The organism is Dehalococcoidia bacterium (assembly GCA_021295915.1).
Taxonomy (GTDB): domain Bacteria; phylum Chloroflexota; class Dehalococcoidia; order Lucifugimonadales; family UBA1123; genus VXRN01.
The window spans coordinates 1-43,774 of the sequence record JAGWBK010000016.1 but is presented as its reverse complement, the minus strand read 5'-3'; the positions used below and the strand labels follow the sequence as shown (position 1 = coordinate 43,774).

The window sequence follows — 43,774 nt, the reverse complement described above, 5'->3', positions numbered from 1 at the left end:
GTGTATGCTGCCATGGTCAGGCTGATGCTACGCCGACTGGCTGTCCCTACCTGAAATGACTTCTCAGACACCCTCTTACAGGCGCGCTCGACCGACTTGATGTAGATCCGTTGCCCCACCAGATTGATCTGGTTCACCGGATAATGAATTCAGATCACTCAAACTGGCTTATCGCTGACGATGTGGGGTTAGGGAAAACGATTGAAATCGGTCTCTTGCTCGCGGCAAAGAAACGCCGTCGTCAAGCGAGGCGAGTACTGGTAGTTTGCCCGGCGGGCGTAGTACGTCAGTGGCAAGATGAGATGCGGTACAAGTTCAACGAAGACTTCCGCATATACGGGCTGGACTTCAACATCAATCAGCCTTCGCACTGGGCGACGTACGACAAGGTCATTGTATCTATAGATAGAGCAAAGTCCGACAGCCACAGCCCGATTTTCGGCGATTCTGGCGAATGGGATGTGATCGTTTTCGACGAGGCCCATCACCTGAGCAGAATCGAAGGGCAAGCAGTAACACAGCGGTACCAGTTGGCCGAAAGGCTTAAGGACATGACGGACTCCTTCTTGTTCCTGACCGGTACCCCTCACCAGGGGAGAACGCACCAGTTCGTCAATTTGCTACTACTCCTTCGCCCAGATTTGGTTGAGCGGTTTAGGCGGATTTCCAGCGACCCAGCAGTTGTCGCTGAATTGGTACTGCGCAATCGTAAGAGTCTTGTCACCGACGTTAGCGGCAATTTCATCTTTCGTGGGCAAACGACGAACAGAGTAGATGTCCCACTCTCTGAATCTGCGAGAGTGTTTGATGCGCAGTTGCAGTCGTACTTACGCTACGGCTATGCGGCATCTGAGGCGGGTGGTACAACAGGACGCGCCATTGGATTTGTGATGACCACGTATCGCAAGCTTGCGTCATCAAGCATCGCAGCGATAGAGAGGGCGCTGGAGCGCCGTGCCTCACGGCTGCGAGGCGAAAACGAGAGCCGCTTAGTTGATGGCCTAGTTCCTACCCTAGAAGAGATGGAGGAAGCGTTCGAAGAAGGCTTGGATAACGCGGACGATCTCGGAGAGGTGTCTGACACCATTGTCGTTTCCAACATTGGTGCCAACCCTTTCTTTGAAGATGAGCAGAGGCAGATCGCCCAGTTACTTACCACAGCAAAACAAGTAAAGCGGGACGATCTTAAACTCAGAAGATTTCTTTCTGAGATTGTCGATCCAATTTACAGAGCAAACGAACGACTTCTAGTCTTCACTGAATATCGAGCCAATCAGGATTATCTCGTTACAGCGTTGAGAGAGCGCCATCCTGATGGTGGTGTCGCCCAGATCAACGGATCTATGTCTCTGTCCGAAAAGCGGACCAACATTGATACTTTCAACGATACGGCCCAGTTCATGGTCTCAACTGAAGCTGGAGGCGAAGGTATCAACCTGCACGATCGATGTCACATCTTGGTCAACTATGACCTGCCTTGGAATCCTAGCCGACTCGTGCAGCGTGCCGGTAGACTTTATCGTTACGGACAGCAGAAGCGAGTCATTGTCTTTAACCTCACGGCTGAAGATGGATTTGACAACAAGACGCTTAGCATGATGCTAGATAGGGTGGAGAGCATCGCTCAAGATATGGCCGAGGTTGACGACGACTATAGAGATGGACTCGAAACTGAAATCATAGGTGACCTCCTTGAGCGCCTGGATATCGCATCCATCCTGAGTGCAAACCGGTCGATGGACGTCTCTCGCACCGACGCTGAAATTGATGCGGCAATTGAACGCGCGCGGGAAGCGAAACGGCAGCAAGAAAACCTATTCGCACATGTGGAGGGCTATAACCCCCAGGGCAGTTGGACTGGTGAGTGCATTGTATCTCGCCAACCCAAAGAACGAGGCTTCAGCAAGCCTTTTTCAGCAGCCTGTTAGTGGGCGAACCTTGGAAATTCAGCTGCCAGAGGAATTGCGGGGCCGATACTCAGAGTTTCCTCCTCGTGCGACAGTCGTGCGCGTGACAGTGGATCGCCGGATCGCGACACGCAGGCAGAATGTAGTCCCTATGGACTTCGCGAGTCCGTTCTTTAGAGATTTGGTCGATTTCGCCAAGTCGCCCGAATTCAAAGGTGAATATACCAGAATCTTGGGCCCTGAATCGGGTACGCTAACACTTTACAAGATCCGTTGGCAGAATGATCAAGGTGTCCCTCGATGGGAGACTCTTATTCCTGTTTTCCTAAGTGACAGCGCGAAGGGAGCGATTTCTAACCCGGGCTTCTTCGGTAACTTGCTTCGATCTCAGGCCATTGAAAGTGATCTTCCCATTTCAGACAACTTGGACATCAGGCGGAAGAAACTGAAACTGACAGAAGTTCAGGCGAATAGTGAGTTGTCAGATCGTTGCTCGACACTAAGGCATCCAAACGATGTCGTACTGATCGCAGGAGCCGACATTATTGCTGCTGAGTGCCCCCCAGCACTAAGCTACGCTATTGCACCGTGTTGTAGATTCCGGATGTGCAGTAGTATCTTAGTTACATAAGTATCGATTCTTCATTGTCCGTGCGATAGCCATTGGCTATAATGTGCGGCGATCCAACTACTCAGGGAGTATATTCAGATGCCTAAATCGCTTGCCTTCTTCCGTGGACAGATAGTCCCAATCGAAGACGCTCAGGTAAGCGTTATGACTCACGCCCTCCACTACGGCACCGCCGTATTCGAGGGTGTACGCGGCAACTGGAACGAAGAGCAGGGTAAGCTCTACGTATTCCGAATGGCAGAGCACTACGATCGGCTGCTTCAGGGCTGCCGCATGATGCTCATGGACATTCCGTACACAACAGAAGACCTGTGCAACATAACCATAGAGCTGCTGCAGAGCTGCGGGTACAAGCAAGACCTCTACATCAGGCCGCTCGCCTACAAGAGCCAGGAGCTGGTCGCCAACCTCAAGCTCCAGGAACTGGAGAGCGACTTCACCCTGATCGCCGTTCCGTTCGGCAGTTACATCGAGGCCGAGGGCGCGATCCACTGCACGACCTCGTCCTGGAGGCGCATCGACGACACGATCATTCCTCCCAGGGTGAAGATCAGCGGCCACTACGTCAACTCCATCCTCGCCAAGACCGAGGCCACACTGGCCGGGTTCGACGAGGCGATCATGCTGACGACCGGCGGCGATGTGTCCGAAGGATCGGGTGAGAACCTCTTCCTGGTCAACAACGGCCAGATCTTCACTCCGCCTGTCTCCGACAACAACCTCACTGGAATCACGCGAGACTCTGCCATGACCCTCGCCCGCGAGGAGCTCGGCATAGAGGTAGTCGAGCGCAACATACGTCGGAGCGAGTTGTATCTCGCCGACGAGGTGTTCCTGACCGGCACTGCGGCACACGTCACGCCGGTTGGCTCGCTGGACAGGAGGCCTATAGGGGATGGCGGCGTCGGGCCCATCACACAGAAGATCAGCGACACCTACGTCGACCTGATCAGGGGCGGCAACCCCAAGTACCAGGACTGGTGTACTGAGATTCCGCTGGAGTAGGCTCCAGCGCCATCGACGTGTAGCGGCCGGCCTCATCCACCTCTACCGACTATGTTCACCTTTGCGACCGACTACTGTCTTGGCGTATTTGTCTCGACACTGGGCATCCTGCAGCTTGCCTTCTCAGTAGGTGACGTCAGGGGACTGCTGCTATTCAAGTCGCGGCTAATAGCAAGAACTCTGGCGCTGGCGCTAACAGTCTGCGGGTTCGTGCTTTTCTTCTCGACCGGCACGCGCAACATCAACGATTACGAGGGCGGCCTCGATGCCCCGACTCAGGCGCTCTTCTTCTTTTTCGGAGCCTCCGCTGCGGTCGTAGCGACGCTTGTGGTCACGTCTATCGTCAACCACCGGATGCGAGGTCCAGAAGCTGACCCCGAAGCCGGCCTCGACAGCCTGAGAGACACCAACTACGCCCTCTCGCTCGCTCACAGCCTCAGGTACTGGTGGAATTTTTGCCTGAGGCGCTGAACGCTGTGGACACGGACCTGTTCATGCTGATGAATGGCTTCGTCGGAACGGCGCCGTTCATCGACAGAGTCGCCCAGTGGGTTGTCAGCGACTACCTGATGCCAATCGCGCTTGCGCTTATGCTCATCTTCATGTGGTTCATAGATCCGGACCGTGAGCTCAGAGTGCAGCGGCAGCTTGGCGTATTCGTGGCCCTCGCGTCGATGGCGTTGTCCAACTCCGTCGTATTCATCCTCAACCTCTTCTACTTCAGACCAAGGCCATTCGTGGACAACGATGTCTCGCTGCTGTTCTACGAGCCGACGGACTCCTCGTTTCCCTCGAACGCCGTCGCAGCGGTATTCGGACTGGCCTTTGGCATATGGGGAGTCAACCGCAGGCTCGGCTACTTCGCCCTTGCGGCGGCGATACTATATGGCCTGGCGCGAGTGTATGCGGGCGTACACTACCCGCTGGACATTTTCGCTGGGGCTGCTATCGCGGCTCCGGTCACGTACCTCGTCTTCAGGTTGCGCGACCTGCTGATGCCGATCCTGATGATGGCGATCAGGCTAGCTCGGATTTTCAGACTGGCGTAGGTAGTGGAGAGCCTTTGGCGGGAGCGTCCCATTCACGTAGAGGCCGAGCGGTTCGCCGCCGATCAAGTGGACATGGCCGTGAATTTGAGACTGTTGGCCATCGTCACCGAAGTTGGAGACGGTCCTGTAGCCGTTTGGGCAGGACTCGCTCCCGAGTTCGACCGCAATCTGCCCCATGCGAGCCAGCATCTCCCCGCTTACCCATAGCTCCTCCTGGGTCGTAGCTGAACGTCGTACCAGTTCAAGCGGTTCTTGAACACCAGGATGTCAGCCTCTTCGTGGACTACCCTGGAGGGCAGTCGACCCGCGACTATCTCACAGAAGGTGCAGTACTCGGACATCTACCGGCGGTTGCCCCGTCGCGGACGGTGTTCAGGAGTGCCCTGCCTGTTTCCTCCGCGTCGCTTGACGCGGTAGTCCGGCGCGTCCACCCGGATGAGCATCCCGCTCAACTCGTCCCGAATGCGTGAGACGATCGGCCCAGTCGTGTCCAACACGTTAAGGCTGGTGGTGATTACCGTTGGCATACGTTGGTTATGTCGATGCACGACGATCTGGTAGAGCTTTTCGTATGCCCAGTCGCTGCGATATTCAACGCCGAGATCGTCGAGAATCAGCATAGGCGCATTTCTGACCTCGTCGAAGACGCGGTCGTAAGCGACACGGCTGTTGGGGTCGAATGTAAACCTCAGATAGTCCATCAACTCAGGAACAAACGCGAAGAAGACGGGTAATCCTCGTGACAGACGACTTTCCGCGATCGCAACCGACAGGTGGGTCTTGCCCGCGCCAGTCTCGCCGAACAGGGAGAGCCAGCCGTCCGGTGTCTCAGCCCATGCCCTCGCGCTCTCGAACGCATACGTGAGGCTGCGTTGCTGCTCAGCCGAGGCCGAATTGCCGCGGGTGTCGAAGGTATCGAAAGTCATGCGCCCGACCATCTCGGATGGTACGCGTCCCAGGCTGCGGGTTGGTGCAGGACTGTCGCCCCGAATTTCAACCACTCGGCTGAGCGTCGGGCGTGACATTCGACTGGCAATGTAAGGGTCGACGTCGCTCATCTGGGCGGCTGTGGTGACGATTGTCGGAAGCTCCGAGTTAGCACGCCGGTTGAATATCTGCTGCAGCTTCTCCTGCGCCCAGGGTGTGGGACTCTGTGTCCCAAGCCCGTCCAGCACCAGCAGTGGGGCCTCATTGACCTGCTCGAACAGCTCTGAGTATGAGAGTTCGCTCGTTGGCGAATATGTGGACCGCAGGTCGTCGAGCAGGTCGGGTACGTGGACGAAGAAGACGGGACGTCCCTGTTCGATGCAGTGATTGGAGATTGCCGCGGCGAGATGCGTCTTGCCTGAGCCGTGTGGGCCTGTCAGTACCAGCCAGCCCAGTGGCTGTTCAGCGTAGGCGAGTGCAGCCTCGTAGGCAATCCTGTACAGGCGCTTGCTCTCCGGATCGCTGGCGATGCCTTCAGGGTCCGCAGAGCCGAAAGTCAGCCTGGAGAGCGACCCAAGGTTTGAGTAGCGGCGCAGCCTGGTTGACCGCTCGCTGAGGTCGATATCTGCCTGGCACTGACAGGGCTCTACCTTCCCGAAGTCCGCGTGTCCGACCGGAGCTTCGACCGCAAGCCACAGCCTTCCGTCGCAGACCGGACAGACGTCTTCGGCAGGCTCATCAGGCGGGAGACTTCCGGTGCTGTCGCCGTTGACAGAACGGTTCTCCCGCATTCTCTTTAGGATGTCCCCGAGGTTCTCCATAGCCTCAACCTTAGTGACTCGACGTAGCTGGCGTCGAGCGACAGAAACGGTCTGTCTAGTATCTCCCCGCCATTCGTGGAGTTCCGCCAACGTCCCTTGGCCCTCTGCCCTCCAGCTCCCAGCGTTCGAGAATCCGCGAGATGTAACGCCAGCTTCGCTTGTTCTGCACAACGGCCTCTTCGATGGCGTCCTCGATCCACTCTTCGGGATACATCTCCTCGGCTTCGAGCAGCGCGTCCGCAATCATGGGACTCATCATACCGATGTTCTGCTCGTACATCTCGAAGACATTCGGACGCTCAACGGACGGATCCGGCGGCTCCTGGTGCGTCTCAGACCAGGGTGGAGGCTGCGAGGCGGCCTTCTCCAGCGCCGTTCTGTCAAACTCGGAGTTCAGCCCGAATATGGGCTGGCGCCTGCCGTCAGCGTTGACGATTGCGAAGGCGAGAGTTCCTCTTCGCACCGCGTTTCCCAGCGCCTTCTCGATCAGCTCAGCAGGTTGTGTTTCACCCTCCACCGGAATCGCTCGCAGGAGACTCTCATCGGCCTGAAGTTCCTGGAGGGTGACGAACCTCGGATAACCCCTCTTCTGGCTGAGCAGTGCGACTGCCCTCAGCGTGCACTTGAGCTCCGCCATGTCGTCTATCTGGGCGAGCAGCGACCCGAGCAGCGGCGCGGGCACCGGTACTCTGTGTACCCTCCGTGGAAAGCCTGGGTAGGGCTCCGTCTGCTTCTGCTTTGGCGTCAGTGGAGAATCCTCACGTCCCCACGTACTCCATGGCACGCGCTGGGCTTGTTTCCGCAAGCGGCTCGAATCGCACCCGGTCGTTGCGGAAGTATAGCGGCACTGTCCCGACCGGTCCGTTCCGGTGCTTGGATACGATGATCTCCGCGATATTTTCGGGGTACGGGTCCGTGGGGGACTTACGCTCCCAGTCCTCTCGCGAGGTGTACTGGTCCTCACGATGAATGAATGCCACCACGTCGGCGTCCTGCTCGATCGAGCCGGATTCTCGAAGGTCGGACAGCAGCGGCCTGTGGTTCGGCCTCTGCTCGATTGCCCTGCTCAACTGGGAACAGGCCATTACCGGGATGTCCAACTCGCGGGCAAGCGCCTTCAGTGAGCGCGATACCTCGCCCAGTGCGACCGCGCGATTGTCGTTTCTGCCGACGTCCACAAGCTGCAGGTAGTCGATGATCAGCAGGTCGAGTCCGCTCTCCTGCTGAAGCCGGCGAGCCTTGCTTCGCAGCTCCATGGCCGACTGGAACGGAGTCTCGTCCACGTAGATCTGCAGGTCGGACAGCAGCCCGACGGCATCGAGAACTCGCACCTCCTCGTCCTCGCGGATCAGGTTCATGCGCAGCCTGTGGCTGTCGATGTCGGCCTCGGACGCCAGGAGCCTCGCCGCGATCTGTTCGCCGCTCATCTCCAGGCTGAACAGCGCGGCCGAGTAGCCCTGGTCCGCCGCGTTGCGTGCCATGTTGAGCGCGAGCGTGCTCTTTCCAAGGCTGGGTCTTGCCGCGAGGATGATCAAGTCAGAGCGCTGTAGCCCGCCGCCGAGAAGCTCGTCGAGGCTGGGGAACCCTGTCACTACCGGAGCAAGCGAGACTCTGGAGGGGTCGTGCAGCGCACCTGTCTCCTCCATGTAGTTGTCGAGGTACTGGCGGATGTGGGTGAAGCCCTTGTCGTTCCGCCCGCTGCGGATGCCGAAGACCACCTCTTCGGCCCTGTCGAGCACAGGTTCGACCTCGGGTCCGCCATCGTAACCAAGCTCGGCAATCTCTCCGCCGGCGCGGATGACGTGCCTGAGAATCGACGCCTCACGCACGATGTTGGCGTAGTGCTCGATGTGGAACGACGTGGGTACGGTCGACACGAGCCGGGCTAGGTACTCGGCCCCGCCAACCTGCTCAAGCGCACCCTCCTCGGTGGAGGAGATCTCGTGCGCTACGGAGATCTGGTCGATCGCGCCGTTTCTCTCGTACAGCGCGATGCACGCCTCAAAGCACTTGCGGTTGCGCTGGCTGTAGAAGTCGGTCGGTCTGAGAATACTGGTGACGCGCGCAATCGACTCGCCGTCGATCAGTATGGAGCCGATTACCGACTCCTCGGCGCCAATATCATGGGGTTGAAGACGGTCGCTAACCACGGCTGCCTCCGCACGGTGGATCGATACTCTACCCGGCGGGGCTGGTGACCTCGCGAATCGGGGTCAGGCTTGTCAGCCCTCCTCCTCTTCGTCGTCCGGGTATTCTTCCTCTTCGTAGTCTTCGTCTTCTTCGAGTGCCTCGGCTTCCGCCGCTGCGGCTGCTGCAGCCTCTTCGGCGGCCCTTAGCGACTCCACGTAGGCCTCCGGCGTCGTGCCGGTCGGGTAGACCAGCACTGAGACTCCCGCCTGCACATCGGGGTGGAGGTCCAGGGAGAGGTCGAATTCGCCAAGGTCTCTAATCGGCTCGCTCAGGGTAACCGTGCGGCGGTCGATCTCCTTCTCGGTCAACTCGGCCAGTCTCGCCGCAATGATCGCAGCAGTGACCGACCCGTACAGCCGACCCGTGCTCCCTGCACGCATCTCGACGTTGATCTGGCTTCCGTCCAGCTCAGCCGCCAGCTCCTTCATATCCTCGAGCTGTCTGACCCGGGTGACCTGGGCCTGTCGCTGCAGCTTCGCGATGCGCTGAAGCGCATTGTGCGTGGCCGGAGTCGCCAGGCTCTTCGGTATCAGGTAGTTGCGGGCAAAGCCGTTTTTAACCTCTTTTACATCGCCGCCCTGGGCTACGCCGGGCACATCTTCCAAGAATACGACTCGCATGGCAAGGTTACCTCAGGAAACTATTCGGGGATTTCGCCGGATGGCCAACTGTACTATTGTGCCACAGAGTCGTACCAGTTGAGTATAAGAACATTTGTCCCGAATGGTATCACAGCTTTGCGGGAAGGGCAAAGTGGGTCTGGGGCAGAGTTTGAGCAGAAACCAGCGTACCGGGACAAATCCTAGTATCATGGGCAGACAGAAACGCCTGAGAGTGAATCCACGGAGACAGCGGACATTTGACTGACGAGTACGAGCTAGTAGCCGACGAGCCCGGATTTAGTCATGCCATTTCGAAGATTTCCAAGGCTCGGAGAATAGGCTTGGACCTCGAGTCCAATGGCTTTTTCAGATATCCCGAGCAGGTCTGCCTCGTCCAGATCTCCACACCGCGTGATGTGTTCGTGATCGATCCGCTCGCGCTCGAAGACATGAAGCCACTGGGCAGCGTACTGGCGACGAGGAAGGTCGAGACGGTCCTGCACGCTGGCAGCCACGATGTGCTCAGCCTGGACCGCGACTGGGGCATGCACATCGAGAATATGTTCGACACGAACATCGCGGCGGCTTTCGTTGGGATGTCTCGCCTCGGACTGGCCAACGTGCTCGAAGAAGAGCTTGGCGTCGACATCCCCAAGGAGAAGCGCATTCAGAGGTCTGACTGGAGCAACCGTCCGCTCAGTCAGAAGGCCCTCGACTACGCTGCCAACGATGTTCGCTACCTGCACGAACTCAGGGAAGCTCTGGGGAAGCGACTGCGGAAGCTCGGTCGTGAGGACTGGGTGAAAGAGGAGTGCCAGCGACTCTCCGCGACCCGCTACGATCCTCCTGACCCGGATATGGCCGTGTTCAACGTCAAGGGCTGGCGCAGCCTCGACGATCAGGGTCTTGCGATACTCCAGTCGCTCGTGGACTTCCGTGAGGACCACGCAGTCAGGATGGGGAGGCCGCACTTCAGGGTGATACCTGATATGGCTCTGATCACGCTGGCTGACAAGCCCAACTCCGATCTGAGCCGGGTGCGCGGACTTGGCAACTTCTCTCGCGGGAGCATGGCAAGAGGAATCCGTAAGGCAATCGCTGAAGGGCAGTCGTCCAAGCCGCCCAAACGCCCCGCTCAGCCGCGACAGCCGCGGATACCAAGAGGCCAGCGCGAGGCATTCAGCAGTCGTCTCGCCAAGCTAAAGCAATGGCGCATCGCTCGGGGTAAGGACCTGTCGCTCGATCCGGCGCTGATTTGGCCGATGAGGAGCCTACAGCGTATCGCGCGCGCCCCCGACAAGTTGGAGTCGGAGATGCAAGACCCTGACGTCCGTCGCTGGCAGCGAAAGGAGTTCGGAAAGTCGCTGCGCCGCGCGCTCGCGTAACTGGCCTGAAGCAAAAGAGATCATCATGAGGCCGACGCCCGTTTAGGACGTCGGCCTCGTACTTTAGTTTACTCTTCCAGTGCGGCGACCACCGACTGCGGGTTCATCGGCAGGTTGTTCAGCCTGACTCCTGTCGCGTCGTGGATCGCGTTGGCCAGCGCCGCCAGCGGTGGAGCGATGTTCGCCTCGCCGACGCCCCTGACACCGAACGGGTGGCCGGGGTTGCCGACCTCGACGATCAACGTGTCGATCATTGGCAGGTCGAGGCTCGTAGGCATCCGGTAGTCGAGAAGGCTGGTGTTCATCATGGAGCCATCGTCGCCCATGTAGTACTCCTCGTTGAGGGCCCAGCCGATGCCCTGTACGGCACCGCCCTGGATCTGCCCTTCCACGTAGGAGGGGTGTATGGCGAATCCGGCGTCCTGGATCGCGGTGTACCGGAGGATCTCCACCTTGCCGGTACCGGGATCGACCTCCACGTCGACGATGTTCGCGGCGTAGGAGCCGCCAGAGCCGCCAGGGTTCATGTTTGCGCGTCCAACCACGGGTCCGCCGGTCTCTGGAAGCCTGCTGGTTATATCCTTGAACGACATTCGCAGCTCGGAGTCCGACTTGTGCTGGAGCATACCGTCGACGTACTCGACGTTATCAGGGTCGGTGTCCCACAGTAGCGAGGCGCGGACGATTAGCTGCTGGCGTACATCCATGGCAGCCTCGTGCGCGGCCCATCCCGACTTGAATGCGACTCCGCTGCCGCCGGTAACCGATGTGTAGCCGATGGTGTCGGTGTCGCCTATGGACGGGTTGACGTCTTCGACCGGGACACCGAGAACCTCGGCGAACTGCTGCGCGATTGCCGTGCGGGAGCCGCCAATGTCCACGGAGCCTTCAATCAGGCTGACCGTGCCATCCTGTAGCACGTTCGCGACCACGCACGCCATGCCGGTGTTGTTGCGGCAGAAGCCCATGCTCCAGCCACGACCTCGCATCTTGCCCTCGACCTGCTCAAGAGGCGCAGCCATGTGGGAATGTTCCCTGACGGCCTGCATGACCTCTTCGGCCCCGATGAGGCCGTTCATCACGCCGTCAGCGCGCCGGTCGCCCTGTCGAGCGACGTTGAGAAGGCGAAGCTCCACGGAGTCTATGTTGAGAGCGTTTGCGATCTCATCCAGTATCGACTCGGTGCAGTACATCACGATCGGGGCGCCGGGAGCGCGGTAGGCTTGCGTGCGCGGCTTGTTGGAGACGACGTCGAAGCCGTCGATGCGCACGTTATCGATTGCGTAAGGGGAGAAGACGGCTGAGGCAGCGCCCGAAAGAGGCGCGCCGGGGAAGGCCCCGGCCTCCAGGGCAACCCAGCAGTAAGCTGCGGTGATCTTGCCCTCGTTCGTGACACCCATCTTCAGCCGCACCAGCGCGCCAGAAGTCGGGCCGGTCGCGAGTAGGACTTCAGTGCGGTCCATGACCATCTTCACCGGATGCCCGCTCAGCTTGGACAGCATCGCTGCGACCGGCTCCAGGTATGGGGGAATCTTTCCACCGAAGCCGCCGCCGATCTCCAGAGGCACTACCTTGACCTGCGACACCGGCTTACCGAGAATGCGGGCGATGTTGTCCCTGACACCGAAGTGGCCCTGGCTTGAGCACCACACGGTCAGGCGGCCGTCCGGCGCCCACCACGCGGTCGCGTTCTGAGGCTCGATGTATCCTTGGTGGACTGTCTTCGTGGTGTACTCACGCTCGAAGATGTGGTCTGCTTCCTCGAAGCCTGCCTCGAGGTCACCAAAGTCGTACACCTCCTGCGAGGCGACGTTCACGCCTCCGGGAAGGTCAGGGTTGTTCGACCAGGTGTCGTGAAGGGCTACGGCATCCTCGGCCATTGCCTCCTGAACGTCTCTGTACGCCGGAAGAGGCTCATACTCGACCTCGATCAGGGCGAGTATCTCCTCTGCGGCGTGCGGGCTGGATGCTGCCACGGCTGCGATTGCATGGCCTTTGTACAACGCCTTGTCCCTCGCCAGGATGTTGTCCTGGGGCATCTGTCCCAGGACAGCCGCCGGGCCCACAGGGTCTGACGGTGGGAAGATCGACGCTGTCACGACAGCCTTCGCCTCTGGATGGGCCTCAGCCTTCGAGGTGTCGATGCTCTTGATCCTCGCGTGGGCGTGTGGTGAGCGCAGCACTTTGCCGTAGAGCATTCCGGGCAGGTTCATGTCCGCGCCATAGACGGCGCGTCCAGTCACCTTGTCCACTCCGTCATGCCTGATTGGTCTTGTGCCGACTACCTTGTACTCGCGCGTTGCCGTTGTCATGTGTCGTACCTCTTAGGAAGTGTTTAAGAGTGTTTTTAGCACCGCTGGTATCCTACCATACAGCGCAGCGACACATGATATGGGGGCATTCGAGGGCCGACTTCAGCCCTGGTTCTCCTCGAAATCCAGCACGTAGCCAGCCTCGTGACGGGTTCCTGCTGTTACCGGCGACACGACAATCACGATCTCGCCGCCGTCGCCCGGGGTTGTCAGACTCATCCAGCCGGAGTTGCTGGCGTCCAGAGGCATCTGTGAAACGGTATATTCGCCGTCAGGCGTGGAAGTAACCACCTGGACGATGAAGTCCTGAGCGAGCTTGTGGCCGGCCATGCTGAATCCTTCGGCCTGCCATTCGGAATCGGCGCTTGCAGAGCCGAGTTCAGCGATGGATACACCGTCTATCAACATCCCGTCGAGGTAGACAGCGTCGTCTGTGACGTACTCGAACCTCACGAGCACAGGGCCACCGGTGAACTCGGTGAGATCTATCGACTCCCGCTTCCACTCGCGGCTCTCCCCGGTGTATCCAGAACCGTAACCGTTGCCGCTGGGGTTGTCGTTGGTAGTGTGCGCGCCCTCAAGGATGTACCAGGTCTCTCCGCCGTCGTCCGATACCTGGACGTATCCGTAGTCCCAGCCCTCTTCGATCTCGTGCCAGACCTGGTACTCGAGTGTCGCCCTGTCGAGGCCTGTGAGGTCGAACTCGCGCGTCAGCTTGGTGTCGATGCCGTCGCCGCGCCCGCTCCACCAGCAGGTGGGTCCCTGTGGGCAGTCGGTCCCAACCTGGCGGACCTCGGTGTCACCGTGGAAGGTGATTGTCCCGGACTCGGCATCGGTATCCACGCGGAAGTATCTCGCCGAGTACTGGGGCAGGCTGTCGGGCCTGCCATCACCTGCGGCTAGTCGCCGGACTGGGCCTATGCCTACTCTCCGATCGAGGTAGCCATAGCGCTCGTCTTCGGCGTCCAGGTAGTTGGCGACGACCCAGTCGGCAAACACCTGGTGCCAGGTGAGGTCGTGTTCACTCAGGAACGATCTGACCCCGGCAATCCCGTCGAGGGGCTCATTCACCAGTTCAACAAGGTTTTCGACCCCTCCGACCCTCTGCCCAACGTAGGTGAAGAACAGCGCGGCTGCCCCGTAGTGAGGGTATGTGGAACGCGGAGAGTCTGGCCAGTAGTTGAGCTGTGTATCCGGACGACGCATGAACGCACGCGGCGACTGCACACTGTACCCGGCCAACTGGGTCGCGACTTCAGACAGTCCCTCGTTGACCCAGGACTCCTCTCCGACGTCCTTGTCGAAGTGGGCGGCATGTTGAAGCTCGTGGGCGATGATGGCCAGATGGGTGTCGACTCCATGCTGTGCGGCACGGCTGTCCAGGTAGATGATCTCGCTCTCGTTGCTATGAGGGTGTACCTCGGACGGGAACGAGTCCTTCGACCCGAAGTACCCGGCTGCTCCGTCCAGAACAGCATGGATGATGAACAGGCGCGGATCTCCGTCGAGGCCGGGACTGGCGATGTCTCCCAGGGTCCCTACTACTGCGGGCCTTACCTGATGCTCGTAGACGCTTGCGGCCTGGGCCAGGTCGTCCCGAGCCAATGTTACGCCATCCTCAACGAACCAGTAGGCGTTATCGCTGACCACCTGCAGCGTCGCGGTGATGAGTCGCGGGGAGCCGTCTTCGAGGTTTGTAATCGTGAAGTCTCGCTGGTCACCCACTGACATGGGAGGGGTTGATCCTGCCTCCGAAACGCTGGATTTAGCTCCCCGCAACCGGACTGCGAGCTCGGCGAGGTCCCGGTCCGGCAGGTCAACCTCGTTCAGCACGACTCGATCAGGCAGCACGGGCGCCACCTTCACAGGGATCACGGGGTTCGAAGGGGTTGTCAAACTCTGAGTGACAGAGGACTCAACGGCCTTTGGCGTGACCTTGGCTGAAGACACCGTAGGCGGGACTTGCGGCTCGGGTACTGGCGTCGCTTCTGCCCTGACTGTCTGAATGTCCGAAGCTACTGTTGGCTCCGGCAGCGCGGGCTCGGTGCTGCCGGTATTTCCGCAGCCGGCCATTGCCAAGGCGGCTGTGATGAGTGCGACTGCGCTGGCGGCAGCCCACATGACAGGTCGAATTCGTGTACGTCTCATATCTGCGGCGTTGCTCCTCGTACAGGATACAACGCCCCAGGTCACGATCGGGTTGTGATACGAGAGTCTCAGGCTCTCGGAATCGCCGTTCCCGGCGTGGTCATTCTGAGACTGTACACGGAGGTGTTAGCCGTGAAGAACATCGTCCTGTTGTCAGACCCGCCCCATCCGCAGTTTGCCGGGTACTCGGGCAGCCTGATGATGCCAATTAGCTCCCCGCTTGGGTCAAACACCCAGCAGCCGTCCGGGCCGGTGCAGTAGACCCTGCATTCCACGTCCACCTTCATGCCGTCGGGTACGCCGTTGGTCGCGGTCTCAGACGGCATATCCGCGAAGTGTCTGATGCCTCGCACGTCTCCGCTGTCATCCAGGTCGAACGCGAGGATGTACTGACCTGGCCGAGTATTCGCGACGTACAGCACGCTTTCGTCGGGCGAGAATGCGAGTCCGTTTGGATATCCGAAGCCGGGTACAGTCATGTCCACCGTGCCGTCCGGCCTGATCCTGTGGACGCTGTTGTACTGCATATCGACCTGCGATGGCTCAAGACGCTCCCTGCCCGGGTTGGTGAAGTACAAGCTGCCGTCCGAATTGCCCACGACGTCGTTCGGGCGGTTCAGCCTCTGACCGTTCCAGGAGTCCGCGAGAACGGTGTAGGAGCCGTCATCCTCCCGCCGCGTGACCCTCCGGTTGATCATCTCGCAGACCACGAGCCTGCCCTGCGAGTCGAACGTCATGCCATTGGATTCGCCGCTGTCCTCACGGAACAGCTCCGGCTCTCCTCCTGGTTCCAGCCTGTATATGCGGCTCGTGCGGATGTCCACGAACAGTAGGTAGCCGTCCGGGTGCCACACAGGCCCCTCCGTAAACTGGAAACCGGTGGCCAGCTTTTCGGGCTCAGATGATTCAACGATTTCAGCGAGTCGGTCCGGCATAATAGGTGCTCCTGTTTTTCCAATTGGGCTCGAGTTTCCGGCCACTACTCCTCCCGGAATATCTCGTCGCCGCGGTTCAGGCGGACTGCGATATTGAAAGTCTGGTTGACCGACCTCGGCGTCGGGTAGTGGGCCGCAAGGAACCTGGACATGCCCACCAGCACGTGCCGTGCCGAATCGGTGCCCCTGCGAAGCTCATACTGCTTGATAGCGGCGTCGACGATCTGGAAGTGGTGGAAGGTCGAGTCCTCTCGGAGCATTGCGTGTGCAAGGACGGATAGAACGCTGTCCGGGTCGTCCAAACCGGCGACGTAGTCCGTCACCAGCCTCGCCGACTGCTCGACCTGCTGCTGCGAGTTCATGGTGTCCAGAATTTCCTGTCCGATGTCTTCCGAGGATCCCACCCCGTTGGGTTCCGGCAATCGCTGCGCTGGCATGTTCAGGAACCTGTCGAGATAGACGCTGATGGCCGTGTCGAACGCTGCGCGGAGCAGTTCTACGGACGGCGCCCGGAGCAACGCCTGATGCAGTGCATTCGCCGCTGTCAGGGTATTGTGAACGGTGTCCCAGTCGCCAAACTCGTTCGACGTGTGGAAGCGCGCCATCCTGAGGAACGCCGCGTACGCGACCGCGCTGCCGATCTGCTCGGCAGTGGCGCCGACCCTCACGGCCTCCTTTAATGCATCGAGCGTGTCAGCCGGATCATCTTCCAGAATGGTTGCAACGAGTGACTCCTCATCGTGCCTCTTTACGTGCCCAGCTTTAAGCTGGCCACGACTTGCCTTGCCCTCGGCCCACAGGTCGGGCAGCGCCGCTCTCGCCTCCTGGACCATCGATACAAGATCGATGGGGTTGCGCCACGAGTTGAGCTCCTCGCTCCTGCGAGCGGTCGCCATGCCGTGGACGAGGCTTGTCAGCACCAGGCTGGCGTGCTCCCAGCCGATGTGATCGAGAAGCTCGAACGCCTTGTTGCAAAAGTCGACCACGTGCCCTGCGTCTATGTAGACCCTGTCGGTTGCTGCGGCGAAGATCATGTCTGCAATCTCTCGCTGCGAGATGCCGAGGTCGATTGCCGTTCTGAGGCAGCGTTCCGCGCCCTCGTCGTCCCGGACTTCGATGAAGTCGCGGAACCACTGCTTGAACACTTCCGGCCTTGTCTCACCTGTCGGTAGAGGATCGACCAGGAACCTTGGAGGTCTTCCTGCGCACTCCGATGCCACATGCCTGATCCCCTGGTAGAGCGCCAGTGAGCGGTCGTCCTGATTGAGGTGATCGAGCATGTTGGCGGAGCAGGTCATCATGCTCATCGCCTGCCCCCAGCCGCTGTCTGAGTACGTCGTGCCGAACTCAGCGCCGATGGTCAGCGGTACGCGATAGTCAGCGTCGGCGGAGTTGAGCCCGAGCACCGACTTGGCTATCACCAGCCGGATGTTGTGCTCCATGCCGTCTTCGAGCCGGCGGGACCATCGCGGGACAGGATCGGTCTCGGGCGGACTAGGATCGACCCATACTTCACCATCAACGACCGACACCGGGAAAGAGCGGGCATCGTCGGCAAACGGGTCGAATGTTCCGCCGCTGGACAGATCGAATCTCGCGTGGTGCCAGTGGCAGGTCAGGATGCCGTTGCTGACCGTGCCCCTGTCCAGAGGGAACCCCATGTGCGGACAGCGGTTGTCCACGGCGGCGAAATCATCGCCCCAGGGAAACACCGCCATGGTGTGACCGCCGCCGGTAACAACTCTGCATCCGCGCTCCCGGACTTCCTCCACCGTCCCGACTCTCAGCAGCTTCTCAGTAGCTAAAGTCATGTTACCCTCCAGCCCCAACTTCAACTCGTATATATAGCTCTTATGCTCAGATTAACAGAGGTTGTCGGGACTTGTTTGATTTGGCCTCATCCAGCCACACTCTGACAACGCCGAACTGCCCGTCGAAGCCGGGTTCGATGTGGATGTCGCCTGTTCTCACCCTCTCGATTCCTTCGGCGAACCGGTCGCCGTGCGAGGGTAGGGCGATTTCCAGGTCAGAGGCGGGCGTGTCTATCAGCACCTCCATCTCGTTCCCGAACGTCTCCACTAGGCTCATGTAGGCTGTGCGGACGCGCTTCGTGTTTACCCCGACTCCAAGGGTCTCCGAGAGCACCTGCTGGAGCGATACCATGGACCTGTACGGCGGCCTGCCGTCTGGCGACATGACAAGACCGTCCTCGACTTCAGGGGCGGCCGCCTTCCAGCGGGCAAGGTCCTCGACGCGTTGCATGACACCAAGGGTCATGGCTCTCCCGCACACCGGGCAGGCGCTGCCAAGGGTGGCCACCTCGTCTGGCTCGTAGCGAACGCCGCACTTGCGATGTCCTGACAGGTGGTACTTACCCTCTTCGGGGAAGAACTCGATCGTATAGGCGATGTCCTGCGACCTCAGCGACTCGACCAGACTGTCGTAGCTAGGCTCGCCATTGAATATCGTCAACTCGCGTGCCAGTTTGGGAAGCGAGTGGGCATCCGAAAACGACACGATGGACAGGTTGTCCAGCTCCGGCACACGCCAGCACATTGTCGGGTCGGCTGATAAGCCGGTCTCCACTGCGATGATGTGCTCGGTCAGGTCACCAAAGCACTCGTCGAGGGAGTCGAATCCGGACTTGGACCCGAACAGACCGAACCATGGAGTCCAGATATGGGCAGGAATGACGAAGCAGCGAGGATCGATGCCAAGCAGAATCTCCAGCAGGTCCCTCGGGGGTATCGTCAGTGTGGGCCTGCCGTCGCCGTCGAGCTTGGCGCCTGTTTCGGCGAGGGCCGTATTGATCCTGCCCACGGTGTCGAGGCTTGGTGCGAATGCCAGGATGTGAGTCCGCCGGCTACGACCGTTCACACGCGCAACACAGCTCACCTCGGTCCCCAGAACAAACTTCACGCCATCGTGCTCGTACAGACCGTCGCCGGTGTCAGTCAGCTTGGCTCGCGACTCCTCGAACCATTCCGGCTGTGTGAAATCCGCTGACGCCAGGAGGTCGATTCCCTTGAGTTTCGCCCAGTGGGCGAGGTTCTCGAAGTTCAGGTCTTTACTCGTTGCGTATGCGTACGAAGAGTGTATGTGCAGGTCGGCTGTGTAGGTCATACGACGATCTTATCACCTGCTCACTTCAGCCCCTTGGTAGTTGACATATGGTCTCGATTAAGATAAATAAACATTGATGCGTTGAGCATCCTAGATTATATGATCAGTGCCTCTCCTCGCCCGGTACTTGTCCTCCTGTTGCGAAACGGTGGACCCCCAGCCGGGGGTAAGACTGCACTGGGCTGAGGCGGCTTCGAGAGCGACGATGGGCAGTTGTCGCGAGTATCGCAATAGTTGAATCTTCTAAAGTTTAACTTCAGCTACGATCTCCAAACGTTCCGAGGGGATGTCTTTGGAGGCATCACAGCAGCGGTAGTCGGTCTTCCGGTAGCGCTCGCCTTTGGCGTAGCGTCCGGACTGGGAGCACTTGCCGGCATCTACGGCGCAATTGCCGTAGGCTTCCTCGCAGCGGTCTTCGGAGGAACTCGGTCCCAGATTTCCGGCCCCACAGGCCCTATGTCCGTTGCGATGGCCGTAATCGTCACGGCCCACGCGGACAGCCTCGCCAAGGCGTTCACCATTGTCATCATGGCGGGGACCATTCAGATCCTGCTGGGCGTTCTGAGGATAGGGCGCTTCGTATCCTACACCCCGTACTCAGTCATTTCGGGGTTCATGTCCGGCATCGGGATAATCATCATCCTGATACAGATACTGCCGTTCTTGGGCGAGTCCGTCGCCACCGGCGGGCCGATGGGAACCCTGCGTGCCCTGCCGGATGCCGTAAACGACATAAACTACGGCGCTCTCGTGATTGCCGTCGCGACCCTCGTCGTGGGAATCATATGGCCGTCTCGTCTCCGCAAATTCCTGCCCCCGACCCTGGTCGCACTGGTCGCAGGTACCCTGCTGGGAGTCCTGTGGCTTAAGGGTACCCCTGTAATTGGCGACGTCCCGACCGGACTGCCGGCCTTCAGGCTTCCTGACTTCTCCATCGGCGTGCTGGCGAGTGCAGTGCAGCCCGCACTGACGATTGCCCTGCTCGGCTCGATTGACAGCCTGCTCACATCCCTCGTAGCCGACTCGATGACCCGCACTCGCCACAACCCGGACAAGGAGCTCGTGGGCCAGGGCATCGGAAACGTGGCCGCGGGATTCATCTGGGGGCTTCCAGGCGCAGGAGCTACGCTTGGTACGGTCGTCAACATTCGCGCCGGTGGGAGTACCCAGATATCGGGGGCTATACGTGCCATCATATTGCTGGCGTTGGTACTTGGGCTCGGGAAGTACGTCGAATCTATTCCACACGCGGCTCTGGCCGGCATTCTCATGAAGGTCGGCTGGGACATTTTCGATTGGCGTTTCCTGACCCGGATTCGCCATGTACAGAGAGAACACCTGCTGGTGATGTTCATCACCCTGTTCCTCACGGTGTTCCTGGACCTGATCACTGCCGTGGCTATCGGCCTGATTGCCGCAGGCCTGGCGAACGCGCGCCAGTTCGAGCGCCTCGAGTTGGACAGTGTGATCTCCGTGCCGATTCTCGACCAGACATTCTTCGGACTGGACGACTCGGACGATCTAGATCCCTTCTCGGCGCAGGTCGGACTGATTGCTCTCAGGGGCAGCTTCACAGTCGCCTCCTCGAACAAGCTGATAAATACGATCAGCGAGGACATACGAGAGCACGAGTTAGTGATTCTCGACTTCTCCGATTCCGTGTATGTCGACGATAGTGCGGCCCTGGTCGTGGAGCAGATGATCGACTCTGCAATAGCCCAGGATACCGAGTGCATTGTGGTGGGACTCTCCGGAGAGCCCTCGGAGACCATTCATGCCCTGAACGTCCTGCACAGTCTTCCCGAGAACCATGATGTCGCAACCCTGGACGAGGCGAGAGAGATTGCACGGGAGATCCTGAAGATCTAGATTCAGGTCCTCTCCTCAAATCTCTGACCCTGTCCGCGTTTGACCCTCCCTCCATCCGGTACTACAATCTGCCCCACCATCCGTATGTAATCTCCCAGGAGCGTCTGGACTATGGACTTCGAGCCTCGATATACCCCCGAGCAGCAGGAGTTTAGGCAACAGGTCAAGGACTGGCTGGAAGAAAATGTGCCCGAAGGCCTCGAGTACCCTGCTGACTCGATGGACCTTAGCTACCAGGGCTACCTGAAGCTGCGTGACCTCGGACGAAGGCTGGGCTCCCAGGGGTGGCTGTGGCCTACCGCTCCGACGGAGTACGGCGGCGGGGGACTCTCCATAGACCACGCTATCGTGATCGAGGAGGAACTCGACCAGTACGACCTCTCGCTGCCGCCCTACTACGACAGTGGGGGACGGCTCGGCGGCGCGAGCGTTCTCGTCTGGGGATCAGAGGAGCAGAAGGAGCACTTCCTCCCACCGATCTTCAAGGGCGAGGTCCGCACATGGCAGCTCCTCACCGAGCCGGGGGCAGGCTCCGATCTGGCTGGAGTCCAGATGAGCGCGGTGAGAGACGGGGACGACTTCGTACTCAACGGCCAGAAGGTGTACGTCGGCAGCTCGCACGGCGCAGAGATGCTCTGGACGATCGCACGCAGCGACCCGGACGGAGACCGCCACCAGAACCTCAGCTGGTTCATGATCCCAACAGAAACCGAAGGCATCACGATCCAGCCAATGGGCCTGCTCATCACCAGCGGCGAGGGCGGGGCCGGTACTGGCGAGAAGAACACGATCTTCTTCGATGACGTTCGCGTACCCGCGTTCAACCTGATCGGCGGCGAGAACAACGGCTGGCAGGTCGCGACCACTCACCTAGAACTCGAGCACGGCTCCGGCGGCACAATCCGCAGAAACCGCCTGGTCGACAGGCTCTTCGAGTACGCTGCCAATCTCAAGCAGGACGGCAGGCAGCTAACCCAGGACCCCGAGATACGCGAGCTTCTGGTCGACGTGTTCGTGGAGGCCGAAATCTCGCGCCTGTTCGGGCTGCGCAACTACTGGATGCGTCACGCGGGTCAGAAGCTGGCCCACGAGGGTCCTCAACACTCGCTATACAGGAAGCAGTCAGGTCTCAGGTCTGCTGAGGCCATGCTCAAGGTACTCGGGCCATACGCCCTGACTGACGATCCCAAATGGGACCAGTCCGAAGGCCACATGGAGGTCTTCCAGCGCTCCAGCATCGTCGCAATGCACCCCGGTGGTACGGCTGAGATACAAAAGGTCATCATGGCCCGCCGACTCGGCATCGGCCGACAGGTAAGAGAGCAGGCCGGCAGGCTGGCGTAGACACCCGACTCGAGGAACACTGAATGGACCTATCCTTAACAGAAGAGCAGGAACTTCTCAGGAACACTGCCCGGGACTTCATGCAGCGCGAGTGCTCGAAAGAGGCTCTGCTGGAGTTCGACGAGACCGAAATGGGCTGCTCCGAGGAAGCGTGGCAGAAGGCATCCGAAATCGGATGGCTCGGTATGCTTGTTCCCGAGCAGTACGGCGGTGCGGGCAGCTCTTTGACTGACGTGGCAGTCGTATATGAGCAGCTTGGCTCTGGGCCGCTGACCGGACCGTTCTTCTCGTCGGGAGTACTCGGGGCCCTGATCGTAGCCGAGGCCGGTACAGACGAACAGAAGCAGCGATGGTTGCCGAACATAGCAGGCGGGCGCGAAATCGTCTCCCTCGCGCTGACCGAGCCAGACTATGGCTGGGAGTCGAGCAGCATCCAGATGCGCGCTCAGCCGACCGACTCGGGTTACTCTCTCAGCGGTACCAAGCTGTTCGTCCATGATGCGGCGGCGGCAACGACCCTCATCTGCGCGGTCCGTGGGCGAGGCGAAGAGGGCGTCACCCTTCTGATGGTGGACGCACGCTCGCCCGGCCTCTCGACAAGGCTGCTCTCAGGATTCATGGGCTGGGTAGGGGAGGTCACCTTCGAGAACGTCGAGGTCCCGGCAGACGCCGTCCTCGGCGAGGTCGGAGGTGGATGGCAACCAATGCAGAGGGCGTTCGATAAAGCAATTCCAATACTCTGTGCCTACAAGGTTGGGGGAGCCCAGTCGGTGTTCGACATGACCCTCGACTACTCGCGCACACGCATCCAGTTCGGCACACCGATCGGCAGGTTCCAGCGTGTCCAGGACCACATTGTCGAGATGGTCAACCACCTCGACTCATCGCGATGGACCACCTACGAGGCACTCTGGAAGCTCGACAGCGGGCGTCCGGATCCCACCAGCGTCCATCTGGCCAAGGCCGTTGCTTCGGAAGGCTACTACCAGGGTTGCAACCACTCCCACGAGGTCCACGCAGGCATCGGAGTCGTGCGTGAGTACGGTCTGACGCTTCACACGAAGATGTCACGCACCCTCTACCACTACCTCGGAGACCCGCGGTTCCACCGTCGTCGAATAGGGGAGACCCTGGGAATCTAGTTCCAGCCCCGGAGTCGTTGCAGGGCGAGGAAGCCGAATATCCCGATCGGGATGGCTATGACCGCCGCGCCTAGTATCGCGACCATTGCGAAGTCGCCGAGCCCCAGTATCGCGTTGATCTGGTCGTTGATCCACTGAAGAAGCACGGGGTCGCCCGGCTCCCCGTGGTGGGTAAGCGCGGACAGCAGGATCATCAGTCGCCGTCAGCGACGGTCGCTACTGCTGGCGTTGGGGACACGGGCTGGTACCGCATTGAGTAGGTGCGCTCTCTGATCGAGTAGCTCGCAATTGTCGCCCCCAGCAGCGTAAGGCCTGCGAGTCCAAACGGGACAACGTAGGTTCCGGTCACGTCGTACAGGACTCCAGCGACCACCACGCTCAGCGATCCGCCTATCTGGTGGGCGAACGTGGTAAAGCCGCCCAGCGTACCGAGGTTCTTGGTGCCGTAGATATCGGCGGTCAGCGACGACGTCAGCGGAGGCGTGGCTATCCAGGACATTCCAGCGAGGTACGCGAATCCCCATATGCCGATCGACGGTGGGATTCCGACTCCGAAGACATCGCTGAGAATACTGGGTACGACAAGCATGACGTACGCGAAGAACCGCATGAAGTAGATCGTTCCGAGCAGGTTCTTGCGGCTGAACTTGTCTGAGTGAATGCCGACGACAAGCACGCCGACGGCGTTGAGTCCCTGCATCATGCCGAAAGCGAGCGCGGCCACGGCCGGGCTTATTCCGAGGTCGATTGCGAACGGCACGTAGTGGGTCGAGATAATCAGCGTTGTGACACCGCAGACGAAGTACGCTCCTGAAAGCTGCCATATCGGCGGAGACCTGAACGAGTCCCTCCAGCTGTCTGACTCCAGGGGTGGAGGGGCTGTGGAGGTAGTCTGCGAATCGCTCTTGTCCTTGGTAATTAGGGCGACCAGCTTGATGAAGGCCACCAGAGGCAGCGCAAATAGCTGGATGACGAACCAGACCACAAGCCAGAGGACCTTCAGGAACGCCGCCATCCCCGGCGACATCGCCGTGCCCTCTCGTCCGTCCGGGATTTCGCCGATCTCTTCGGGACTGTCCCTAAGTATGGTGGCTGCCAGCGGGAGAGCGAGCACCAGGACGAATGCTCCCAGCACCACCCAGGCCACGCGCCAGTGTGCGAACAGGATCAACGATGCGGCGAATGGGGTCAGTATCAGACCGCCAACTGACGTTCCCGCAGTGCAGACGCTGAGCACGATGCCGCGACGCCTGTAGAACCACTTCGCCAGTATGGCGTGTACGGTCACCAGCGATACACCGCTCGATGCGGTGGACATTACGAGCCCGTAGATCCCTATCAGGAAAAGCAGGCTTGCCGAGAGGGTGATGTCCACGACTCCGAAGTCAAGCCGGAACCCGAAGTTCGTGCCGAAGTTGCTGGTGAATGCCAGCAGCATGGTCATCACGCCGAGCACCAGCAGGCTCAGCGATATGACTATGCGGCCACCGTACTTGTCGTAGAGTCTGCCGAGAAAAGGCTGAGATAGCCCGTTAACGAGGATACCGACGGCTATGGCCGCTGATATCTCGGTGCGTGTCCAGTCCAGGTCGCCGGTCATGGGGACGACGAACACGCCGAAGCCGTTCCTCGCACCCATCGATACGAACAGGGAGAAGAAACCCGCAGCGACTATGAACCATCCGTAGAAGATGGGATTGCCGGCTGCCCTACGTGCCAAGTCGCTTTTCCTTCCGCCTCGCGGCGCACCGAGGCTGAGCGGCCATACGGGGAGTTCGAGAAATGTTAAACGAGTCTAACACCGTTATCTCAGCAGTGACAAGGAATTCACGAACTTCGTAACAGCAGATAGTGAGTCCGCGTGGTAGAATCGCTGTCGCCTCAGCACCACATTGACCAAGGAGCGATACCGTGTCCGACCCCCATATCTCTGACGCCCTCATCGAGCGCTACCGCAAAGTCTCCTCAGCCACCGTATACAGCGGCGTTCGCAGAAGGGGATACGATCCCAGTTTCATGAAGGGCGTCTATGCGAGGACGCCGGGAGCACACCTTGTTGGCAGAGCAAAGACGCTGCGCTTTGTGCCTCCACGTCCCGACATAATGCGGGAGACCGAGCTTGGATCCGACTCCCCCGAGTACGTGGCAATGGGCTCGTGCGAACCGGGCGACGTGATGGTCTTCGATGCCATGGGGAAATCGTGGGCCTCCATAGGCGGCGACGTGAAGCTGCTGCAGCTCAAGATGCGCAGAGCCGAGGGCCTGGTCACCGACGGCGCGATCCGCGATCTCGGAGCGGTGGCCGAGTACGGATACAAGCTCTTCTCAGGTGGCAGGACGGGCGCGGTCGGCGCCCCGGACGTGTGGCCTTACGAGGCCAACGTCACTATACAGTGCGGAGGTGTGGCCGTCCGTCCAGGCGACCTGATCGTCGGCGATGACGATGGAGTCGTGGTTGTCGCTGCCGAGATTGCAGAAGACGTCATCGAGTGGGTCGAAGAGCACGAGATGGCTGAAGAGCACATCAAGTCCCTCATCGAAAGCGAGGACGTCGCGCCGGGTATGTACTACAATGCCGCCACCTTCGAGCGCCTGTCCCGCGAACGACCGTGGGAGTCGTAGACGTGGCCTTTATGCCAGCGTGACCTCGCCGTCCGGCGAGATAGATGCCACGCGGCTCGCGCCGCTGAATGCGACGGCGCGCTGCGACACCTCGACGGTCTCCCCGGCCTGCACCAGCAACGCGGTGTCGTTGTCAACAGCGGCTGCGAGTCCGCCGTTGCCAAAACTCGTGAACGGCTCCAGCCCCACGTTGTAAGTGCGTCCCCACCACGGGTATCCGAATCCGCCGCCGAATGAGTGCCAGTACCACAGGAACTTGAATACATCGGTCGGGTACCTGAAACCGAATCCCACCCCTGTCTTCTGGTTCGTTATGGCATACCAGCCGTCAGGCATGTCCGAGATGTACGACATGTCGTACGACCTGAAGCTCTTGGGAGGAATCCTGCTCAGGTCCCTCGGTGTGCCGTCCTTGAGTTGCGACATCGGCCACGGCCCCCTGTAGCCACCCTTGAGCTTGACGTTCGGGTGCCAGTCCTCTCCCTCCTCGTTGATGAGCGTGCCGCCTGGCAGGTCTATAACGCAGTCCTCGCTCAGGAACGGCGGGCCCAGAGCGATGTGCTCTCCCCAGACGCAGTGGACGGGCTCCTCGCCCTCGTTTGTGAGCCTCGCCTCGATCTCCAGCACTGCCGACCCGGAACGCAGCGTCAGTGTCTTTCCAAAGAAGAATGGAGTGCGGGCCGTCCGAACCCAGAATCGCATAGAGACCACCTCAGGCGTGTCCTCGACGATCACAGCGTCCCACGGAACGGTGGTGACCTCGGCGTGCAGCCCCATGTCCGCCCCCTTGTACTGAGTCGGGAAACCTCCGCCCGGCAGCACGGTCTGCCATCCACCTTCATAGACGTCAGACCAGCTACCCTCACCAGAGTTCGTGGTGGGTATCCGCACCGACGGATCGCGCACACCCCACGGAGACCGCCACATGAAGTCCGTATCCGTGGGCTTGTGGACGAACTGGTAGATGTCGGCGCCCTTGTCGATCAGCACGACCACCCTGAGCAGCTCATTCTCGATGACCGCCGTCTTGAGTCCGCGAAAGGTCCACGCGTCTGAAACACGGCACCCGTAGTTGCGCTCGAGTTGGTAGTGCGTCATGTTCATGTCTCCCCAGGCTTGTACCTGAACGATCAGGCGGGCAACTCAGCTCTCCGTGTCCTGGTAGAACCCAGAGTTCAGGAATCCGCCATCGATTGGAATGCCTACACCGTTGATGTAGCGAGCCTGATCGCTGCACAGGAACAGCACCAGGTCGGCGATCTCCTCTGGCAGCACCTCGCGTTTGATCGGGAACCGCTTCAGTCTCTGTTCACGCAGCTCCGGTTCGCGCTTGTACACCATCTCGGTCATCGGTGTGACTGCGACACCGGGACAGACAGCGTTGACGTTGATCCCATAATGCGCCCACTCGAGGCCGAGTTGGCCGGCGAAGTTTATGAGCGCCGCCTTCGCGGGGCCGTACGCGCCGCGTTCGGGGACCGGCGACATGGCCGTTACCGACGACATCAGTACGACGCTTCCACCGTCACCCTGCGCCACCATACGTTTGCCGGCTTCACGGCAGAATAGGAACGCGCCGGTCAGATGCGCCTCCAGCGAGAGGTTCCACTGGTCCAGCGTCATGTCGAGCACCGGCGACTTGATGTTCGTGCCAGCACAGTGCACGAGGTAGTCCACACGTCCGAGTTCGTTGACGATAGTACTGACTGCGGCAATAACCGAGTCCTCGTCGGTCACTTCGACCTGCACCCCGATTGCGCTGCCGCATTCCGACGTTATCGTCCCGGCCAGCTCAGACGCAGCTTCTCTATTCACATCGGCCACGGCAACAGCCGCGCCGCGCATCGAGAATCGTCGGCAGATCTCAGATCCGAGGCCGCCAGCCCCACCGGTGACGATCGCTACCTTGCCCTCCATGCTCCACCTCCACGCGGCGCTATTCGGTTTAGCCTGGCTGGACGGTTGGGTTGAAAACTACTACTCCGCAGAATCTCCTGCGCCTGATGCCCACGCGCCGAGGGCCATGAATCCGCCGTCCACGTTGACGTGCTCGCCTGTCATGAAGCTGGCCTTCTCGCTGGCGAGGAACAGCACGACGTTCGCGATGTCCACGCCCTGTCCAACCCTACCGATCGGGTGTCCCTTGCCCCAACTGGCGATGGTCGCGTCGGGGTCGCCCTCTTCCATGCGAGCGACCGTTCGGACCATTTCAGTGTCGATGGTGCCGGGACACACGGCCAGCACGCGGATGTTCTCCTCCGCGTAGTCGAGCGCCATCTGTCGGGTCAGCGACAGCACTCCGCCCTTGCTTGCTGCGTACGCGGGAACCAGCTTCTGCGACTGGAGGCCCTGCACGCTGGCGGTGTTGACGATCGCGCCGCCGCCGCGCTTGCGCATCTCAGGTATGGCGAACTTCGACATCATATAGTAGCTCTTGAGGTTGACGTCGATGATGCGGTCCCAAGTCTCCTCGGACGTGTCTTCAACGTTTCGGTATGAGTCAGGCGGCTGGATGCCGACATTATTGAACAGTACGTCGACCGCGCCAAATGCCTCGACTGTCTCTGCGACGACGCGGCTGCACTCTTTCATGTTCCCGATGTCTGCAGTGACTAGAAGTCCACCCGGTCCCAGGCGATTCAGCTCCGACTCAACGGCTCGCCCGGCTTCCTCGTTCACGTCCGCGACAACTACGCTTGCGCCCTCTTTCGCGAACTCGACCGCGGTGGCCCTCCCGATTCCAAGAGCGCCACCCGTGACGATCACCACCTTGCCGTTAAACTCACCCAACTCTACTCTCCCAGAGCCACTTGCATTAGTCCCAATACATACCCGCCGGGGGATTAGGGGCGGCTCTAACTCCTCACTCCTCGAAAACTGCACCTGTGCAGTTTTCTCACTCTCCCATCACCACCTTGACCACGTTGTCGTCTATATTCTCGTACATGTCGTACGCTTCCTTGACGTTGTCGAAGCTCATCTGGTGTGTGACCATCTCCCCCGGGTCCCACCATCCGCGCTGCCTCAGCTCGATCATCGTCTGTATGTGGTCGATCGCGTCCGGGCTGGCGGCGCCCTGCGTTGGGATCACAGTGATGCCCTCCCTGAACAGGCCTCTGAACACCAGCGGCACTGTGCCGTCTCCGCCTCCGCCCTGGATGCCGAAGATGATGACCTTGCCGCCGTCCTGGTTTACGTGCTTCAGGCTGTTGTTCAGCGAGTCGGGATAGCCCGCTGCCTCAACGGAGATGTCCGCTCCTACGCCGCCGGTAAGCTCGGCCATCGCCTCATCGAGATCGTCTTTTGCAGGATTGATCGTCTGCGTCGCGCCGAAGCGCTTTGCGAACTCCAGCCGGTTGTCCTCGTAATCTATGGCAATTACTTCTCGCGCACCGGCCCGGGCCGTGATGGCAGTGAACGAAAGCCCGATGCTGCCCTGTCCGAAAACGACGACGCTCTTGCCGAGGATCGTGCCCATCTTCTGACATGAGTAGAGCACCGTCCCGGACGGCTGGCACATAACCCACTCGGCGAGGTCACCTTCGTCGGGCAATAGCGCCATCCTGTCAGGTGTGCCAGGCAGATACTCCACCAGTCCGCCCGTTCCTGCGCGCCCTGGCAGCACGATGACACGCTGACCGACCTGGAACTCGTCCGTTCTGCTCTCGACTATCGTACCAGCGCACTCGTGACAGGGCGCGCCCGTGCGCATCGGATACTCTTCTTCAGGCAAGACCGGTCCGTACCCGTGGCGGATGTCGCTGCCGCATACGGACCACTTCTCCAGCTTGATGAGACACTGGCCGTCGTCGATGGCCGGCGTCTCTATGTCCATGATCTCCCAGGTCTTCGGTGCGCTGATCCTAGCTGCTCTCATTTCCGTCCTTTGCTCCTGAATTCCTCTGAAATTCTCCTCTCTTTCAGTAATGAGGAGATTACCGAAGCCCTAAACCAACGGCCCCCTCTCCCTCGATGGGAGAGGGCTGGGGTGAGGGTTAATCCGTCAATACCACCTATGGTGTGCCCGTCCCACCCAACCTACGCCGTCATCACCGCCTTAACGATCTCATCGTCACGATTCTCATACATATCGTATGCGTTCTTGACGTCGTCGAACGGCATCTGGTGTGTGACCATCTCTCCCGGGTCCCACCATCCGCGCTGCTTCAACTCGATCATTCTCTGGATGTGCCCGACTGCGTCGCCGCTGGTCGCGCCCAGTGTCGGGATGACGGTCGGCGTGTTCATGATGAACTGCCGGTAGTGAAGTGGAGCCATGTCCTCCGTCCCGCCGACAAGCCCGAAGATAATGCACCTCCCGAACTTGGAGACATACTTGAACGTGTTGTTGAACGTGTCGGGGTAACCGGCTGCCTCCACTGAGATCTCCGCGCCACGTCCGCCCGTGATTTCAGCTATCGCCTCGTCCAGGTTGTCCCTCGTCGGGTTGAGCGTGTGGGTCGCTCCGAACCTCTTTGCGTACTCCAGCCGGTAGTCCTCGAGGTCGACGGCGATTACCTGCCTCGCGCCCGATCGTGCTGTGATTGCAGTGAACGACAGTCCAATGCTGCCCTGTCCGAAAATCAGCACGCGCTTGCCGAGGATCGTTTCCATCTGCTGGCATGAGTAGAGCACTGTGCCCGACGGCTGACACATCACCCACTCTCCAAGGTCGCCCTCGTCGGGAAGCGCCGCCATTCGGTCCGGCGTGCTCGCCATGTACTCCACCATTCCGCCGTGTCCGCCCTGATTGGGCAGCACTATCACGCGCTGTCCCTCCTGGAACTGGTCGCTGCGACTCTCGACTACTGTACCCGCGCACTCGTGGCACGGACCGCCCACTCGCATCGGGTAGTCTTCTTCAGGATAGACGGGGCCGTAGCCGTGTCGGATGTCGCTGCCGCACACTGACCACCGCTCCAGCTTGATGAGGCACTGCCCATCGACTATCGTCGGCGCTTCGACATCCATGATTTCCCACGTTTTGGGTGCGCTAATCCGTGCTGCTCTCATTTGTTCTCTCTCCAACCGCCAGCCAAGAGCTGGACATACATGTACATTGAACCCGCCAGAGTGCGGGACATGATTTGGCCGACGCATTTATACCCCACGATGTACCACTTTGCAAGATGACTCACCCATCTAAACTTCGTAGGGGCGGTTCGTGAACCGTCCCTACCGTACGCCCTCTCCATGTAATAGTGGAAAGTCGTATAATCGGCCCAACCACCAGAGAAACCAGCAAGGAGAAAAGCAATGCAGAACGCGGTTATCGTCAGCGGCGCCAGGACAGCAATGGGAAGATTCGGCGGGTCGTTCAAGGACGTTGCGGCCCCCGAACTCGGAGCGACTGCGATCAGGGCCGCGCTCGAACGCGCTGGCGTATCGCCTGAGTTGGTCGAAGAGGTAGTAATGGGGAACGCGCTCCAGGCGCAGGAGGCCGGCTATGCGGCACGTCTGGCCTCGCTCAACGCTGGTATTCCAGAGGAGACGCCCACTATCGCTGTAAACCGGCAGTGCTCGTCCGGCCTTGAGGCGATCAACATGGCCGCCCAGCTTATTCGAACAGGCGAGGTCGACATTGCTGTCGCAGGCGGCACTGAGAACATGACCCAGGCGCCGTTCATGCTCGACCCTAGCGTCAGGTTCGATGGCCTGCGCATGGGCGACAGCACCCTCCGCGACGGCCTGATAGAGGGACTCGGATGCCCGGTCAATCGCTACCACATGGGTATGACCGCCGAGAACGTGGCCGAGCGCTTCGAGGTGAGCCGTGAATCGCAGGACGAGCTTGCTCTCATCAGTCACCAGCGCGCAGTTGCCGCCATGGAGAGCGGCAGGTTCGACGGCCAGATAACACCGGTCAGCGTTCCCCAGCGTCGTGGCGACCCCGTGATTGTCGACACCGATGAGGGCCCGAGAGCGGACACCAGCCTGGAGCGTCTCGCTGGTCTGCGTCCGGTTTTCAAACGCGACGGCTCCGTTACTGCGGGCAACGCTTCCAGTATCAATGACGGCGCAGCGGCAGTCGTCCTGATGTCAGAAGAGAAGGCGAAGCAGCTCGGCATAACACCCAAGCTGCGATGGCATGCCAGGGGCGTCGCCGGAGTCGACCCCGCGATCATGGGAATCGGACCTGTGCCCGCCGTCCAAAAGGCGCTCGGGAAGGCAGGCATGGACGTCGACGACATTGACCTCATCGAGCTCAACGAGGCGTTCGCCGCGCAGGCGCTCTACTGCATCCGCGAGCTTGACCTCGATCTCGATAAGACCAACGTCAACGGCAGCGGCATCAGCCTTGGCCACCCCGTCGGAGCCACCGGCGCCGTCATGACAGTCAAGCTGCTGGAGGAGATCGAACTCCGCGACCAGAACCTCGGCCTCGTCACCATGTGCGTAGGCGGAGGCCAGGGCGTAGCCACCATCTTCGAGCGCGTGGGGTAGGAGAGGCAGGGATTGCCCGCCCGAGACAATTGGAGGCGGCCTGTGGCGAGTTCTGTATGCCACATTTGCCGCCTCTTCATTGCTCCGCTGATGCCTTGCTGATAAGCTAAGAACAGTGATTCTCAAACGCGATTCAGGGATGAGCCGAGACGGGTAGGAATATGCAAGACGTTTTCCACGAAGCAGTGAACCTGCTCGAAAAAGACGAGCAGTTGGTGATGGCCACGGTCATACGCACCAAGGGGTCCACGCCCCAGAAGCCGGGCGCGAAGCTGCTGGTGAGGAAGGACGGCACGGGTGTCGGGACCCTGGGCGGAGGATGCGTCGAGGGCGACATCTGGTACGCGGCCAGCCAGCTTATGAGACGTGGCGGTGACGCCCAGTACCGCGAGTACGAGCTCAACGAAGACCTCGCTGCCGAGGACGGTCTCGTCTGCGGTGGCACGATGTTCTTCCTCATCGACCCTGTCTATCGTCCCGAGGAGTACATTGACGTCGCCAAAGAGATCGACGCTGCCTACGAAGGCGGACCGTCTGTTGCGCTTGCCAGCCTAATCAGGTCAGCGAATGGACTCGGTACTATCGGCTCCAAGCTGTTCATCCGTGAGGACGGTTCGACCGAGGGGTCGCTCGGCGACCTCAGGCTCGACCATGACGCCGTAAACCGTGCCCGTAAACTCATGGCGATGGGCAGGAACGAGTACGTGATCACCGACGAGGGCGTCGAGTACTTCATAGAGGCGTACACCACGCCGCCCCAGCTTGTGATTTGCGGCGGAGGGCACGTCTCCAGGGCGCTTGCCAGTCACGCCAAGCCGCTTGGCTTCAGGCTGTTCATCACCGACGACCGCGAGGAGTTCGCCAATCCCCAGCGCTTCCCTGAGGCGGACATAGTCATCGCCAAGAAGCCTGAGGACGCTCTCAAGGAGCTTCCGATCAACGCCAACACGTTCATCGTGGTGGCGACTCGCGGCCACAGGTTCGACAACGTCGCGCTCGCCGCTGCGGCTGATACGCCTGCCCGCTACGTCGGTCTCATGGGCAGCAAGCGCAAGACGATCCTCATCTATGAGGACCTCGTGCGCATGGGCCTCGACGAAGAGCGACTGCGCGAGATCAGGTCGCCCATCGGCCTCGACATCCACGCGCGCACTCCCGAGGAGATCGCTGTCAGCATCATGGGCGAGATCCTGATGTACAGGCTTGGCGGCACCGGCCGTGAGATGAAGCTGGAGCAGCACCGCATTGACCGCATTATTGCCAAGGTCGAGGCCGAGCAGCCTGCTGTCGCAGTCGCCGACTGATTTCTCCCCCTTGTTTTGAAGGACCGAGGATTCGTGCCAGGCAAGAGGGCATGTCTCGGGACTTGCAGTAGCTTGCTCTGAATGATCACCGCCGTACTCACAGCCGCGGGACTCAGTTCGCGCATGGGCCGACCCAAGCCGCTTCTCCAGTGGCGGGGCACGACCCTCGTCGAGCACCAGATCTCCATACTGTTCGAAGGTGGCGCGTCAGAGGTTATCGTCGTCCTCGGACACAGGTCGGAAGATGTGGTGCCTTACATTGAAGGCACTGGCGCTTCCTACGTTGTTAACCACCGCTACAGAGAGGGCCGCACGTCGTCGACCAAGGCCGGACTTGAGGCTGTCCCGGAGCAGGCAAACGACGTCATCGTCATGGGAGTCGATCAGCCTCGCACCGTTCAGATCATCCGACGCGTCGTCGAAGTTCACACTGGCGCGTCAGCTCTCCTGACCTCTCCCAGGCTGGAGGGCAGGGGAGGCCACCCGCTTATGTTCTCGGCCCGCCTCCTGCCTGAACTCAAGCTGATCTCAGAGGAAAACCAGGGTCTGCGTGAGGTGTTCGAGAGGCACCGGGCCGAGATCACCGAGGTCCACTTCGATGACCCCATGGTGCGCCTCGACCTCAACACTCCCGAGGCCTACGAGTCTGCCTACCAGACCTACGGCCAAGCGTGACAAATGACATCTGCTCTGATCCAGGACATCCGAAGTGCCTTGGCCGATAACGCCAACCCCGATAAAGCCGAGGGAATGCGCGCCTACATGAAGTCTGAGATGCCCTACCGCGGCGTTCAGACTCCAGTGAGGCGAAAGCTGTTCCGCGCTATCTTCAAGAGCTACCCGATCTCCGAGCAGTCTGACTGGCGAGACGCTGTGCTGGATCTGTGGCGCGAGGCCGAGTATCGAGAGGAGCGCTACGCCGCCCTTGAGCTCGCCGGAGCAAAGCAGTACGCCGAATTCCGGACCTTCGACACTCTGCCCATGTTCGAGGAGATGGTGGTCACCGGCGCGTGGTGGGACTTCGTCGACGAGATAGCCACCCATCGCTTGCGTGAGTTGCTCGAACGATACCCAAAGGGAATGTCCCGCAGGATGAGGTCGTGGAGTCGTGACCGGGACATGTGGAAACGTCGCTCATCGATCATCTGCCAGATAAATCGCAAGGACGAGACAGACTTGGACCTGCTGTTCGACTGCATTGAGCCAAACCTGTCGCACGGCGACTTCTTCGTACGCAAGGCCATTGGGTGGGCTCTGCGAGACTTGGCCTGGGTCGATCTGGATACGGTCGAAGCCTACGTTCAGGACCACCATGATCAACTCAGCCCACTATCCCGGCGCGAGGCGCTGAAGAACGCGGAGAAGATCAGGGCGGCCCTATGAGTTGCGGTTCTTCTGGTGCCTGCCCACAAAGCCGACGATGACCTGCTTTAGCTCATCGTCCCAGTCGAACGCTATGCGAATCGTCTGGTGTGGATCGAAGCTTGTGCCCTTGCCAATGTGTGCGTCCAGCCCGTAGGACTTACCGTCCAGCGTGGTGGTGTACCACTCAGTGTACTGGTCCTTCGTAACCTCGGTCTGCTTGGCCTTGTACGACCAGCCAGGGCACGCTGCCTTGATGAGCATGTCGAAGTTCGGCGCGTCACCGGGGTTAGTGCGAAGTCTGTGGTACTCCGTCGCCAGCCACGCCAGAGCGTCGAAAACCTCGTCAGGCCTCTGGAATGGAGTGTTGCTGTTCGACTTCGAGTTGAGGGCCAGCCTTATACGGTCTGGGAAGCTCTTTTCCGCAAGCTCAAGTGCATCGTCCACGTTGGAGAGCTGCACAGGCTCTTCAGATTCAGGCCGTGCCTGCCCGGCGCTCGCGAGAACGTATCCTCTTCTCCAGTGCTCCTGCATCTCCTGGCTCTGGACCAACTCACGTCTCAGTTGGGCGATCTGGTCGTTGAGCGCGTTCAGGTCTGCCCGCAGGTGCACTCTGTCCTGAATGAGCCGATCGTTCTCAGAACTGAGGGATTCACTGACTTTCCTGAGCTGATCGTTCTCAGAGCGAAGCGACCCGCTGGCCTGCCTGAGGCTATCGAGCTCTGAGGCTACAGCGTCGCTAACGTAATTGGCCTCAGAATCTCCATGTTCAGTGAATGCCTTGATGAACAACGTGCTGTCATCTTCCGCTTTCATGCCAGGGGAGTCGTTGAGCTCCTCAGCCACTTCAGGGGCGGCCATCAACTCGTGCCACCTTTCTGCCAAACTGAGTATGGTGGACTCGCACTCAAATCTTCTGGGGGCACGCTCCATTTCCTCGGTTCGGGTATCCGCCTGTGGACGAATTGGGCTGTACACCTCGAGCGCAGACTTCAATTCTTCGATTAATACTAGGGCCTCTGGAATAATGTGCTTTCTCTTCTGATTGCCTAACCCCCACGGATCAATTCTCAGTCCCAGGTAACTCAGTTCGTTCACGAAATCCAGGTTAACGTCGTCTGTAGCCTCTCGAAGCGCCAAGTCCTGAGTCAGATTGCGTTGAATGGCCTTGTCTTCATCCATTTGAGTGAGGGCATTTATTAGCGGATCAATGTACTCCCAGTCGTGAGAGTCTGGTGGTAGTTCGTCCAAATCATCGATGAAGGCCAAGATTAGCTCTGAATCAATTCCCGCCGTCTCGACTCGATTTGGATCGGCGAGCCTTCCTGAGACGTAACAAACCATTAACCCAATATCGTTCTCGTCAAACCGCCCGTCGCTGTCGGCATCCACGATCTCATCCCTCTGTCGGCGCCACTCCCTTCTGGGCCAGATTGAATTGAACTCACGGTTGCGGATGTTAGGCCCCTCGGCGGGAATCCCTTCATTCTTCAGGTACTCCGCTACAAAGTCCCTCAGTTCTTCTTGTGACTCCTCCCATACCCTTAACACTCCGGCTGCCAAGCGATCGTTTCCGGAGAAGACTTCGAGTGTCACGGAATTTCGGAGTTGGTCTGTAACTGCTTTGCTCGAGTCACGGAAGCCAGCTACTTCGACGCTGTCCTTGATAGCAGAATTGAGAATACCTCGAGCGCTATCTGAGGCTTCCTCTCGATATTCCAAGGCACGGTCAATAATGTCTCCACCGTAGTCTGGGTCAATCACGAATGAATTGAATATCAGGCTGAGCGAGGTGTCGCGGGTTGTCCAACGCCCAGATTTTCGCGATTCGTCAATTGTGTTAGTCATGGTCTATCCCTTACTCACTTTCGGCATTTGGAAAGGCTGCAAAGTATTAGTCGTTGATCGTCTAGTGGAGGGGCGCGGAGCCCCTCCTGACATATAAGCCTTCGCCCAGGAGACCATCTGGACGAAATATCGTCACTCTGCTGTTTGAGTCGGCGAAGACGATGCGCGACAGTGATGATCTGACCTGAATCTGGACAGACGACCACGTAGAACCCCAGTTTTTCGGAGATTGACTTGTACGTTGGGCCTAACTCTCGTGAGGCCCATGACGACCACACCTGTTCATAGAGTAAACGTATGCATCTCCGGGGACTTGACCAATTCCTTAACGATTAGCGCGTGAAGGCGGCACTGAAGCCTGTTATCCCAAGCAACGATGTTGCCGCCCACCTACACGCCAAACCGCCCTGGAAGGCTACTTCTCATCCCGCGGGGCCTGGACGGTCTAAATCGTCACATACGATACTCCCTCAGTTGGGGCTACTTACCAAACAGAATGTAATCGGCCTCCGAAAGTCACGTTGGTTAGTTCGCTCTTCCCCAGCCGCGGAGCAGTCAATGCTCGCCTTGGCCTTTGATATTGTAATTCCAGTTTCTCGTGGGTCTCCGACTCCGCTCCGTGGTACGTTCTTCCGCAGCCCATTTGAGCCAACCGACTTGGGCGAGCGACCAAAGGCCAGGGTCTCTCGGAAAGCTCGACCCTTACTACGAAAGTATGGTCGGCGAAGAGGACCCCTTCACATGGCAGCTAGCACGCTTGCCGGATGCCTGATGATCTCAAACGGATTCACCGCGTCCACGACACAATTCAGGAAAGTCCTCTGAGCCTCAGCTTTTGCCTTCCTATAGACCGGGTGGTCGTCGGTCCAGAGCGGGTGGCGTACAATACTCACTCGGCTCAACGGATCGTGCCGTTAGGCCTGAAGACCGGCGTATTCCGTCGCCCTTGTGAACCCGAGATTCTCCAGCATTATGGACACGGGTGAATTCTCCTCCGAGCAAAGCGATTGCCAAGGGTTCACGTAAGGTGTCCAGCGGGCCTCCAGATCCACCACAGCTCGTGAGTTCAATCGCCAGTCGAGCAGTCCGTGATAGGATAGATTGTAGAAGTCTCGCAGGCAACGGTTGCACGACGTATCGCACTCCTCACCGTGTGGGCTGTTGATCCACAATTCCGCGCTGCCTTCAGGTTGACCCACGTCTCCTTCGTGAAGCAGCGCGGAGAAGTTCTCTGGCTGTCCAAGCCACCAGCAATAACCGGCGCCGTTTTACAGCGTGTCAGATAGGAACGCCTGACCGACCACACGCGAATTGGTATCGCGCGTGGGACGGAAACCGGCGTTGAACTCAAGAGTGTCAACATCCATCATGGCCGAAGCCGCAGTGCGCATGAAGAAGGCAAACGAGTACCAGGCGGCCCGTCCCACAGGATCAAGTGGATCGGCAAATATACCCTCGGGCCAACTGTCCAACCCTGTCACAAGAACATCAGTCTTCCTGCGGGACAACAACGCTATCTTGTGAGGGTCGCCGTGCACGGAGATGCGGTGGTCCCTACCCGGACCAGGACTGACTGCATAACCCTCTCTCCACTCGCGCCGACCCTCAAACCTCGCCTGCTGGAAGTCAAAACCGCCTTCATTGTCATTGTCGTTCACTGAGAAGATCTCCACTGAGAAGGCCGAAACCCCGCAGTTGGCGATGCGGGACGTGTATTCAGCTCCGCCATCCCAAGCAAGTGTTGGCACAGTGGACCGTGGAGCCCATTCGAACACTCCGCGATAGTCCTCCGGTATGAAGTCCGTAAAGAATCCCTTCGGCTCCCGGGCATCCAGGATTCCAACCTCCGCCCTTCCGCATACCTGACAACTGGAGCCGTCGACCAGTCCCCCACCAAGCTGCACGCTCTGACAGTCCCGGCAGATTCCCAGGAGATTTGGATTGGAGCCTGGCAGTGGGGGTACGAACCCAGAACGATTGTAGACCCTATTGCCCATGGGGAAGAATTCGGCGACGCCGCAGGCATTGTGGATCGTCTTGTCTTTGACGGTCTGTGAACCCGGTGCGAACTGGCTGATCGCAATGAACAGATCGCGGTCGATGTTTTCCCGGTGCGGAGGCCATGGATTGGCGCCCCGGGGCACTTCGGTAAAGAGCATCCGGACATCCGTAGGAAAACCGAACATTGGCAGAAGCCCTGCATGGGCTAACCTCTCGCTCAGAGCTTCCTGATGATAGGTAGAGTTGGTTGCGATTCCAGATATCTCATCAATCAGAGAGTCCTTCGCATAGTTGATCATATCCCTGCAGAAAGTGCCCTCGTTGTCCTCAGACCAGTATGTGCCAATGCGCAGTGCGTCGAGGATAGCGCCGATGTAGTCGTCATTGGAGGGAGCATTGATCCAAGTCCTGACCTCTTCAGCTCGTCCGGCCCACTCTGATGCCGGTCCGAACTCTCCGTGGACGCTCTCGTGGAATCCGTCGGAATGCCCCACATCAAGTTCTCTGAAGGCAAGCCGAAACACCTCCTTTATGAACACTCGTTTGAAGATTGAAAGGCTGGAGACATCCACGTAGGGCGGGGGAGGCGGCTCACCGGTGATCTGCTCCGGACGTTCGTAGTAGTAGTCATCGTGACTGCGCCCACGGCAGAAAGTGACCGCAAGGGACACTCCACCTCCCCGTCTACCGGCTCGTCCCACTCGCTGCTGGTAGTTAAATCGCCTTGGCGGCATATTGGCCATCATTACGGCCTCTAGGACTCCGATGTCCACGCCGGCCTCCATGGTGGTGGTGACGCTCAGGAGGTCCACCCCTTCCACTGGGGGCAAGAGCCTTCTCGTCTTCGATGAACACTTCCTGGAACCATCTCTGGCGTCTGGGCCTGTCAGCATCGTCGGTCTGTCCAGTCAACTCCTCGCAATGAAGCCGGAAGGCGGGACCCGACTGTTCTGCCAGATACACGTAATAGTCGAAGCTTTCCTGGGTGACGCTCCGTATGAGTTGAGTATCTCGGCAGTTGGGACAGACGGATCGTCGTCCTGTTGCATGTAGGAAGAACGCGCTACATACCGGGCATCGCCATCCATGTACTCTGTCGTCATCGGCCTCCTTCTTTTTTCTGACGATGTAGAGGTTGTCAGGGTTTAGGCCCAGATAATTCTCACCTTCGGCTGCGATGCTGGAGCCGACAAACTGACTCATCACCGAGTTCGACGACACTTGGGCGTCCTCCAAGAACTTTTCTATGTACCTAGAGAATCCTGTCCCTGTGCCATGCCTGAAGCGATCGGAATACTTGTGGCGTAAACGTATACCCAGCAACCTGATTATCGTCTCAGTCGCACCGATCACCGACTCATCTGGAGACCCGTAAGGAGCGTAGGTGACCCACCCAGCGCCCAAGCTCTCAAGAGTGCGAACCGAGTGTTGGAACAACGTGAACATGAGTTCGGACATCAGCGTGGAGTCAGTCAGGTCATTCAATCGATCGGCCTGAAGCGGCAACCCCGGTCTGAGCTGCGGAATCCGCTGCGACCAGTCGTAGCATTCCGACCATCTATGTCGCTCTTCCCCATTTCCGACAGGCACCGAGTAGTAGTTCTGTCTATACCCATTGCCACCGGGATTGAGGCCGAGCTTCAGGAATTCCTACCTTACACGGTCCCTTATTGCCGTTAAGGGGACTCTTCCGGGATAGTCGGCGATCATTCCTTTCATGGCCTCAAGCGAGGCTGGGTTCACACTCGGTATGTCCAACAGCCAGTTGAACAGCTCCTGGTATAGACCGGCAGATGATGACTGAAACTGTGCCGCCAATTGCTCGTCGTCAGGGCCCTGTGGATCGGAGAGCACTCCTCTCAGTCCTGGGTTCAAGTTGACGATCTTCTCACGCCCGTCAGGTACGCAGGAGGCAACAATTCTAACCGCCGCCTTGAACGAGTCCCAGTACTCGTCCAGTGCCTTGAGCATTAGAATCCTCACCATGTCCCGGTAGTGGTCCTGCTCCATTCCCGACGCGAGTTTCGCGGCATCCTGCCTGCTGTCCGTGAGGATCAGCAGCTTGCGAGCCAGCTTCCCGTTCTGCTCCAACGGAGTCTCTCTGGCAAGAGCACCTGGCACTACCTGGCAGGCCTTCTGGAATCCGGTCCTGTGCAGGCGCAGGGGCGTATCCGACGTCCTACGGCGATAGTCGGCATCACATCGAGGACACTTGGGCGGCAGTGCTTCTTGCTGGTCGGCATCCGCACCACCAATGACGTATGTCCAACCCCCCAGTTGGCCGGGACCCGCATGAGTCATGGTACGGGACAGCACTCCTGACCTTACGTTGAGGTTTGCCCTGACCCAATTGCGTCTGATTCCTTAATGGGAGAACTGTAGGTCTTCAGGTTCCCCGTTGGGTTCGTCAATGCCAAGGGGCCAGAAGACAGCGTATTGGCCATGCTTCTGTCCTCCCGACACCCAATTGGGCATATCTGCGATATTGGGTCGGTCCGCGGCCAGTATCTCAACGGGCTGTCCGGCCACATCTGCTTTACCTCGGTAACCACCAAGCAGAATGTCACCGCACACTTCGCACACCAGCAAGTCAAGAACTCTGCCGCCACACGAGCAGGTGATTCTGTTCTGGACATGAAGGGTACCGACAGGTCCCTTCCCTCCCGGGCCCCCTTCGAGGGAATCAATGACCTTTCTATGAAGGCTACCGTCACAGTCCGGGCTTGCGCACACCCACATGTTCTGAACGTTATGAAAGAACAGATGACCGCGAATAGGTTGAGGAGAGGTGCCGTGCGCCTCATTGCGGCTCATGCCCAGTGCCAGAAGCAGCCCTCGCATGGCATCGGTGGCAGTATGGCCAGTGTTATTTGGGCCGAATAGTGTGTGGTCCAGTTCAGTTAGCCTTGTGGCGCGCACCTCTCGACTGCCTCCAGACACCAGGCAGACATCTCGTATGGAGTCATCGGCTCCAATCTCAAGGAGGGCTTGAGCCAGGGTGTGCTTTGCTTCATCCCCCGGTCCGGTTTGACATCCTAAGGCCTCGACAAGCTCCGACATCGCCCTAATGCTGGTAGTTGATTCGGGATCGGGCGGCAACATGGGACTCAGTACATCAGGCTGGACTTGATGAGCGAACCTTTTGAAGGCATCGCCGTATTGCCGCATGGTACTGTGCGAATCCTTCTCAGGGGGCTCCTGGTCCTCTGAAACGATCTCGAAGCGGTCCCTTCCGAAGAACTCACTGAGGAACTCCCGGGACTTGGGAGAATCCGGGAGGCTGGCAGAGGTGGCCAGAATCACAAGCTGGTCGGATTCAGGAGAAAGCCCCAATCGATCCAGCAACAGGCGTAAGATGTATCCAACTTCAGTACCGGCCGTGCCCCTGTACGAATGAAGTTCGTCCACAATAAGGAAAAATTTGTTGCCCGGATCTCTCTGAAGCCAGGCCCTGGTCTTCTCGAACATTCCAGCTTCGATCTGTCGCATCAACATAATGTTCAACATGTGACAGTTGGTGATCAGGATATCGGGAGGTGTGTGCTGCATGTCCCAGCGAGACCACATTTCTGCCCCGTCGATGTTGGGGAAGTAGTACTTGACGTCCAGTGACAGATCAACGTCGCCTCTGACGGCTGCACTCTCAACGGCCAGGCTTCCCAATCGGTGTCTCAACCTCTGTACGGCCGACTCACTCCCAGGACGTCCTGAAACGGGAGTGGCCCCGGTGTATCGCCCGAATGTAATCCGGTTGCCTCCGCGACTATCGTCTAGCCAACTGAGGACTTCTTCTGAATCAAGCGTCTGCCGCAGCCTCCTGAGCTGGTCTTCGACGAGCGCGTTCAGAGGATAGAGGACTATTGCCCTTATAGCGTGTGACCCCTGCGAACTTCTGCCAGTGTGGGCCCACTGGCTCTGCCATTCGGATGAGTCGTCCTTCCACCACTTTCTGTTTGCGAGAGGCGGTGGGCTCGCGGGCCAACCTTCGGACTCTCTCGCCAGTTCGGCCAGTACTGGCAGCAAGATACACTCAGTCTTGCCGGAGCCGGTCCCGGTTGTAACCACCAGGTCCTTCCCTTCCTGCAGCATCGTCTTGAGGCTCGTCCACTGATGCTTCCACAGCCTGACCGACGGGTCTGGCAGCAGTCCCTGTGCGAGGCTAGGCAGGTCCCGGTATTCAGTTGAGATCTCTGTGACCGCCCAAGCCAATGTTCGGTTCGATGTGGGATAGACTGGTGTTGGCTCCAGAAGAGGGGGCTGCGAGAGCACTTCCGAGTAGGAGTACAGGGCCTTCCTTTCCTCCGCCATGTTCGGATAGCGCAGAGGGAAAGCGCTCTCGATCTACTTTTGGTAGACGGAGGTCAGGCGCTCGTAGGCACCTACAAGGTCATGCACGGTCTATTCCTCCTGGAGGTCTACGTTCAGTTTTTCGCACAGCCTGTGGGCCATGCCCAGTGGTACACGCGGATAGCTCAGCCACTCAGGGTTGAGCGCACGCTTGGGTAGAAGGCCTGAGGAAAGGACGAGCGCCCGTTCGTACAACAACGGCCAGCGTTGGGAGTCCGGTATGAGAAGCTCCCTTCTGTCCGAGCGGTACACCGCATTGACGCCGCCCGTAAGAGCCTCGAGAGCCAGAAAACGCAATCCGTACCAGTCTCCCCTGAGCCATCGCTGGCCGGCCGTGTCGAAGAACAGGGTCAGCGCTCGACCAGTTCTATCCCCTTCTCTCAGGGTCTTTCGATTATTGCCAGGGTGTTAATCCGAGCATTCTGAGAGCGCCGTTGGGCTGCCATCCAATGGCCC

General features: G+C 59.4%; 35 protein-coding genes. 14 read left to right on the top strand and 21 right to left on the bottom strand.

The window, feature by feature from the left end:
- The first annotated feature begins 143 nt into the window (after positions 1–143).
- The 5 genes from J4G14_06660 (at position 144) to J4G14_06640 (ending at position 4,799) form a co-directional block, all read left to right on the top strand.
- On the top strand, positions 144–1,928 hold the full coding sequence (locus tag J4G14_06660; protein ID MCE2457481.1) for a DEAD/DEAH box helicase family protein: 1,785 nt from the start codon (positions 144–146) through the stop codon (positions 1,926–1,928).
- Positions 1,929–2,616: 688 nt separating this feature from the next.
- Positions 2,617–3,543 (top strand): branched-chain amino acid transaminase, encoded by a 927-nt coding sequence (locus J4G14_06655; protein ID MCE2457480.1) that lies wholly within the window; start codon positions 2,617–2,619, stop codon positions 3,541–3,543.
- Between the two features lie 51 nt (positions 3,544–3,594).
- Positions 3,595–4,014: a hypothetical protein gene (locus tag J4G14_06650; GenBank protein MCE2457479.1), complete on the top strand. Its 420-nt coding sequence runs from the start codon at positions 3,595–3,597 to the stop codon at positions 4,012–4,014.
- Entirely contained in the window at positions 3,999–4,592 is a 594-nt protein-coding gene (locus tag J4G14_06645) for a phosphatase PAP2 family protein (GenBank protein ID MCE2457478.1), read from the top strand. The genes J4G14_06650 and J4G14_06645 overlap by 16 nt, the downstream gene beginning before the upstream one ends.
- Before the next feature lie 3 nt (positions 4,593–4,595).
- Positions 4,596–4,799, top strand: coding sequence for a hypothetical protein (locus J4G14_06640; protein MCE2457477.1), 204 nt, complete (start codon positions 4,596–4,598; stop codon positions 4,797–4,799).
- 134 nt (positions 4,800–4,933) lie between these two features.
- On the opposite strand, the gene J4G14_06635 is transcribed toward J4G14_06640, so the two are convergent.
- From J4G14_06635 to rplI, 4 genes are all read right to left on the bottom strand, one after another.
- Positions 4,934–6,340 carry an ATP-binding protein gene (locus J4G14_06635; protein ID MCE2457476.1) on the bottom strand — a complete coding sequence of 469 codons (1,407 nt, stop codon included), beginning with the start codon at positions 6,338–6,340 and terminating at the stop codon, positions 4,934–4,936.
- Positions 6,341–6,395: 55 nt separating this feature from the next.
- On the bottom strand, positions 6,396–7,022 hold the full coding sequence (locus J4G14_06630; protein MCE2457475.1) for a DnaD domain protein: 627 nt from the start codon (positions 7,020–7,022) through the stop codon (positions 6,396–6,398).
- A gap of 76 nt (positions 7,023–7,098) precedes the next feature.
- Complete coding sequence (dnaB, locus tag J4G14_06625; GenBank protein ID MCE2457474.1) at positions 7,099–8,490, bottom strand: replicative DNA helicase; 1,392 nt, start codon at positions 8,488–8,490, stop codon at positions 7,099–7,101.
- Positions 8,491–8,562: 72 nt separating this feature from the next.
- Positions 8,563–9,150, bottom strand: a complete 588-nt coding sequence (gene rplI / locus J4G14_06620) for a 50S ribosomal protein L9 (protein MCE2457473.1) — start codon at positions 9,148–9,150, stop codon at positions 8,563–8,565.
- Positions 9,151–9,389: 239 nt separating this feature from the next.
- Here rplI and J4G14_06615 point away from each other — a divergent pair, with 239 nt between their 5' ends.
- Positions 9,390–10,517, top strand: coding sequence for a hypothetical protein (locus J4G14_06615; protein ID MCE2457472.1), 1,128 nt, complete (start codon positions 9,390–9,392; stop codon positions 10,515–10,517).
- 68 nt (positions 10,518–10,585) lie between these two features.
- Here J4G14_06615 and J4G14_06610 read toward each other — a convergent pair whose 3' ends face one another.
- The 5 genes from J4G14_06610 to J4G14_06590 form a co-directional block, all read right to left on the bottom strand.
- Entirely contained in the window at positions 10,586–12,829 is a 2,244-nt protein-coding gene (locus tag J4G14_06610; protein ID MCE2457471.1) for a xanthine dehydrogenase family protein molybdopterin-binding subunit, read from the bottom strand.
- A 102-nt stretch (positions 12,830–12,931) separates the two neighbouring features.
- A complete protein-coding gene (locus J4G14_06605) occupies positions 12,932–14,977 on the bottom strand; it encodes an immune inhibitor A (protein MCE2457470.1) in 2,046 nt (681 codons plus the stop codon).
- Positions 14,978–15,045: 68 nt separating this feature from the next.
- Complete coding sequence (locus J4G14_06600; protein ID MCE2457469.1) at positions 15,046–15,912, bottom strand: SMP-30/gluconolactonase/LRE family protein; 867 nt, start codon at positions 15,910–15,912, stop codon at positions 15,046–15,048.
- Positions 15,913–15,956: 44 nt separating this feature from the next.
- Positions 15,957–17,723, bottom strand: coding sequence for a Rieske 2Fe-2S domain-containing protein (locus tag J4G14_06595; protein ID MCE2457468.1), 1,767 nt, complete (start codon positions 17,721–17,723; stop codon positions 15,957–15,959).
- Positions 17,724–17,769: 46 nt separating this feature from the next.
- The gene (locus tag J4G14_06590; GenBank protein ID MCE2457467.1) at positions 17,770–19,035 is read right to left on the bottom strand and encodes a DNA helicase UvrD; all 1,266 of its coding nucleotides are present in this window, start codon (positions 19,033–19,035) and stop codon (positions 17,770–17,772) included.
- A 234-nt stretch (positions 19,036–19,269) separates the two neighbouring features.
- Here J4G14_06590 and J4G14_06585 point away from each other — a divergent pair, with 234 nt between their 5' ends.
- From J4G14_06585 to J4G14_06575, 3 genes are all read left to right on the top strand, one after another.
- Positions 19,270–20,904 (top strand): SulP family inorganic anion transporter, encoded by a 1,635-nt coding sequence (locus J4G14_06585; GenBank protein ID MCE2457466.1) that lies wholly within the window; start codon positions 19,270–19,272, stop codon positions 20,902–20,904.
- A 111-nt stretch (positions 20,905–21,015) separates the two neighbouring features.
- A complete protein-coding gene (locus tag J4G14_06580; protein ID MCE2457465.1) occupies positions 21,016–22,248 on the top strand; it encodes an acyl-CoA dehydrogenase family protein in 1,233 nt (410 codons plus the stop codon).
- Positions 22,249–22,271: 23 nt separating this feature from the next.
- Positions 22,272–23,390, top strand: a complete 1,119-nt coding sequence (locus tag J4G14_06575) for an acyl-CoA/acyl-ACP dehydrogenase (protein ID MCE2457464.1) — start codon at positions 22,272–22,274, stop codon at positions 23,388–23,390.
- On the opposite strand, the gene J4G14_06570 is transcribed toward J4G14_06575, so the two are convergent.
- Positions 23,387–23,584: a hypothetical protein gene (locus J4G14_06570; GenBank protein MCE2457463.1), complete on the bottom strand. Its 198-nt coding sequence runs from the start codon at positions 23,582–23,584 to the stop codon at positions 23,387–23,389. The genes J4G14_06575 and J4G14_06570 overlap by 4 nt on opposite strands.
- Positions 23,584–25,110: an MFS transporter gene (locus J4G14_06565; GenBank protein MCE2457462.1), complete on the bottom strand. Its 1,527-nt coding sequence runs from the start codon at positions 25,108–25,110 to the stop codon at positions 23,584–23,586. The genes J4G14_06570 and J4G14_06565 overlap by 1 nt, the downstream gene beginning before the upstream one ends.
- Before the next feature lie 191 nt (positions 25,111–25,301).
- Here J4G14_06565 and J4G14_06560 point away from each other — a divergent pair, with 191 nt between their 5' ends.
- Entirely contained in the window at positions 25,302–26,012 is a 711-nt protein-coding gene (locus J4G14_06560) for a hypothetical protein (protein ID MCE2457461.1), read from the top strand.
- 9 nt (positions 26,013–26,021) lie between these two features.
- Here the strand turns inward: J4G14_06560 and J4G14_06555 are convergent, their stop codons facing one another.
- The 5 genes from J4G14_06555 to J4G14_06535 all read right to left on the bottom strand — a co-directional run bounded on the left by J4G14_06555 (position 26,022) and on the right by J4G14_06535 (position 31,025).
- A complete protein-coding gene (locus J4G14_06555) occupies positions 26,022–27,110 on the bottom strand; it encodes a DUF4432 family protein (protein ID MCE2457460.1) in 1,089 nt (362 codons plus the stop codon).
- Between the two features lie 45 nt (positions 27,111–27,155).
- Positions 27,156–27,929, bottom strand: a complete 774-nt coding sequence (locus J4G14_06550) for an SDR family oxidoreductase (protein ID MCE2457459.1) — start codon at positions 27,927–27,929, stop codon at positions 27,156–27,158.
- Between the two features lie 60 nt (positions 27,930–27,989).
- Complete coding sequence (locus tag J4G14_06545; GenBank protein MCE2457458.1) at positions 27,990–28,802, bottom strand: glucose 1-dehydrogenase; 813 nt, start codon at positions 28,800–28,802, stop codon at positions 27,990–27,992.
- 106 nt (positions 28,803–28,908) lie between these two features.
- Positions 28,909–29,889: a zinc-binding dehydrogenase gene (locus tag J4G14_06540; GenBank protein ID MCE2457457.1), complete on the bottom strand. Its 981-nt coding sequence runs from the start codon at positions 29,887–29,889 to the stop codon at positions 28,909–28,911.
- A gap of 161 nt (positions 29,890–30,050) precedes the next feature.
- Positions 30,051–31,025 (bottom strand): zinc-binding dehydrogenase, encoded by a 975-nt coding sequence (locus J4G14_06535; GenBank protein MCE2457456.1) that lies wholly within the window; start codon positions 31,023–31,025, stop codon positions 30,051–30,053.
- A gap of 243 nt (positions 31,026–31,268) precedes the next feature.
- Between J4G14_06535 and J4G14_06530 the strand changes: the two genes are divergently transcribed.
- The 4 genes from J4G14_06530 to J4G14_06515 all read left to right on the top strand — a co-directional run bounded on the left by J4G14_06530 (position 31,269) and on the right by J4G14_06515 (position 35,143).
- Positions 31,269–32,456 carry an acetyl-CoA C-acetyltransferase gene (locus J4G14_06530; protein ID MCE2457455.1) on the top strand — a complete coding sequence of 396 codons (1,188 nt, stop codon included), beginning with the start codon at positions 31,269–31,271 and terminating at the stop codon, positions 32,454–32,456.
- Positions 32,457–32,617: 161 nt separating this feature from the next.
- On the top strand, positions 32,618–33,760 hold the full coding sequence (locus J4G14_06525) for an XdhC family protein (GenBank protein ID MCE2457454.1): 1,143 nt from the start codon (positions 32,618–32,620) through the stop codon (positions 33,758–33,760).
- A gap of 81 nt (positions 33,761–33,841) precedes the next feature.
- The gene (locus J4G14_06520) at positions 33,842–34,435 is read left to right on the top strand and encodes a nucleotidyltransferase family protein (protein MCE2457453.1); all 594 of its coding nucleotides are present in this window, start codon (positions 33,842–33,844) and stop codon (positions 34,433–34,435) included.
- A gap of 3 nt (positions 34,436–34,438) precedes the next feature.
- Positions 34,439–35,143 carry a DNA alkylation repair protein gene (locus tag J4G14_06515; protein MCE2457452.1) on the top strand — a complete coding sequence of 235 codons (705 nt, stop codon included), beginning with the start codon at positions 34,439–34,441 and terminating at the stop codon, positions 35,141–35,143.
- Here J4G14_06515 and J4G14_06510 read toward each other — a convergent pair.
- From J4G14_06510 to J4G14_06490, 5 genes are all read right to left on the bottom strand, one after another.
- Complete coding sequence (locus J4G14_06510; protein MCE2457451.1) at positions 35,138–36,970, bottom strand: hypothetical protein; 1,833 nt, start codon at positions 36,968–36,970, stop codon at positions 35,138–35,140. The two genes, J4G14_06515 and J4G14_06510, sit on opposite strands and share 6 nt — an antisense overlap.
- Positions 36,971–38,238: 1,268 nt before the next feature.
- Positions 38,239–39,801, bottom strand: coding sequence for a hypothetical protein (locus tag J4G14_06505; protein MCE2457450.1), 1,563 nt, complete (start codon positions 39,799–39,801; stop codon positions 38,239–38,241).
- An 820-nt stretch (positions 39,802–40,621) separates the two neighbouring features.
- Entirely contained in the window at positions 40,622–41,272 is a 651-nt protein-coding gene (locus J4G14_06500; protein MCE2457449.1) for a hypothetical protein, read from the bottom strand.
- 63 nt (positions 41,273–41,335) lie between these two features.
- Positions 41,336–43,180 (bottom strand): DEAD/DEAH box helicase, encoded by a 1,845-nt coding sequence (locus J4G14_06495; GenBank protein MCE2457448.1) that lies wholly within the window; start codon positions 43,178–43,180, stop codon positions 41,336–41,338.
- A 189-nt stretch (positions 43,181–43,369) separates the two neighbouring features.
- Entirely contained in the window at positions 43,370–43,615 is a 246-nt protein-coding gene (locus J4G14_06490) for a hypothetical protein (protein MCE2457447.1), read from the bottom strand.
- Between the last annotated feature and the right edge of the window lie 159 nt (positions 43,616–43,774).

What these genes read in the sequence shown, in the direction of transcription:
- J4G14_06530 (MCE2457455.1), top strand. Translation starts at nt 31,269, where the DNA reads ATGCAGAACGCGGTTATCGTCAGCGGCGCCAGGACAGCAATGGGAAGA.
- J4G14_06610 (MCE2457471.1), bottom strand. Translation starts at nt 12,829, where the DNA reads ATGACAACGGCAACGCGCGAGTACAAGGTAGTCGGCACAAGACCAATC.
- J4G14_06605 (MCE2457470.1), bottom strand. Translation starts at nt 14,977, where the DNA reads ATGAGACGTACACGAATTCGACCTGTCATGTGGGCTGCCGCCAGCGCA.
- rplI (MCE2457473.1), bottom strand. Translation starts at nt 9,150, where the DNA reads ATGCGAGTCGTATTCTTGGAAGATGTGCCCGGCGTAGCCCAGGGCGGC.
- J4G14_06570 (MCE2457463.1), bottom strand. Translation starts at nt 23,584, where the DNA reads ATGATCCTGCTGTCCGCGCTTACCCACCACGGGGAGCCGGGCGACCCC.
- J4G14_06550 (MCE2457459.1), bottom strand. Translation starts at nt 27,929, where the DNA reads ATGGAGGGCAAGGTAGCGATCGTCACCGGTGGGGCTGGCGGCCTCGGA.
- J4G14_06540 (MCE2457457.1), bottom strand. Translation starts at nt 29,889, where the DNA reads ATGAGAGCAGCTAGGATCAGCGCACCGAAGACCTGGGAGATCATGGAC.
- J4G14_06635 (MCE2457476.1), bottom strand. Translation starts at nt 6,340, where the DNA reads ATGGAGAACCTCGGGGACATCCTAAAGAGAATGCGGGAGAACCGTTCT.
- J4G14_06660 (MCE2457481.1), top strand. Translation starts at nt 144, where the DNA reads ATGAATTCAGATCACTCAAACTGGCTTATCGCTGACGATGTGGGGTTA.
- J4G14_06580 (MCE2457465.1), top strand. Translation starts at nt 21,016, where the DNA reads ATGGACTTCGAGCCTCGATATACCCCCGAGCAGCAGGAGTTTAGGCAA.
- J4G14_06510 (MCE2457451.1), bottom strand. Translation starts at nt 36,970, where the DNA reads ATGACTAACACAATTGACGAATCGCGAAAATCTGGGCGTTGGACAACC.
- J4G14_06555 (MCE2457460.1), bottom strand. Translation starts at nt 27,110, where the DNA reads ATGACGCACTACCAACTCGAGCGCAACTACGGGTGCCGTGTTTCAGAC.
- J4G14_06535 (MCE2457456.1), bottom strand. Translation starts at nt 31,025, where the DNA reads ATGAGAGCAGCACGGATTAGCGCACCCAAAACGTGGGAAATCATGGAT.
- J4G14_06525 (MCE2457454.1), top strand. Translation starts at nt 32,618, where the DNA reads ATGCAAGACGTTTTCCACGAAGCAGTGAACCTGCTCGAAAAAGACGAG.
- J4G14_06655 (MCE2457480.1), top strand. Translation starts at nt 2,617, where the DNA reads ATGCCTAAATCGCTTGCCTTCTTCCGTGGACAGATAGTCCCAATCGAA.
- J4G14_06500 (MCE2457449.1), bottom strand. Translation starts at nt 41,272, where the DNA reads ATGACTCATGCGGGTCCCGGCCAACTGGGGGGTTGGACATACGTCATT.
- J4G14_06595 (MCE2457468.1), bottom strand. Translation starts at nt 17,723, where the DNA reads ATGACTTTAGCTACTGAGAAGCTGCTGAGAGTCGGGACGGTGGAGGAA.
- J4G14_06590 (MCE2457467.1), bottom strand. Translation starts at nt 19,035, where the DNA reads ATGACCTACACAGCCGACCTGCACATACACTCTTCGTACGCATACGCA.
- J4G14_06575 (MCE2457464.1), top strand. Translation starts at nt 22,272, where the DNA reads ATGGACCTATCCTTAACAGAAGAGCAGGAACTTCTCAGGAACACTGCC.
- J4G14_06515 (MCE2457452.1), top strand. Translation starts at nt 34,439, where the DNA reads ATGACATCTGCTCTGATCCAGGACATCCGAAGTGCCTTGGCCGATAAC.
- J4G14_06600 (MCE2457469.1), bottom strand. Translation starts at nt 15,912, where the DNA reads ATGCCGGACCGACTCGCTGAAATCGTTGAATCATCTGAGCCCGAAAAG.
- J4G14_06520 (MCE2457453.1), top strand. Translation starts at nt 33,842, where the DNA reads ATGATCACCGCCGTACTCACAGCCGCGGGACTCAGTTCGCGCATGGGC.
- J4G14_06650 (MCE2457479.1), top strand. Translation starts at nt 3,595, where the DNA reads ATGTTCACCTTTGCGACCGACTACTGTCTTGGCGTATTTGTCTCGACA.